General features: G+C 38.5%; 47 protein-coding genes and 1 tRNA gene (1 of these 48 running past the window's edge). 15 read left to right on the top strand and 33 right to left on the bottom strand.

The genetic code is table 11. The features are described from left to right. The 6 genes from sdhA to rimM form a co-directional block, all read right to left on the bottom strand. A protein-coding gene (sdhA, locus tag ACFILU_RS01025; protein WP_273790056.1) for a succinate dehydrogenase flavoprotein subunit crosses the window boundary here: on the bottom strand, window positions 1–265 show its 5' portion. The gene continues 1,580 nt to the left of window position 1, outside the view; 265 of the gene's 1,845 nt are visible here — the first part of the coding sequence; its start codon is at window positions 263–265; the stop codon falls past the left edge of the window. Window positions 266–271: 6 nt separating this feature from the next. Beyond that, on the bottom strand, window positions 272–658 hold the full coding sequence (gene sdhD, locus ACFILU_RS01020; RefSeq protein ID WP_273790057.1) for a succinate dehydrogenase, hydrophobic membrane anchor protein: 387 nt from the start codon (window positions 656–658) through the stop codon (window positions 272–274). 18 nt (window positions 659–676) lie between these two features. Continuing rightward, window positions 677–1,078 (bottom strand): succinate dehydrogenase, cytochrome b556 subunit, encoded by a 402-nt coding sequence (gene sdhC / locus ACFILU_RS01015; protein WP_254492571.1) that lies wholly within the window; start codon window positions 1,076–1,078, stop codon window positions 677–679. 475 nt (window positions 1,079–1,553) lie between these two features. Next, entirely contained in the window at window positions 1,554–1,994 is a 441-nt protein-coding gene (rplS, locus tag ACFILU_RS01010; RefSeq protein ID WP_273790058.1) for a 50S ribosomal protein L19, read from the bottom strand. 209 nt (window positions 1,995–2,203) lie between these two features. Further along, window positions 2,204–2,902: a tRNA (guanosine(37)-N1)-methyltransferase TrmD gene (gene trmD, locus ACFILU_RS01005; protein WP_273790059.1), complete on the bottom strand. Its 699-nt coding sequence runs from the start codon at window positions 2,900–2,902 to the stop codon at window positions 2,204–2,206. Between the two features lie 283 nt (window positions 2,903–3,185). After that, window positions 3,186–3,743, bottom strand: a complete 558-nt coding sequence (rimM, locus tag ACFILU_RS01000; protein WP_375674387.1) for a ribosome maturation factor RimM — start codon at window positions 3,741–3,743, stop codon at window positions 3,186–3,188. A gap of 131 nt (window positions 3,744–3,874) precedes the next feature. Between rimM and ACFILU_RS00995 the strand changes: the two genes are divergently transcribed. Both ACFILU_RS00995 and ACFILU_RS00990 read left to right on the top strand, forming a co-directional pair. Next, window positions 3,875–4,696 (top strand): SapC family protein, encoded by an 822-nt coding sequence (locus ACFILU_RS00995; protein WP_375674386.1) that lies wholly within the window; start codon window positions 3,875–3,877, stop codon window positions 4,694–4,696. Between the two features lie 3 nt (window positions 4,697–4,699). Next, window positions 4,700–5,668 carry a tyrosine recombinase XerC gene (locus tag ACFILU_RS00990; RefSeq protein WP_375674385.1) on the top strand — a complete coding sequence of 323 codons (969 nt, stop codon included), beginning with the start codon at window positions 4,700–4,702 and terminating at the stop codon, window positions 5,666–5,668. Window positions 5,669–5,686: 18 nt separating this feature from the next. Here the strand turns inward: ACFILU_RS00990 and ACFILU_RS00985 are convergent, their stop codons facing one another. After that, on the bottom strand, window positions 5,687–5,959 hold the full coding sequence (locus tag ACFILU_RS00985; RefSeq protein WP_375622119.1) for a BolA family protein: 273 nt from the start codon (window positions 5,957–5,959) through the stop codon (window positions 5,687–5,689). A 124-nt stretch (window positions 5,960–6,083) separates the two neighbouring features. On the opposite strand from ACFILU_RS00985, the gene ACFILU_RS00980 reads away from it, so the two are divergent. The 3 genes from ACFILU_RS00980 (at window position 6,084) to cobT (ending at window position 9,796) form a co-directional block, all read left to right on the top strand. Next, complete coding sequence (locus ACFILU_RS00980; RefSeq protein ID WP_273790064.1) at window positions 6,084–6,704, top strand: J domain-containing protein; 621 nt, start codon at window positions 6,084–6,086, stop codon at window positions 6,702–6,704. Window positions 6,705–6,905: 201 nt separating this feature from the next. Then, window positions 6,906–7,886, top strand: a complete 981-nt coding sequence (gene cobS, locus ACFILU_RS00975; RefSeq protein WP_273790065.1) for a cobaltochelatase subunit CobS — start codon at window positions 6,906–6,908, stop codon at window positions 7,884–7,886. Window positions 7,887–7,900: 14 nt separating this feature from the next. Next, complete coding sequence (gene cobT, locus ACFILU_RS00970) at window positions 7,901–9,796, top strand: cobaltochelatase subunit CobT (RefSeq protein WP_375630708.1); 1,896 nt, start codon at window positions 7,901–7,903, stop codon at window positions 9,794–9,796. 48 nt (window positions 9,797–9,844) lie between these two features. Here cobT and ACFILU_RS00965 read toward each other — a convergent pair whose 3' ends face one another. The 3 genes from ACFILU_RS00965 to rpmB all read right to left on the bottom strand — a co-directional run bounded on the left by ACFILU_RS00965 (window position 9,845) and on the right by rpmB (window position 12,293). Further along, a complete protein-coding gene (locus ACFILU_RS00965) occupies window positions 9,845–10,027 on the bottom strand; it encodes a HaeIII family restriction endonuclease (protein WP_375674389.1) in 183 nt (60 codons plus the stop codon). Window positions 10,028–11,172: 1,145 nt separating this feature from the next. Next, window positions 11,173–11,856: a VUT family protein gene (locus ACFILU_RS00960; RefSeq protein ID WP_375674384.1), complete on the bottom strand. Its 684-nt coding sequence runs from the start codon at window positions 11,854–11,856 to the stop codon at window positions 11,173–11,175. Between the two features lie 119 nt (window positions 11,857–11,975). Beyond that, on the bottom strand, window positions 11,976–12,293 hold the full coding sequence (gene rpmB, locus ACFILU_RS00955; protein ID WP_273787609.1) for a 50S ribosomal protein L28: 318 nt from the start codon (window positions 12,291–12,293) through the stop codon (window positions 11,976–11,978). A 298-nt stretch (window positions 12,294–12,591) separates the two neighbouring features. Between rpmB and ACFILU_RS00950 the strand changes: the two genes are divergently transcribed. The 3 genes from ACFILU_RS00950 (at window position 12,592) to ACFILU_RS00940 (ending at window position 16,204) form a co-directional block, all read left to right on the top strand. Beyond that, window positions 12,592–13,374 (top strand): SURF1 family protein, encoded by a 783-nt coding sequence (locus ACFILU_RS00950; protein WP_375654306.1) that lies wholly within the window; start codon window positions 12,592–12,594, stop codon window positions 13,372–13,374. Between the two features lie 718 nt (window positions 13,375–14,092). Beyond that, on the top strand, window positions 14,093–15,712 hold the full coding sequence (gene purH / locus ACFILU_RS00945; RefSeq protein ID WP_375674383.1) for a bifunctional phosphoribosylaminoimidazolecarboxamide formyltransferase/IMP cyclohydrolase: 1,620 nt from the start codon (window positions 14,093–14,095) through the stop codon (window positions 15,710–15,712). A gap of 339 nt (window positions 15,713–16,051) precedes the next feature. After that, window positions 16,052–16,204 (top strand): DUF1127 domain-containing protein, encoded by a 153-nt coding sequence (locus ACFILU_RS00940; RefSeq protein WP_273790070.1) that lies wholly within the window; start codon window positions 16,052–16,054, stop codon window positions 16,202–16,204. Between the two features lie 914 nt (window positions 16,205–17,118). Here ACFILU_RS00940 and ACFILU_RS00935 read toward each other — a convergent pair. The 3 genes from ACFILU_RS00935 to htpX all read right to left on the bottom strand — a co-directional run bounded on the left by ACFILU_RS00935 (window position 17,119) and on the right by htpX (window position 21,387). Beyond that, window positions 17,119–18,864, bottom strand: a complete 1,746-nt coding sequence (locus ACFILU_RS00935) for a heparinase II/III family protein (RefSeq protein WP_375630700.1) — start codon at window positions 18,862–18,864, stop codon at window positions 17,119–17,121. Between the two features lie 64 nt (window positions 18,865–18,928). Beyond that, window positions 18,929–20,293 (bottom strand): RsmB/NOP family class I SAM-dependent RNA methyltransferase, encoded by a 1,365-nt coding sequence (locus ACFILU_RS00930; protein ID WP_375674382.1) that lies wholly within the window; start codon window positions 20,291–20,293, stop codon window positions 18,929–18,931. 47 nt (window positions 20,294–20,340) lie between these two features. Beyond that, window positions 20,341–21,387: a zinc metalloprotease HtpX gene (htpX, locus tag ACFILU_RS00925; RefSeq protein ID WP_375674381.1), complete on the bottom strand. Its 1,047-nt coding sequence runs from the start codon at window positions 21,385–21,387 to the stop codon at window positions 20,341–20,343. Window positions 21,388–21,470: 83 nt separating this feature from the next. On the opposite strand from htpX, the gene ACFILU_RS00920 reads away from it, so the two are divergent. Further along, on the top strand, window positions 21,471–21,686 hold the full coding sequence (locus tag ACFILU_RS00920; RefSeq protein WP_273790074.1) for a DUF1674 domain-containing protein: 216 nt from the start codon (window positions 21,471–21,473) through the stop codon (window positions 21,684–21,686). Between the two features lie 136 nt (window positions 21,687–21,822). Here ACFILU_RS00920 and rpsP read toward each other — a convergent pair whose 3' ends face one another. The 4 genes from rpsP to ACFILU_RS00900 all read right to left on the bottom strand — a co-directional run bounded on the left by rpsP (window position 21,823) and on the right by ACFILU_RS00900 (window position 25,023). Then, the gene (gene rpsP, locus ACFILU_RS00915) at window positions 21,823–22,197 is read right to left on the bottom strand and encodes a 30S ribosomal protein S16 (protein WP_273787601.1); all 375 of its coding nucleotides are present in this window, start codon (window positions 22,195–22,197) and stop codon (window positions 21,823–21,825) included. A 16-nt stretch (window positions 22,198–22,213) separates the two neighbouring features. After that, window positions 22,214–22,543, bottom strand: coding sequence for a chorismate mutase (locus tag ACFILU_RS00910; protein WP_273790075.1), 330 nt, complete (start codon window positions 22,541–22,543; stop codon window positions 22,214–22,216). 24 nt (window positions 22,544–22,567) lie between these two features. Continuing rightward, window positions 22,568–24,136, bottom strand: coding sequence for a signal recognition particle protein (ffh, locus tag ACFILU_RS00905; RefSeq protein ID WP_375664033.1), 1,569 nt, complete (start codon window positions 24,134–24,136; stop codon window positions 22,568–22,570). Between the two features lie 230 nt (window positions 24,137–24,366). Next, window positions 24,367–25,023, bottom strand: a complete 657-nt coding sequence (locus ACFILU_RS00900; RefSeq protein ID WP_273790076.1) for a carbonic anhydrase — start codon at window positions 25,021–25,023, stop codon at window positions 24,367–24,369. A gap of 275 nt (window positions 25,024–25,298) precedes the next feature. Between ACFILU_RS00900 and ACFILU_RS00895 the strand changes: the two genes are divergently transcribed. Beyond that, the gene (locus tag ACFILU_RS00895) at window positions 25,299–30,008 is read left to right on the top strand and encodes an NAD-glutamate dehydrogenase (RefSeq protein ID WP_375674380.1); all 4,710 of its coding nucleotides are present in this window, start codon (window positions 25,299–25,301) and stop codon (window positions 30,006–30,008) included. Between the two features lie 1,313 nt (window positions 30,009–31,321). On the opposite strand, the gene ACFILU_RS00890 is transcribed toward ACFILU_RS00895, so the two are convergent. From ACFILU_RS00890 to ACFILU_RS00875, 4 genes are all read right to left on the bottom strand, one after another. After that, window positions 31,322–32,308 carry a DUF2125 domain-containing protein gene (locus ACFILU_RS00890; protein ID WP_375674379.1) on the bottom strand — a complete coding sequence of 329 codons (987 nt, stop codon included), beginning with the start codon at window positions 32,306–32,308 and terminating at the stop codon, window positions 31,322–31,324. A gap of 792 nt (window positions 32,309–33,100) precedes the next feature. After that, the gene (locus ACFILU_RS00885) at window positions 33,101–33,847 is read right to left on the bottom strand and encodes a glutamine amidotransferase (RefSeq protein WP_273790078.1); all 747 of its coding nucleotides are present in this window, start codon (window positions 33,845–33,847) and stop codon (window positions 33,101–33,103) included. A 146-nt stretch (window positions 33,848–33,993) separates the two neighbouring features. Then, entirely contained in the window at window positions 33,994–35,553 is a 1,560-nt protein-coding gene (locus ACFILU_RS00880; protein ID WP_375674378.1) for a heme biosynthesis protein HemY, read from the bottom strand. Between the two features lie 11 nt (window positions 35,554–35,564). Then, window positions 35,565–36,749, bottom strand: a complete 1,185-nt coding sequence (locus tag ACFILU_RS00875) for a COG4223 family protein (RefSeq protein WP_375674377.1) — start codon at window positions 36,747–36,749, stop codon at window positions 35,565–35,567. A gap of 308 nt (window positions 36,750–37,057) precedes the next feature. Here ACFILU_RS00875 and tsaD point away from each other — a divergent pair, with 308 nt between their 5' ends. From tsaD to ACFILU_RS00860, 3 genes are all read left to right on the top strand, one after another. After that, window positions 37,058–38,152, top strand: a complete 1,095-nt coding sequence (gene tsaD / locus ACFILU_RS00870) for a tRNA (adenosine(37)-N6)-threonylcarbamoyltransferase complex transferase subunit TsaD (protein ID WP_375674376.1) — start codon at window positions 37,058–37,060, stop codon at window positions 38,150–38,152. Window positions 38,153–38,739: 587 nt separating this feature from the next. Beyond that, window positions 38,740–39,174, top strand: a complete 435-nt coding sequence (locus ACFILU_RS00865; RefSeq protein WP_375674375.1) for an EVE domain-containing protein — start codon at window positions 38,740–38,742, stop codon at window positions 39,172–39,174. A 905-nt stretch (window positions 39,175–40,079) separates the two neighbouring features. After that, entirely contained in the window at window positions 40,080–40,760 is a 681-nt protein-coding gene (locus ACFILU_RS00860) for a response regulator transcription factor (protein WP_273790084.1), read from the top strand. A gap of 909 nt (window positions 40,761–41,669) precedes the next feature. On the opposite strand, the gene ACFILU_RS00855 is transcribed toward ACFILU_RS00860, so the two are convergent. The 5 genes from ACFILU_RS00855 to argH all read right to left on the bottom strand — a co-directional run bounded on the left by ACFILU_RS00855 (window position 41,670) and on the right by argH (window position 48,139). Next, the gene (locus tag ACFILU_RS00855) at window positions 41,670–42,440 is read right to left on the bottom strand and encodes a class I SAM-dependent methyltransferase (protein ID WP_375674374.1); all 771 of its coding nucleotides are present in this window, start codon (window positions 42,438–42,440) and stop codon (window positions 41,670–41,672) included. A gap of 222 nt (window positions 42,441–42,662) precedes the next feature. Then, window positions 42,663–45,092: a TIGR02302 family protein gene (locus ACFILU_RS00850; protein WP_375674373.1), complete on the bottom strand. Its 2,430-nt coding sequence runs from the start codon at window positions 45,090–45,092 to the stop codon at window positions 42,663–42,665. Window positions 45,093–45,218: 126 nt separating this feature from the next. Next, on the bottom strand, window positions 45,219–46,499 hold the full coding sequence (gene lysA, locus ACFILU_RS00845; RefSeq protein ID WP_375674372.1) for a diaminopimelate decarboxylase: 1,281 nt from the start codon (window positions 46,497–46,499) through the stop codon (window positions 45,219–45,221). A gap of 8 nt (window positions 46,500–46,507) precedes the next feature. Beyond that, window positions 46,508–46,687: an LPS translocon maturation chaperone LptM gene (locus ACFILU_RS00840; RefSeq protein ID WP_273790088.1), complete on the bottom strand. Its 180-nt coding sequence runs from the start codon at window positions 46,685–46,687 to the stop codon at window positions 46,508–46,510. 51 nt (window positions 46,688–46,738) lie between these two features. Then, window positions 46,739–48,139 (bottom strand): argininosuccinate lyase, encoded by a 1,401-nt coding sequence (gene argH / locus ACFILU_RS00835; RefSeq protein WP_375674371.1) that lies wholly within the window; start codon window positions 48,137–48,139, stop codon window positions 46,739–46,741. Window positions 48,140–48,171: 32 nt separating this feature from the next. Here argH and ACFILU_RS00830 point away from each other — a divergent pair, with 32 nt between their 5' ends. After that, a complete protein-coding gene (locus ACFILU_RS00830) occupies window positions 48,172–48,867 on the top strand; it encodes a TlpA disulfide reductase family protein (RefSeq protein WP_273790090.1) in 696 nt (231 codons plus the stop codon). A 2-nt stretch (window positions 48,868–48,869) separates the two neighbouring features. Here the strand turns inward: ACFILU_RS00830 and ACFILU_RS00825 are convergent, their stop codons facing one another. The 7 genes from ACFILU_RS00825 to ACFILU_RS00795 form a co-directional block, all read right to left on the bottom strand. After that, window positions 48,870–49,346, bottom strand: coding sequence for a YaiI/YqxD family protein (locus tag ACFILU_RS00825; RefSeq protein ID WP_273790302.1), 477 nt, complete (start codon window positions 49,344–49,346; stop codon window positions 48,870–48,872). Window positions 49,347–49,376: 30 nt separating this feature from the next. Beyond that, window positions 49,377–50,231, bottom strand: coding sequence for a YihY/virulence factor BrkB family protein (locus ACFILU_RS00820; protein ID WP_273790091.1), 855 nt, complete (start codon window positions 50,229–50,231; stop codon window positions 49,377–49,379). Window positions 50,232–50,641: 410 nt separating this feature from the next. Next, window positions 50,642–51,571 carry a prephenate/arogenate dehydrogenase family protein gene (locus ACFILU_RS00815; protein WP_375618338.1) on the bottom strand — a complete coding sequence of 310 codons (930 nt, stop codon included), beginning with the start codon at window positions 51,569–51,571 and terminating at the stop codon, window positions 50,642–50,644. A 1,956-nt stretch (window positions 51,572–53,527) separates the two neighbouring features. Then, window positions 53,528–54,568 (bottom strand): DNA polymerase III subunit delta, encoded by a 1,041-nt coding sequence (gene holA, locus ACFILU_RS00810; protein WP_375674370.1) that lies wholly within the window; start codon window positions 54,566–54,568, stop codon window positions 53,528–53,530. 4 nt (window positions 54,569–54,572) lie between these two features. After that, a complete protein-coding gene (locus tag ACFILU_RS00805; RefSeq protein WP_273790094.1) occupies window positions 54,573–55,367 on the bottom strand; it encodes an ABC transporter ATP-binding protein in 795 nt (264 codons plus the stop codon). Then, entirely contained in the window at window positions 55,360–56,256 is an 897-nt protein-coding gene (locus ACFILU_RS00800; RefSeq protein ID WP_273790095.1) for an ABC transporter permease, read from the bottom strand. Before ACFILU_RS00800 ends, ACFILU_RS00805 begins: the two co-directional genes overlap by 8 nt. Window positions 56,257–56,320: 64 nt before the next feature. Continuing rightward, entirely contained in the window at window positions 56,321–57,298 is a 978-nt protein-coding gene (locus ACFILU_RS00795; protein ID WP_375674369.1) for an ABC transporter substrate-binding protein, read from the bottom strand. Between the two features lie 186 nt (window positions 57,299–57,484). On the opposite strand from ACFILU_RS00795, the gene ACFILU_RS00790 reads away from it, so the two are divergent. Next, a tRNA-Gly gene (locus ACFILU_RS00790) sits at window positions 57,485–57,559 on the top strand. The last annotated feature ends 112 nt before the right edge of the window (window positions 57,560–57,671 follow it).

The following is a 57,671-nucleotide window of genomic DNA, read 5'->3' as shown; positions in this document are numbered from 1 at the left end:
CGGTATCATATAAATGCCACTGCCAATTATCAGGTCCCATATTTGAAAGCGATGCAGCAATTCCCCCTTGTGCTGCAACCGTGTGTGAGCGCGTTGGAAAAACCTTCGTAATACAAGCTGTCTTTAATCCTTGTTCCGCCATACCCAATGTTGCACGTAATCCTGCACCACCTGCCCCAACAACAACAACATCAAATTTATGATCTACAGTGCGATAAGGGGCGTTACCTGCTTTAGCGCCCAGAGATGATCCTGTACCCGCCATATTTGTTTAACCCCCTAATGCAATTTTCAAAAGAGAAAAAATAATGATACCACCTATGAGAAAACAAAATAAAATATTTAACGTCAAAAAGAATATCCGGAAACCTTCACGTGGAATATAATCTTCAATCACCACTTGCATACCAAGTTTCATATAATAAAGGACCGAAAAAGTCATCAATCCCATCAAAATAGCAACAATAGGATGTGCAAGTCTTGCACGCACAATGCTATAGTCCTTTCCCACAAGCGAAAGAATAAGAACAATAAAAAATATCAAAAGTGGTAGATTGATAAACCCTGTCAAACGTTCTAGCCAAAAATGCTCTGTTCCTTCATGAGCACTGCCACGCCCCCGTACTTTTCCAAGTTCCGTTCGAAAATCTTTTTTCATATCTCTTTTCACCCCCAGCTAAACAACGGTATATCCAATAATCCAAATCGCAAAAGTAACAATAAGAGAAATAAACACTGTCGCCCAAGCAGTGACTGTTGCCTTTTCTTTTGCCAAAAGGCAAGGTTTCAGATCCCAAACAATGTGGCGAACACCACCAACCATGTGATGAACCCCTGCCAAAGTATAAAGAAACAAAATACACAATCCAAACCAAGAACTATAAATCTCGTGAACCGTTCTGAATGCCTCCTCCCCGCACGCAATAGCAATTAACCAAACAGCAAGAAAAACCGTTCCAACATAAAGTGCCATACCCGTAATGCGGTGTGCAATGGACATAGCCATAGTAATTGTCCAACGATAAATACTTATATGAGGGGAACGAGGGCGCTCTTTTATCCTAGTTGTCTCTGTCATAAAATATCCTGACCTGGTTTTTACTGCAACCGCAATGAACGAGAAAGTTCGCGCAAAACGACTAAATATATTCTCTCGTTTTCACTTGTTTGGCATCTCAAGATACCGATACTACAGGTCGGTTGTCTCAAATAACGGATTAAAGGTCACGCATAAAAAAACCGATTACTCCACGGATATGATCCGCAAAACTTGCTTTAATCTAATACAATTTTATCTTCACGTCAAAGGTCTAACATCTTTTCTCAAATATAAACAGGCATTTTTTCAGATTAAACTTATCCTTTTGAGTATCCATGATATATGCAATGGTATCTTAAATTGCACCCATGATTAAGGATAAAAAGAGGAAAAAATTGATAGATTAAACATTTTTATGTCCCCTCCAAGCCTTTTAAAAGGCAAAACGAATCACGAAAGACACAAATAAGCGGCATAAAAGCCGCTTTTGCATAAAGTTTAGCCGATATAATCTTTACTCAGCAACTTTCTTTTCAACATCTGTGCTGACAGATGCTGCTTCTACTTTCTCAATAACCTTTTCAGCTTTTTTCCGATAATCTCTCTTTTCAGCGATACGCGCAGCTTTACCTCTCAAACCACGAAGATAATAGAGTTTTGCACGGCGCACTTTACCACGGCGCACCAGCTCAACACCTTCAATCAACGGAGAATAAACAGGAAACACCCGTTCCACCCCTTCACCATAAGAAATCTTGCGCACTGTAAAGGTCTCATTCAACCCACCGCCTGAACGTGCAATACAAACACCTTCATAAGCCTGAACACGCGTCCGCGTACCCTCCGTCACACGCACCATGACACGAACTGTATCTCCTGGCTTAAAGGCTGGAAATTGGCGCTTTTCTTCAATTTTTGCACATTGTTCAGCTTCAAGTTGTGCGATAATATTCATTTCTTTTATCCTTCATGTTCTTTATCGAACAGTCAGAGCGCTCAACTCTTACCAAAAAAGCCTTTATTAAGAATAAGGAGCTCTTTAGGCTATGTCTTACACAGGAGCGAATACACCATTCCTTCATTTTAATTTTGGAACTACAGAAAACCTTTTATAAAAAACTCTCTAAAAAGAGAGCCATGCAATACACTACCTTATCATATGAATCAAGTTTTCTGATGATTTTTATCATAACGCGCATAAAGATCAGGGCGACGTTGACGTGTTAACAATTCGGCTTGGCTTTGACGCCAATCTGCGATCGCTTTGTGATGACCTGAGAGCAATACAGGCGGAATACCCCGCCCTTCGAAAAGAGAAGGGCGTGTATATTGCGGATGTTCCAGCAAGCCATTTTCAAAACTTTCACACCTTGCAGAAGCTGCATTCCCCATCACTCCAGGCAGAAGACGTATAATAGCATCTAAGATAACCAATGCGGCTGTTTCACCCCCTGAAAGAATATAATCACCAATAGAAACTTCTTCTAATTCTCGTGCTTCTATGACTCGCTCATCAACCCCTTCAAAACGTCCACAAACTAACGTTACACCCGTATCACGAGCCAAGCTATGCGCGTAAGCTTGGTCAAAAGGGCGCCCACGTGGACTCATCAACAATCTTGGCGAATCCTGTGGACAACAATCAAGAGCCGCCGCCAATACATCCGCCCGCATTACCATACCCGCCCCCCCACCAGCAGGTTTATCATCAACGCTATGGTGTTTGTCTAAAGCAAAATCCCTAATCTGTACCGTCTCCAGTGACCAAATTCCGCGCTCTAAAGCTTGCCCTGCTAAAGAATACCCTAAAAAACCAGGAAACATTTCAGGATAAAGGGTTAAAACGCGCGCCTGAAACTTCATTTTATTTCTCATCCTTATTTTCTTAAACAGACTCTTAATAGCAAAAATAGCACAAACAAGATTTTTAACGCTATAGCGTTAAATTGAATCTCCTTGATCTGCGCTTTATTCAATACGATCCTTCTAAATACTTGCACTAAAAAAGACTCTAAAAATTCAGAACTATTTCGAGATAAAGTGCTTACAATATCTGCTCAAAAGTGCATTTTTAATATTTCCACACATTCCACTTTTTATTGACGAAATTTATCTGTTATTTTTTCCTTCATCTTTATTTTTAGATTCAAGCTATTTCCTTTTTATCATTGTCTCCCCCATCAATTAAACCAGCGGCCATGGGATCAACAACAAGAAAACCAGAATCCATACAAATTTCTGGTACCGCCGCCTTACTAAAGGGAATAAGGACTCTTTTACCTGTATTCAAACGCATTTCAAGCAAATCACCAGCCCCGAAATTAAAAAAACCACACACTTCACCTAAGATTTTTCTTCCACAATCTTGGACACACAAGCCTATTAAATCGACTTGATAAAACTCATCCTCCATCAAATCATCAATTAATTGATCACGCGTCACATAAAGGCGAATACCTTTTAAAGACTCAGCCGCATTACGATTTTCTATCCCTTTAAAACGTACAATCGCCTTATTTTTTTGTATGCGAAGAGTTACAATTTCATAAGAATGCCCCATATCATCATAAAGAGTGCTGTAAAACTTAAAACGCTGTGGCTCAGCACTTAGAATTTTAACAAAAACATCTCCTTTTATACCATGAGGCATACCAATAATGGCAAGATAGACTTTATTTTTAAGCTTTTCTTTATTATACTTCATACGAAAATATTATCTCTCAAAAATGAACCCTTCAATCTTATAGTTTTCTATTCAATCTTGTTGCCATATGAGACAATCTTCTAAAAGACCTTTCTTGGTAACAAAAACAAATTAATAAAGGAGAAAGTCTTATGGCAAATATTATGCTATTTTACAAAGATATCACGCCAATCAACAAAGTTTCCCATAAAAATCTAAAATTTGCTCCTCCAAGTGATATGTCTTTTGCCAAGGATACTCACTGGGTTCCTTTAGCAAGTACTGAATATTTTCAAGCAGCACTAGACTATCCTATTTTATTTATGTGCGCCGAAGATGAACAAAAAAAACGGCACTACACATCCGCAGCTCTTGTCGGCCTTTCTAATGACGAAAATGACTATATCGCTTCTGATAAAAGTTGGAAAAATAATACTTATGTTCCTGCTTTTGTCCGTCGCTATCCTTTTGTTTTGGCACAAATTAGCAATGAAAAAGAACTTTCTGTTTGCTTTGATCAACAGTCAGGTATGTTTAATGAAGTTGCAGGAACAGAACTTTTTAATTCCGACGGCTCTATTTCTCCTTTTATGGAAGAACGTATTCGTTTTCTTGAAAGTTTTAAAATCGCTATGGAAAAAACCTCTGAGTTTATTGATGCTCTTGTAGAAATGGATCTTCTAAGCCAAAAATCTATCAATGTGAAAAACGATAAAGGTCTCTCAGCTCAATTAGAACATTTTTGGGTTGTTGATGAAGAAAAATTGAATAAATTATCAGCAAGCCAACTTGCCAAACTTCATAAAAATGGCTTTTTAGGATTAATTTTTGCGCATTTGATGTCAACGCACAATCTTGTGAAAATACTCTCTCTCAAAGGTGAAAAGCAACTTATCAATCGTGAAGAGCAACCCCAAAACAAGAATGGTCATTCTAACGATGAAAGATCTAAAAAGAAAGAAACTCTCAACTAGATAATGCCTATCAAAAACGACAAGAGAAAAGATGAAAATATTCCTCTCATTCCAGCAGACCATGCAATTTTAAACGCAAGGAAAAATTGGTTAGAGTGTCTTACCCAAACACGTCGTATGTCAGCACAAACAGTGCAAGCCTATGAACGTGATACGCGGCAGTTTTTGTCTTTTCTCTGTCAACACTTAGGTCATACACCAACCCTTACAGATCTTGCTCATTTACGCATCAGTGACTTGCGTGCTTATCTTGCTTATCGGCGTACAAACAATGTAAGTGCTCGTTCTTTAAGCCGCGGAGTAGCAGGCATCCGTTCTTTTTTCAAGTACCTATCACGTGAAGGAATCGTCAATGTTCCGGCGGCTCAACTTATCCGAAGCCCCAAACACCCAAGATCGCTCCCAAAACCTTTAGCGATCAAATCAGCACTTCACATAGTCAAACAAGAAAACCAGCTAGAAAATGAACCTTGGATTAGCGCTCGTAATGCGGCTGTCCTCATGCTTCTCTATGGCTGTGGAATGCGAATATCAGAAGCCTTAAGCCTCACACCAGAACAATTTTCTGATCCTGAAAAAACAAGTTTATTTATAACAGGAAAAGGTGGAAAAACACGCCTTGTTCCTCTCATCAAAATTGTTTACGAAGCTGTACAAAATTATCTCAAATGTTGTCCATATCCTTTAGTGGATAACCAACCCATATTTCGCGGGGCACGAGGCGGTCCCCTACAGCCCGCCATTATTCAGAAAACTGTACGCAACTTACGAGCAAGCCTTGGTTTACCAGAAACTGCAACGCCTCATACACTGCGCCATTCTTTTGCCACCCATCTTTTATCACGGGGGGGAGATTTGCGCACGATTCAAGAACTTCTTGGGCACGCTAGTCTTTCCACCACACAAATCTATACCCACGTCGATACAGACCATTTGTTAAAAATTTATCAAAAGGCCCATCCCCGTTCCTAAAAGTGTCTCATCAAAAAATTAGAGTGTTTCAACCTCAAGTGCCAAAGCATGGACACAAGTAGCTAACTCTTCTTGTAAAACTTTATAAATCGCTCGATGTATTTCTACGCGTGTCATATTAGAAAAAGAAGAAGATAAAATTTTCACTCGAAAATGTGTTTCTCCTTTACCATCAAAAGCATGTTCATTATGAGAATGCCCCTCATGAAGATGACTTTCGTTAATCACTTCAAGCTTTTGCGGATGAAAAGCATCCTGAAGCTTTCTCTGGATTATTGTTTCTATAAACATTTTTCATTCCTCAAACAAAATGAACGTGCCAAAATACACCTTTTTCATAATAGAATAAGTGTGAAAACAAATTTTTCAAAAGTCAATTCTTGTAAAATTAATCAATTTTGCATAAACCAATAATATGACAATAACATCTAAATTATTCGATTCAATTCGCATAAGCTCAAATAAAAAACAAAACGCTGAGCCAGAAGCACAACAGTGTCAGTGGGAAGGTTGTGAAAAAACAGGAGCCCATAAAGCACCAGCAGGTCGAAATCACGAAGGACAATATTTATATTTTTGTATTGAACACGTACGTGCCTATAATAAAAATTTTAATTACTTCTCTGGTCTTAGCAATAAAGATATCGCAAAATTTCAAAAGGATGCTCTCACAGGACATCGTCCGACATGGCCTACAGATCTGAGCAATGGTACATCGAAAAAAACAGCCGCTAATTATGCCAAGATTCGCTCTGGAACAGCTGCCTATCAAAATCGTATGCGCGATCCCTTCACGCTTTTTACTGGGCAGCATTCAAGCAATAAATTCTCACGAAAATTAAAGCCCTTAGAAGCAAAAGCTTTTGATACACTGGGACTACAGGCAAACGCTTCAGCAGAAGACATCAAAATGAAATATAAAGAGTTGGTAAAAAAGCACCATCCTGATTCCAATGGTGGTAATCGTGCTTCAGAAGAGCGCTTTCGTGATGTTTTACATGCTTATAATTTGCTAAAAAAGTCTGGTTTGTGCTGAAAACATGCGCTTATATGAGTCTATTTTCATTTAGACCATCATTATTTGCGCAAAATGTTACTTTTTTTGCAAAACATTATAGAATACGTAAAAAATCTTTCTTCAATATCTAAGGCTCTCATTATAGAGCATTGCATAAATACTCTAACTCTTGTATCGTTTCTAATGAATAAATAGCATCCTCTCCCTTCCAGAAACACAATGACAAATCTTACCGTTGAAAATTTGCCCGATATTACACTTTGTGCTCGCGATCTATTTCATATTGAAACAGATCTGAAAGTCCCTGCTTTTAGCACAAAAAGTTCCCATGTTCCTGATATCGATTCTGATTATCTTTTTGATCAGCAAACAACTTTAGCGATTCTCGCAGGTTTTACCTTCAACCGCCGTGTAATGGTTTCTGGCTATCACGGTACAGGGAAATCAACGCATATTGAACAAATTGCTGCACGTCTCAATTGGCCTTGTCTTCGCATTAATCTCGATAGTCATGTAAGTCGTATCGATCTTGTAGGAAAAGACGCTATCGTTTTAAAAGATGGCTTACAAATCACTGAATTTAAAGAAGGCATTTTGCCATGGGCTTATCAAAATAATATTGCTCTTGTTTTCGACGAATATGATGCGGGGCGTCCCGATGTTATGTTTGTCATCCAACGCGTTCTTGAAACCTCTGGAAAACTAAGCTTACTTGATCAAAGCCGAGTCATCTCTCCACACCCAGCCTTTCGTCTTTTTGCAACAGCAAACACCATTGGTCTTGGTGATACAACTGGTCTCTATCATGGTACCCAACAGATCAATCAAGCTCAAATGGACCGCTGGTCTATTGTTACGATACTCAATTATTTACCCCATGATAAAGAGGTTAATATCATTTGTTCAAAGGTCAAATCCTTTCAAACGACTGAAGGAAAAAAGATAATTTCACAAATGGTTCATGTTGCTGATATGGTACGCCAATCTTTTATCAATGGAGATCTTTCAACTGTCATGAGTCCACGTACCGTCATTACTTGGGCAGAAAATACAACAATTTTTCAAGATGTCGGCTTTGCCTTCCGATTAACCTTTCTCAATAAATGTGATGAACTCGAACGTGCCACTGTTGCAGAATTTTATCAACGCGCCTTTGGACAAGAGCTTCCCGAATCACTTATTCATGGTGTTTCGCCTTAAGGAATCTGTCACTCATGGCTACCGATATTGGCGACAACAAAAATCCGGCAAAAGATTCTTCCAACAACACTCTTAATATTGAAGCTTTTAAAAAAGCACTTTCCACCTGTATGCGTGCAATTGCAGGCACAAACAACCTTGAAGTTTCCTTTAGTCATAACCGACCATCTTTAAGCGAAAGTTGCGCGCGTTTACCAGAATTACCTCAATACGCAACGAATAAAGACATCACCATTACCCGCGGATTAGGTGATTCCATGGCTCTGCGCAAAGCATGGCATGATAACCGCATTCACATGCAATTTTCTCCACTAGAATCAGAAGCACGTGCTGTCTTTGATGCCCTAGAACAAACACGTGTTGAAGCAATTGGTACTTTAGCCATGGAGGGGCTTGCAAAAAATCTTGATATCATGCTCGCCGATAAATACAAAAGAGCCCATTATCATAAGATTAGCAACCAAAGTGAAGCCCCCATCCAAGAAGCAATTGCACTTTTATTGCGTGAAAAAATAACAAAGCGCGCAGCTCCAAGAGAAGCGGGTCCTGTCTTAGAACTGTGGCGTCAAGAACTCGAACAAAAAGCAGCAGCAGAACTCAATGAACTCCCACATCATATTTACAACCAACAAGATTTTGCACAGATTGTTCGCCAAATGCTTGTTACACTCAAAATGACAGTGCAACAAGCTGAAGCTTCTAACAGTGAAAACAATAAAAAATTAAAAAATGCGTGTGAACCTCAAGACCAAGGAGAAGAAGAGAGTAAAAACAAAAAACACGCTCAAAGTGAAGAACAAACCAGCACTGAACAAGAAAGTGATGTGCAAGATGACGGAAAAACACAAGCGACACAATCAAACAACAATGATCAAGCTGACGGCGAGCAAAAAAATGGACCTTGGCAAGAAAAGCCGAGCAAACCCAAACACCTTTTTTCTGATTCGGAACAAATGGAAAGACTTGGCAATTATAAAATCTTCACCCGTCAATTTGATGAAATTTTGGAAGCAACAGATTTTTGTTCTGAAAACGAGTTAGATCACTTACGCCGTTATCTTGATAAGCAAATCAATCATCTCCAAAACATCGTTGGACGTTTAGCAAACCGTCTCCAGCGCCGCTTGATGGCGCAACAAAATCGCAACTGGAACTTTGACCTTGAAGAAGGATATCTTGATACAGCACGGCTTCCACGTCTAATTATTGACCCCATGCAACCCCTTTCTTTTAAAATGGAAAGCAACACCCAATTTCGGGACACAGTTGTTTCACTTCTCATTGATAATTCTGGCTCAATGCGCGGACGCCCCATTAGCGTTGCCGCAAGTTGCGCTGATATTTTGGCACAAACTCTTGAACGTTGTGGTGTCAAAGTTGAAATTTTAGGTTTTACCACCAAAACTTGGAAAGGGGGCAAATCGCGCGAACAATGGCTTACCCAAAACAAACTCCATAATCCTGGACGCCTCAATGATTTATGCCATATCATCTATAAAAGTGCTGATACCCCATGGCGTCGCGCACGACGCAATTTAGGTTTGATGATGCAAGAAGGATTATTAAAAGAAAATATCGACGGAGAAGCTTTGATTTGGGCTCATCAACGCCTTTTATCACGGCGTGAACAACGTCGCATCCTCATGGTCATTTCTGATGGCGCTCCTGTTGACGATTCGACACTATCGGTCAACGCCAGCAATTATTTAGAAAAACACTTACGCGCAGTGATTCAAGAAATCCAAACACACTCCCCCATCGAACTCATTGCCATTGGAATTGGTCATGACGTCACACGTTATTATCAACGTGCTGTAACAATTATGAATGCTGAAGAACTCGCCGACGCCATAACAAAACAATTAGAAATACTTTTTAGTGATAAAAGGACTCATTTTCATAAGAAATAAACCTGCCTTAAATCAGCAACGATTACATTTAAAAAATTATTTCTATCATTAAACCATCGGAATTTGATGGCTAACAACCTGAGAAGATAATCCCACAAATTGAATATCGAACTTTAAAGAAGCTTCTACTTTACTGGATGCATTATGAATCCCAAAAGAAATGCTCCAACCATCTTCAAAAATTATAATGAGTTTGTTTTTACTTTCTGGTTTTAGTGCAACTGATAAAATTTTGCTTGGAATTTTTCATTTACGTCCATATCCCAGAGTGCCATTCAAATTAAAAGACTGAATAATTACCCGTTTTTGTCTCGATCTTGTGTTATTTCATTATATTTAAATACACGTATATAGAAAAATATCTCCACTAGACATAGCTCTAAAGTGCTGCTCTCACAGAAAATATAATGCGTAGACTTTCACCTTCAGTAAAATAAAAAGGTAAAAGTTGTATTTATTATACGCAAAAGAAGAATCATCCAAAGAGGATATTTTAAACACTAAGAATTATTTTATAAAAGAATCAGCATAAATGGATTCATAGCGATTTTTGCCGAAAAATCGCTAAAGCAAGCGAGAGCCAACCTGTTCCTAACCTTCCCAAAACAGTACTCACCACGGGTGATCTATCAACATCCCATCTCCTGGATAAAAGAAAAAATCTTTACTCACATAAAATATAAGAAAAACACGAAAAAAAGAATATTACTTCATTCACGAAAAAGAACATACCATTATATATCTTATCCGCACTCCTACTTTAAAGAAACATTCTTCCTTGCTTCCAAGCTTATTTCACGACAGCGCCCATATATGGCATAATGCAAAATCCAGAATCATCCTTTACTTTACAAGCTACAAGCCAAAAGCAAAATCCTACTTTCAAGCTTCCAATGTTTTTAAGATAAATCAATATACTTCCAGCGCCTAATATTGCACTTCTATTACATTAAAGCTCTTCATAAGAGTATTGCTTTCTCAAATGACGTTGTCCGCACGCCAATTCCTCTTATAACATAGGCAAGCAAATGATTTTTATTAACTCAATATAAGAGTATTTAAAACGCGTAAAATTTTATGATATTGAGCTCTTTCACTCAAATAAAAAATATAAGTTATCATTTTAAATCAATCTATTAATAAACATCAGTTGCAATTTCTGTCACATTTAATCATTTGTAAAAAGTATATTTAGCCCCTTCTCAAACAAATGACTTTATCTTTTCCTCACAAGAGAATTTTGAAATAAAAAACGCGTTTTGTGTTGGAGCTCTTACTTAAGTTGGCAAATGATAAAGTATCCATTATAAATAACGTGCCACACCAAGCATAGCGTACAATTTTCTTGGCTTCATGAAAAAAAAAGACAAAAATCATTATTTGTGACAAACAAAAGAAGAATCATCCTTTGAATGACTTTGATAAAGAGGAAGCTTTACAATATTAAGAATTGTCCCATAAGGAATCAACATCAACAGGCTCATAATAATTTTTACCGAAAAATCACCAAAAGCAAGCGATAGCCAAACTGGCATGCCTATCCCTCCCAAAACAGTACTCTCCACCAGTGCACTATCAGCATACCCTGTTATCTTATCAAGAACAGCAAACGAGCTAGAAAAAGCAAGAGCAAAAAACAGCACTGTATCCAAAGCTGAACCAACCAACGCTGCTGCTAAAGGTGCTTTCCACCATGTTTTACGTCGTAAAGGAGTAAAAACAACAATATCAAGGAGTTGCCCAAATAAAAATGCAAAACTAGAAGCAAGGGCAAGCCGTGGTGTCGCCAATATCCAAGAAACAAAGACCCCCGCAAAAAAACCAGCATAAACCACACGCCGCGCCGCAGATGGACCATAAAAACGATTGGTTAAATCATTGATCAGAAAAGCAAATGGATAGGTAAAAGCCCCATAAGTCAACAGCTCATTTAAATCAAACCAATAGACAGGATATTGAACCAAAATATTAGAAGCCGTAACAGCAAGGCACATTGCAAAAATAGAAAAAACAACATACCTTTTCTTTTGCTGTTCTAATAAAGGACCGCTTGAAGACATTTTTTTAACCTGGGATATGGAACCAATAAAATGAAACGATCAACCTGCAAAAAACTTAACTTCTAGAACAGAAAACCGAAATCAAAGCGTTAATAAACCAAAAAGAATAGCGCTAACAATTACGCTGCTTGTTCAGCCTTTTGCTCACCTTCTTGCTCAGCTTTTTTCTTAATGATTTGGCGTTTTAGCAAACGCGCACGTTGCGACAACTCTTTATCATCTGCTTTAACTAAAAAACCATCAAGGCCACCACGATGCTCAACAGAACGCAATGCACTTGCTGAAATACGCAAGCGATAACTTTGCTGTAACACCTCTGAAATCAATGTCACATTGCAAAGATTTGGTAAAAAACGACGCCGTGTCTTATTATTCGCATGGCTAACATTATTACCATACAGAACCGTTTTCCCTGTCAATTCACATGCACGAGACATAAACTTCACCCTTAAACTCTAAGAAACTTTCAAATCCCCATACCCAAAGGACACAATGAACGCAAAACACGCGCAATGCAACCTTGAACGGGCATCATTGGGAAGTTTCTTTCTAATAGGGGGTCGACAACAAAAGGTCAAGTCTTTTATAAAACCTTTTTCATCTCTTGTTGGCTCATTTTTCATCTTTTTCCTCAATAAGACGTGCAAATTCCGCCAAAAAGCGTACAAAATGTTTTTTTTTAAATATATACCATGTTAGAATAAAAGCCTATTGTCCCGAAAGGAAGCATAAATCATGAGCAAAAAAGAGCCCCCCATGACAAAGCTTCAGGGAAATTCTTGCCGTTTTTCTTCTTTTTTATTTGGAACTTTATGTATTTGTTTTTTTCTTCTCTTCAGTGCATTAGGTATATGGCAAGTACAACGGTTAAACTGGAAAACAAATCTTATCACCAGTGCTAATCAGCGCATTCATTTACCCCCCATTAAAGCCCCCAAAAAAAATCAATGGTCAGATGTTACTTTTGAAAAATATGAATATCAACCTGTTGTTATCACAGGAAAATTTTTAACAGATAAAAATATTTTAGTCACTGCTGCCGCTCAAAATACTACAGGCTATTGGGTTTTGACTCCTTTACAAACTGCTGATAATACACTGATCTTTATCAACCGTGGCTTTATCCCCATGGATGAACGTAATAATTTTCAAAACTCAGAGAAATCGCATACAAATGCCTCATCTCAGCAAAATTCTACCACGGACACAGAACAAACAATGATTATAGGTTTATTACGCATGAGTGAAAAAAATGGATTTTTCCCGCGTAAAAATAATCCTGACAAAAATTTATGGTATACGCGCGATCTCCCCGCTATGGCACAAAAACTTGGTTTGTCCACTGTTGCTCCTTATTTCATTGATGCCAGAAAAACATCTCCACAAGCAAACCTTCCCGTCGTTGGTCTTACGATTATTCATTTTCGAAATAATCATCTCGTTTATGCAATCACGTGGTTTATTTTAGCTGCTGGTGTGTTAGGAGGTTTTCTTTTTCTGCTACGGCAAAAAAACTAAAAAAATACCTCTTCCATCTCAAGTAACAAAAATTTTTAGAATCTTGAAAACTGATAAAGAGAATAAAATCTACCAACTTTCACCTTTGTTAAATAAAGATCATAGGCATACAATAGATCTTTATACCATTCACAAAAGATTTACGCGACACTCTTTAAAAAATCATCATAAAACGAGGGTTTATTCATTAAAAATGTAATGCCCAAAAATGTGAAGCAATGCATTATCTCCACTCTATAAAAAATTCACTCTTAAAAACATTGTCATAAACGCTTTTGAAAAACATAAAGCCAAATTTAAAAATGATAGGAAAGATAGGCACTCATTTTTGCCTTTATAATTTTATATTCTTGTTTCATTAGATTGTTTCCCATTTCAGAGATTATTCCAATTGATATACGCAATACTTTCGCCTTCATATAGTATAAAAGCTAATATAGCAGAGAACATACGGAGGCATTTTTTGTTTCACAACTGCTATGAAGATGAGATGTTGAGTTATAAGCAACAAAAAAAACATTTAATTTCTCAACGCGACTTTTATACCTATCACCGCACCTCAAATGAGAGGTTTTTACAGGATAATAGAAAAAGGTGAGCATCCTATATTCTAAAAAGACAGTTTATCCTTTCAGTGTATTTTGCTAAAGGCTTATGCTATAAACGTATAAGCGTGTTTTACTAGAATTTTAACTCTTTCATTTTTAAGGCTTCTGTTATGGGTGTTGTTGCCAAAAATTTTCCCATACCTGATCTTCATCGGGTTCGTCGTGTTCTCTTTTCTGTGTCTGATAAAACGGGTGTGGTTGCTTTTGCACAAGCCCTTCATGCTACTTACAATGTTGAATTAATTTCAACAGGAGGAACAGCAAAAACCCTCATAGCAGCTGGTTTACCCGTAAAAGATGTTGCTGAAGTTACCGGATTTCCTGAAATAATGGATGGGCGTTTAAAAACACTCCATCCTTTGATTCATGGTGCTTTGTTAGGGGTAAGAGAAGATCCTAGCCATAGGGAAGCTATGGAAAAGAACAGCATTCATGGAATTGATCTTTTGGTGGTGAATCTTTACCCTTTTGAAGAGACGATCCTATCGGGAGCCGATGGGCAAACGATTCTTGAAAATATTGATATCGGTGGACCGGCGATGATTCGCGCCGCGGCAAAAAATTATGCTTATACCGGTGTTGTAACAGCGATAAAAGATTATGATTCGATTCTAGCTGAATTAAAGCAGCATAATGGATGTTTAAGCTTATCTATGCGTCATCAGCTAGCAATGCGCGCTTATGCACACACCGCTGCTTATGATACGGCAATAGCAACGTGGTTTGCACGGGATTTAAAAATTGAAATTCCATCATGGCAGAGTTTTTTCGGTCATCTTGAAAGTGTTATGCGCTATGGGGAAAATCCACATCAACAGGCAGCATTTTATCGCAATAATGAAAAACGTTTTGGTATTGCAACAGCAAAACTTTTACAAGGCAAAGCGCTTTCTTATAACAATCTGAATGATACAGATGCAGCCTTTGAGCTTGTGGCAGAATTTGATCCGCAAAAAACCGCTGCTGTCGCTCTTATTAAACATGCCAATCCTTGTGGTGTTGCGGAAGGAAAAAATTTGAAAGACGCTTATTTGAAAGCTCTTATGTGTGATAATGTATCGGCATTTGGTGGAATTGTTGCTTTAAATCAAACCCTTGATGAGGAATGTGCTGAAGAAATTGTTAAAATTTTCACAGAAGTGATTATTGCTCCTGATGCCACAATGGCGGCACGTGAAATTATTGCCCAGAAAAAAAATCTTCGTTTGCTCATTACAGGTGGAGTTCCTGATCCACGCTGTGGAGGACTTCTTGCGAAAACACTTGCAGGAGGCATTTTAGTGCAATCACGTGATAACGTGGTGGTTGATGATCTTAAATTGCAAGTAGTGACAAAGCGGGCACCAACTCAAGATGAAATGCGTGATCTTCAATTTGCTTTTCGTGTAGCAAAACACGTTAAATCAAATGCTATTGTGTACGCGAAAAATAGCGCAACAGTTGGAATTGGAGCCGGACAAATGAGCCGCATCGATTCAGCAAAAATTGCTGCAAGTAAAGCAGCAGAAAGTGCGCAAAGAGCAGGCTTAACAGAAACCCTTACAAAAGGATCTGTTGTTGCATCAGATGCATTTTTTCCTTTTGCAGATGGTTTATTAGCAGCAGCTGAAGCAGGGGCAACAGCAATTATTCAACCAGGAGGCTCCATGCGTGATGAAGAAGTTATCGCCGCTGCTGATGCACAGGGTTTAGCAATGGTTTTTACAGGAACACGACACTTCCGACATTAATAATTTTGCTGATTCCCTCTTCGTATGAGACAAATGTTTCAAGGAATTTTTTATAATCATCGTATAACTATTGAAATGGAAGCAGTTATTCAATCCAAAGAATCTACACGTGAAGAAGTTTATCACCGAAGAAAATGCACATAATTTAGCCATTGTTTAGGGAAAGAATATTGTTCTTGTTGATATTTTTAATGGTTGCCCTTTCACATGAGGAAAATGTTAAAGGGATGTTATCTTGTATGTAGATGCATACCTGTTATGATATTATAACACAACTCTTTTTAGTAATATGCTCTATTCTTAAACTAAAGAGTGTAATGAAAAGTTTGAGTAGAGGATATGAATATTCTACGTTTTTATAGTAATTGGCGCCGTTATCGTCGAACCGTTAATGCGTTAAGTCGTCTTTCAACATATGAACTCAGCGATCTTGGAATTTGTCGAGGTGATATTGATTCAATTGCACGACGTTATTCGCGTAAATCTTTATGAAAGTTGTTTGAGATATTTGAGAGAATGCTTTGCGATGAAAAAGCGTGCATTTTGTGATTTGTTATTACGCCTTCATTTTTAAGAGCAGAAGAGTTGTTTTTCTCAGCCATTGCTGTGTATTGTTTCTCAAATTCTCAGTGTTTCTGTGATATACAACATTTGATTTATAATGATAATTTAGCGTTATTCATATTGAATTAGAACTCCGAATACCGTGAGATTCTTCCATTTCAAATCTATGTATGTTGAATCAACCAAAACCATTCGCCTGCACGTTACACATGAGGAATCCTGTGTAGATAAAAACTATTAAAAAAAGGCTAAAAATGCCTCTTATGAACCATCTCTAGTGCCAAGAACTGTTACAAACATTGGGCACTGATAAATGGTGTGATAGTGCCGAACTGCTCCTTCATAAGCGTAAAGATGGGGGGTGCTTAATGGATTTACCGTTATACCCATCACGGGCATCGTCGCAAAATAAGCTTGGAAGCGTTAAGGGATTTTTCTTTAAAATAAGTCCGTGAATATACAATACAATAGTGCTCTGTTTTTCGTGAGGAGTGTAGCCCTATTAATGCAACTCTCTCAGAGATAAATATTGATCCCAACAGCACACTTAAAAACTTATCGAAGATAAGCAACAGCTTAATTTTCTCTCCATATCTTTAAAGGATTAAAATCTTTAACTAGTACTCATCTGTCAACAATGGTCTTTCAAAAAACTTTTTTTCTGGAGCCAATCCCTTTTAGCATCACCTCATGAGATTCTATGAGCAAACCTTGCCTAAAAACATCCACCCCATACTCTAACAAAACTCTTCATGTATAAAATTGATATGATCTTCAAATTTTGAGAATATTACTACAATAAACGATAATGTTTTGCGACACGCAAGATAAAACGCAATATACTATGGGTTGGAATAATGTTCTAATTTTTTATCAAACGCTTTACGGATAAAACGCCAACGAACTTTTTCCTGAAATGCTGGACGAAAATATAAAACAATCTGTTGTGTCCGTTGTGGACCTGTTAATTCTGCAAAATCAATCGAATCTTCAAGACAAATATCTGCGTCAGGCGATATAAAATACCATACTTGTTCGCTCTTCACGTTCTCATTCTTTACGGCTAAACACACACGTTCGCCATCATAGTTAACTTCAACTTGTGGATGAAGATGAAACCGAACAGCAACATGATTTTTTTCATTTTGCACACTCTTGTGTCTCTTTCCCCCTTTATTGGGCATAAAAAAGCGATCAAAACCCTCAATCATATCTCCATTTGTCGCCAAAATAAGACCACGCTCATGAATAAGATTAAAGGGTCGCATATAACCATTATGACTCGCAATAAAACCCGTCTTCTCTGAATCCTCTATACGGCACACTTGAACATCTGTTGGTCCATCAAACAAAAATGGCGCGCCATTTTTCTTTTTATGATAAAAAGCACCCACTGAACAATCATTAAGCGTAGCTGTTGAATGTGCTGCAGTAACACGCCCTAAATGTCGATAATCTTCCCGCCCATCAGGATTAACACCGGTATTGATAATAAAACGGTGCCCTTGTGAAGACATTTCAAAAGACAAACACCCCGAACAAGCCTGCTGTGCTACAGAGCGGGGTGGAAACTTTCCTGTATCTGCAAGCACTGTTGTTTGATTGGCTTTTAAGCGCTGAAATCCTGAATAACGGGCATAACTAAAAGGATGTCCTCCTGTTTCATCAAGCTCCAAAAGTGATGATAACCGTTCCGATACAAGGGGACCAACCCCATTAAAATGGGCCAACGTTTGATCCTCATGGATAAAGAATCGTAAAGCTGGCAACATACGCTCAACAGAATCAATCAAAATACGGGGTGCTGTTTCATTGCTACGCATAAAAAGATGCCGTAACGACAATAAATCCGATAACAAATTCAGCAAAATAACAGGACTACGGGAAATATGCCCACCATCAACTAGGATTTGACGGGAAAGCTCCTCTATAAGTGTGGTTTGTACCTTTTTTTTCACTGCCGCTGAAACAGGCAAAGCAAGAGATGCGAATGTCAAAGCCACTGCTGCTTGTAAACGTTGATCATTGTGCTCCATACTACAAATTGTTACGCGCAAATAACGAAATTGCAAACCAAGTGCACGTAAAAAGCGTTTTTCAAACCGTTCACTTGCCCCTTCTAACAACATTTTCGAATGACAAATCCATGAAATCAAGCGCCGCGCCACAACAGGATCACTCCAAGCAAGCCCTTTTACCTTCTTACCAGCATGGTCAAACCAGTCTTCTAAAAGAGAGCGTGCATGTGCAGAAGCTAAATCACTTCCTGCTGCCTCCATATGGCGCAACCAATGAAAATCATGTAGAGCCGCTTCCCATTCTAGCGTTGGTGGAACCAATGAAAACGGAGAAACAGCACCAGAATGAACAATGTGACCAGCAAAAGCAAAACGACCATGATAAAATTCATGCGCCATCATCGGATCAGCTACATGCAAATCCATGGGATGCGCTAAAATTTTATGAGGACGAAACCCTGAAAACCGCCAACGAAACAATGGTCCAACCCATAAACGCCGCATAACATTCTGTATCGTATCGATACAGGCTGCCACTTTTACCTGAGGAGCTTTTACCGCAACCGCCAAAATTTTATCTCCATTTATGCTGAATCAAATACAATTTCGACCATTTTTGTAAATGAAGCGTTAATTAAGCAATTTTTCGTAAGCGCGCAGCAAAAAAACCATCCATTCCTAAAAATACGGTTTTCTCAGCATCAAAATTTTTATGACAAAAATCCGCAGGCGTTGTCCGTAACATCCCCCCACAAAGCAAATGTTCCAGTGCTCCCATTTCCTCTGGATAAATAGGGTCTAAAACAATGTCATTGCGTGTCGATAAAATTTTTTCAATAAGATCTTCACCTTCTTCTCTTGCCAATGAACAATTGGAAAAAACAATCCGTCCCCCCTCCTTTACCAAAGAAATTGCTGCGACAAGCAAATCATATTGCAACGCCACTAACTTGACGATATCTTCCCTCGATTTCGTCCATAAAATATCCGGATGACGACGGATTGTTCCTGTAGAAGAACAAGGAGCATCAAGAAGAACTGCATCAAAAAGCTGTGTGGGATAGAAATTTCTCACATCGCCCTGCCAAATGTGAACTGAAAAATGAAGCCGTTCCATATTTTCTTTTAAACGCTTTACGCGGTTAGCAGAAAGCTCAATTGCTGTCACCTCTGCCCCTTGCAAAGCCAATTGTGCTGTTTTTCCCCCAGGGCTCGCACAAAGATCAGCAACGCGTTTACCCTCAATACTCCCAAGTAAACAAGCAGGCAAAGCTGCTGCAAAATCTTGGACCCACCAAGACCCTTCACGATAGCCTGGTAAATCAGAAACAGAACACTCCAGACGCTTCAATCGAACAGAACCATTGGGCAATACCACACCGCCAAGCCTTTCAGCCCATCCACCACTATCAGATTTCACTGTCAAATCGAAAGGAGGTTCCACACTTTGAATTGCGATAATCTGATGTGCCTTTTCTGTTCCATAAGCTGATATTAAAAGCTGTCCAAACCACGCTGGCACACCTTCAATGGTAGGAACTTGTTGACGTAAAGGCTCTGCCTCACGTGCAACATTGCGCAAAAGAGCATTCACCACCCCTGAAAAACGGCGCATTCGAGGATCAAGTTTCGCCACACGCACAGCTAAATCAATAGCCGCATGATCGGGAATATCAAGATAAAGAATTTGTGCAACACTGATATGCAAAAGATGCTGAAGTGAAAGTGCTTGTGAAGGCAAAGGACGCGCCAAAAAGCGTGAGAGAGCCGCCATAATCTGCCCTCGATGACGCAATGAAGCTGTTAAAACAGCCCGACATAACAAACGATCTCGTTGTGAAAGCTTCAAATATTGTGGATGTCCGTGTTCATTATCCGTCAAACCAGACAGAGGCGTGTACTTATCACCTACCGCCCCCAAAAGACGCACACACACCTGTCGAACAGCTAATCCTGGAACATTTTTTTCAGACACATGCCCCGCTTTTTTGTGTTTCAAACCACCACCTTTATATCACAGTTTTCTCAAGAGCTCCCTCAATAATTCTATGAACGAGATCTTTTTGAATTTTCATAACGAAGCCAAGAAGGACGTTTTGTAACACGCTGAAAAGAACTATTTTCTTTCTCACCTAATGCATGAGTCTGACCACTATGAAAATCTCCATAGTTCATCCCGCTGCTTTTTTCATGTATAGCGTCTTCTTTATTCCATCCCACACTTTTAGCAAGAGCCCCTTTCATCTCTTCTGCTTGCTGATAAAGAGCAGCAATACGATTTGCAGTTGCTGGATGTGTCGAAAAAAGACTATCCGCTCCCTCACCGCTCAAAGGACTAATAATAAACAGATGCGCGGTTGCTGGATTATGCTCTGCTTCTTCATTATATACCCCACGTCCCCCATCAGCAATCTTACGCAATGCCGAAGCCAACCATAAAGGATTACCACATATTTCAGCCCCTCTCCGATCCGCAGCATATTCCCGTGTACGGCTAATCGCCATTTGCACCAGCATCGCTGCAAAAGGCGCCACGAGCAATGCAATAAATCCTCCAATTGCCCCAGCGCCATGAGAATCTTCTGAAGAGTTACGCTGCCCTCCCATAAAGAAAGCAAAATTACCAAGCATTGAAATTGCCCCTGCAATCGTTGCGGTTAGAGTCATTGTTAACGTATCACGATGCTCAATATGTGCGAGCTCATGCGCCATAACGCCAGCAATTTCCTCAGCGCTTAACCGCTCTAACAACCCAGTACTTGCAGCAACAGCTGCATTTTGCGGATTACGTCCCGTTGCAAAAGCATTTGGCTGTGCATTCTCAATAACATAAACCTTTGGTTGAGGAAGAGAAGCCTTTTGTGCTAAATCGCTTACAATCTTATAATAAACTGGTGCTGAATGCTGATCAACTTCACGCGCCCCGTACATGCGTAAAACGATTTTATCTGAATTCCAATAAGAAAAAAAGTTTAAACCACTTGCCATCAAAAGAGCAATGACCATGCCACCGCCCCCTCCAACAAGATAACCAACTCCCATAAAGAGAGCAGTTAAAAAAGCCAAAAGCATAGCTGTACGCATTATATTCATTACTCAAAAAACTCCATGATAAAAGTCAATCAATACTATATGATGGTGTTTTCTTTCTGCTTCTTCAATGGAATAGGTGTAAAATGAATAAAAAAGATGAGAAAACAAGCAAAAAAAATGCAACTGTCGTTAAACAGCAATCTCTTTCTCCCGCAGCACAACGCGCCCTTAAAGAAGCTGAAGAAAGACGAAAACGCGCAGCAAAAAAAGAACAACCTTTAGAAAACGGCGGACGCGGCGGCAAAGACCCTTCCCGCTATGGAGACTGGGAAATTAAAGGCCGCGCCATTGATTTTTAAAACCATTGATTTAAAAAAAAACGGCGCAATTTAAACAAGCAGCTTTTTAATGAAAATCCGTTTTTGATAGACAAAAACGGATAATATTTATTTTTCTAAAGCTTTTAAAAACACATTGATTAAACAATCATGCTTCTTATGCTGAAGCAGATTCTGCTTCAGCCGCTGCCGCTGCTTCTTCTGCTGCTTGCTTTGCTGCTGCTATACGTTCTTGTGCTTTTTTACCCGGTTCACCTTTATGTGGATTATTACGAGTTGGACGCTTTTTCAAGCCAGCTGCATCTAAAAACCGTAAAACGCGATCTGTTGGTTGAGCCCCTTGCCCAAGCCAATATTGGATACGTTCTTCATTAAGTTTCACCCTCGGTCCATCTTTAGGCAACATTGGATCCCATGCACCAACACGTTCAAGAAACCGCCCATCGCGCGGACTACGAACATCTGCAACGACGATATGATAGTAAGGACGTTTTTTTGAACCTCCACGGGACAAACGAATTTTCAATGCCATATTTTATCTCCTATTGTCAGCTCTGGCTTTCGTTTAAATTGACTTTTTTTGTTTTTTGCTCTTCAGCAATAACTTCATGATGACTCACAACTTCTTTAATAATAAATTTTAAAAATCTTTCAGCAAAATCAGGATCAAGATCACTATCCATAGCCAATTGCCGCAAACGCGCTACCTGATATTGCTCACGCAGAGGATCTACTTTAGGCAAATCATAACGCGCTTTTAAGCGCCCAACAGCTTTCGTACAACGAAACCGCTCTGCTAAGATATGAATCAAAGTTGCATCAAAATTATCAATGGATGCTCGTAAATGTGCCAATTCGTTTAATACTGTTTCCTGCATTATATTCCTTTCCCTCTTTACATCTTATTTTTTCTTAGGATGCTGAGGAAAATTTCCCCCATCGACAATGCCATTGGAAAGACCAGGAAAAGTAGGTCCACGCTTGGGAAGTCCGGGCAAGAGCTTCCCTCCATTACCATTTTCAATTTGCTTTTGAAGCGTTGAGAATTGCTTTGGATCCAATCCCGACAAATCCGGCATAGCTGGAGAATCCCCTCCCAAGTTTCCCATACCACCAAAACCCATTTTGGAACCAAGGCCTCCCAACATCTTTCCCATAAAACCACTTTTTCCTTTACCACCCATGGCTTTCATCATATCAGCCATTTGGCGATAAATCTTCAAAAGTTTATTAATATCAGCCGCCGTCGTACCAGACCCCTTAGCAATTCGTTGTTTGCGGCTATGTTTTAAAAGCTCTGGATTCGCCCGCTCTTTGGGTGTCATAGATGAAATAATGGCCAATTGACGATCAAACAAACGATCATCAAACCCCGCAGCCGCAATCTGCTCTTTGACTTTCCCCATTCCTGGCAACATGCCCATAATACCGCCCATTCCACCCAGTTTTTTCATTTTCTGCAACTGTTCTGCAAGATCATTCAGATCAAATTTTCCGGCTTGCATTTTTTTTGCAAAAGCAGCAGCTTTCTCATGATCCATTGTTTCAGCAGCTTTTTCAACCAAAGAAACAATATCCCCCATTCCGAGAATACGATCAGCAATACGACTGGGATGAAATTCTTCTAAAGCATCTATTTTTTCACCAGTTCCAATTGCTTTAATTGGTTTACCTGTAACAGCACGCATAGAAAGAGCAGCGCCACCACGCCCATCACTATCCATACGTGTTAAAATAATCCCCGTAATCCCTACACGCTCATCAAAAGAACGAGCAAGATGAACGGCATCTTGCCCCGTCAAACTATCAGCCACCAACATAATCTCATGAGGAAGGGAACATGCTTTAATTTCAGCCAATTCGAGCATCAAAGCTTCATCAATATGATTACGTCCTGCTGTGTCAAGAAGAAGCACGTCATAACCACCTAATTTAGCAGCCTGCACGGCACGTGATGCAATATCAACGGGCAGCTGACCCGCAATAATAGGCAAGCTTGCAAGTTTTGCCTGCTCTCCCAATTGGCGCAATTGCTCCTGTGCAGCGGGACGGCGTGTATCTAATGACGCCATGAGAACTTTTTTATTGTGCTTATCAGTAAAACGTTTTGCAAGCTTTGCTGTTGTAGTTGTTTTTCCGGAACCTTGCAAACCAGTCATCATGATAACAACTGGAGCTGGTGCATTTAAATCACTCAGAACGCTTTCATTTCCAAGAATATGAACCAATTCATCATGAACAATTTTAACCACCATTTGGCCTGGTTTAATTGATTTAACGATTTCGGCCCCAACAGCTTTTTCCCGAACTCTATCGGTAAAAGAGCGCACAACATCAAGAGCAACATCAGCTTCCAATAAAGCGCGACGAATTTCACGCAGCGCCTCTACAACATCCTGATCCGATAAAGCGCCACGTCCCGTCAAATGAGACAGGATAGAACCAAGTCGCTCTTGCAAGGATTCAAACATCATTTACCTCATTGTTGCATAACAAACAAACCAAAATAGCATCCGAGAACGCATCGCGCCGTCGGATGTTGACCTCTGAGATCTCTTTATACCCTTAAACTGGGGTCTCAGTCGGTGGCTCCAAGTTAATTTTGTCACTGAAAGCTTGCTCCTTCAAACAATAAAACCCCAGCTTTGTCAAGTTTTATCATAAAATATCTTTTTATACGAAGAAATAAAAACAACAAATACTATACTTCAAAACTTTCAACTTCAACACGCATAAAACAACCTGTTTCCTGTTCCATGCTCCATAATTTTCCGCTAGAGATATCAAACCAAACCCCATGCAATGTCAAAAAACCTTGATCTTTGCGAAGCTTAATCCACGGAAACGTCTCTAAATTTCTCAACGAATGGCGAATAGAAAGCTGCTCTAATGCCGTCTGTTTTTCTGGCCAAGACAACGACTTATTATTCAAAACGATTTCTGCTGCTGGTGCTAAGAGACTTATCCATTGACCGATAAAATCATTTGATAATAAAGATTTATATGTCTCATTAAGAGCAGTACGAATGCCTCCACAATGGGCATGACCAAAAACGACAATATGTCTCACCTCAAGCAATTGCACAGCATATTCAAGAGCTGCTGATGTTGCGTGATATTGGTCATCAGGAGAAAAAGGAGGAACCACATTCGCCACGTTGCGCAGGGTGAAAATTTCCCCTGGCTTAGCATCAAAAATCATTTCTGGTACTGCACGCGAATCACAACAAGCAATGACCAAAACTTCAGGTTTCTGCCCCTCAATCGCCAATTGCTGATAATCTGCTATTTTATATAAAAAATGATTGTTTATAAAGTTTTGGTAACCACTTAAAAGTCTTTCTGGTAAACGCGCCATTCTCTCTTTACTTTTGCTTCTTTTTTTACTTTCATTTTGTATATTTTAAAAAACAAACTATTAACATACAAAAATACTAAAAGTGCCCTTTCCTTGAAGCAAAATATTTCTTTAAAGTGCAAAATATTACTAAAAAATAGCAAAAACAAACTCATTCTTTCCAAATAAAGAGCTATTTTCTTTAGAAAGAAGGTGTTACAGTATATAAAAAATATAATGGTCTGCTTTTAAAAAGAGAAGAAAAGACTCCTTAAGAGCAAAAAGGGAGAGTGAATGTGTTGCAACAAAAAAAAACAGAGACAAAAAACACCCAAGATAAAATAGAACAAATCCTTTTTGCCCAAACCGATAAAGAAGATATTGCTTATTATGAAAATGAAGAACTTCAAAAAGCCACAGCCATCGCGGTACAAGCTTTTAATCTCCATCAGACGGGAAAAAATACCATCTGCTTTGAGCAAAATTTAACCCGTAGTAACAGACCTATAACCGTTATCACGCTTGTCAATGATAACAAACCCTTTCTTCTCGATTCTATTTTAAATGTTTTTAATCAACACAAAAACCATATCTATTTGATTGCACACCCCATTATTGATTGTGCTTCTGGAAAACGCATCAGTCTGATGCAAATTCACATCGAGTCATTAAACAAACAGCAAATACAAAAACTTGAAAATGAACTCACCTTAGTTCTTGAACAAGTTAATGCTGCTGTACAAGACTGGAAACCTATGCTTGAAGAAGTTGAAAAGCAGATTCATGCCTACCAAATAAGTCTTCCCCCACACTACAAACAAGAAGGCGAAAAAGCTATTGAATTTCTTCACTGGCTAATGGACGATAATTTCATTTTCCTTGGTATGCGCACTTACAACTTCATCAAAGACCAAAAACCCCTAAAATCCTTTACAGCCAGTAATATTGAACTTGGTATACTCACGGATGCTTCTATTCATATTGTTGACGATAAAAGCATGAAAGAACCTCCTCAAGAAGTTTTATCCTTCATGGAAAGCGATAATCTGTTTATCGTGACAAAAGCGAACAGCCGCTCCAAAATTCACCGTTCTGTTTGGCTCGATTATATTGGTCTTAAAATCTTTGATAAAGAAAACCAACTCTGTGGAGAATTACGCATTGTAGGGCTTTTTACCTCCTCAGCTTATACACGTTCTATTTTGCAAATTCCTTTCTTAAAAGAAAAAGCCCGAACTATTATTCAACGTCTTGGACACAATCACGCCGATTATTCAGGAAAAGCACTCATCAGTGCTTTAGAAACCTATCCAAGAGATGAAATGTTTCGCTCTGATGTTGATACATTGACAGAAAACACTAAGCTTATTCTACAATTAGATGAGCGCCCACGTTTACGGGTTCTTGCCCACACTGATTCTTTTGGACGCTTTGTTTCTATCCTTGTCTACGTACCGCGTGACCAATATAGCAGCAGCTTGCGTGAAAAAGTTGGCGAACATTTTGTTGAGCTTTATAAAGGTGACTTTTTTGAATCTTATCCGCTATTTTTGGAAAGCACCCTTATACGTGTCTATTATATCATCCATCGCAAAGGAAACGAAACTGTTCCCCTTCATGAGCGTTCCACACTTGAACAACATGTACGTTCGATTGCACGAAGTTGGGAAGACAGGGTTCAAGCCATCGCTCTTACCCAGAAAATAACAGAGCAACAAACACGTCTAGCCAGTGAATTCCCCAACAGCTATCGTGATTTATTTTCAGCTGAAGACGCTATTAACGATGCCGGACATATTCTAAGTCTTCATGATGAAAAGCCCCTTTTCGTGATCTTTTATCACGCACAAAACAAAGAAAAACAGTACATTTCTCTTCGGCTTTTTCACCGCCATGAAGCTCTTGCCCTTTCCAAACGTGTACCACTCCTTGAAAATATGGGGTTTCGCGTTATTGCTGAACAAACCCTTGAATTACCAGATGGCAATGGGCGCTCTGTGTATCTTCATGATATGCAGCTGGAAAGTACTTTCCAGCGCTGTATCGATTTTGAAAAAGACGGGCAAAAACACGCCGAAACCTTTGAAGCCATTTGGGCACAAAATGCTGATAATGACGGCTTTAATGCTCTCACACAAACAGCTGAGCTTGATTGGCATGAAATTGTTATTTTGCGCCACTATGGGCGCTATCTCCAACAAGCTGGAATTCCTTATTCGCAAGATCGCGTTGCCCAAACTTTAAATGCTTATCCTGACATTACCCAAGATCTTTATGCTTTATTTCATTTAAAATTTCATCAAAGCCATACAGAAAAAGAACGGGAAAAAAACCAACAAGTCATTCAAAAGCGCATTGAAGAAAAATTACGGAAAGTCTCTGGTTTAGATGATGATCTGATCTTACGCCGTTATTGTAACCTTATTGAGGCGAGTTTACGAACGAATGCCTTTACGCCTCTTCCTGATGGAAATCCACGGCGTATTTTAGCCACCAAATTAAATCCACGCCAGATTGAAGGTTTGCCTGAACCGCGCCCTTACCGAGAAATTTTTGTTTATGGACCAGAAGTTGAAGGGGTCCATTTGCGTTTTGGACCTATCGCTCGTGGCGGCATTCGTTGGTCTGACCGTGCATTAGATTATCGCACCGAAGTGCTTAGCTTAGTCAAAGCCCAACAAGTTAAAAATGCAGTTATCGTTCCTGCAGGTGCAAAAGGTGGCTTCTATCCCCATCGGCTTCCCCAAACAAATGACCGTGCTGTCATCATAGAAGCAGCACGACAAGCTTATACAGACTTTATCACAGCTTTGCTCTCCATCACAGACAATCTGATTAACGGCAAAATAAGTTCTCCCCACAATGTCATCTGTCATGATGACCCTGACCCCTATTTTGTTGTCGCGGCAGACAAAGGAACAGCAACTTTTTCTGATACAGCCAACGCCATCAGCCAAGCAAATCACTTTTGGCTCGATGATGCTTTTGCCTCTGGAGGCTCAGCAGGTTACGACCACAAAGACATTGGTATTACAGCTAAAGGTGCATGGGAAGCCGTCAAAAGACATTTTAGAGAATCATTTAATCACGATATTCAAACAACGCCCTTCACCTGTGTCGGTGTTGGCGATATGTCTGGTGATGTCTTTGGCAATGGAATGCTGCTTTCCAAACAAACAAAATTGATTGCCGCTTTTGATCACCGCGATATTTTTATTGATCCAGATCCGAACATAGACGAAAGCTATGCAGAGCGTACGCGTCTCTTCAAACTGCCTCGCTCAAGCTGGCAGGATTACGATAAAACAAAATTATCAAAGGGCGGTGGTATCTTCTCACGAAAAGAAAAAACCATTACTCTCTCACCTGAAGCAGCACAAGCCATTGGTTTCGAAAAACAAACAGGAACACCCTTTGAAATTATCTCTGCTCTTCTCAAAGCCCCTGTTGATCTTTTATGGTTCGGTGGCATTGGTACTTATATCCGTGCTGCAACAGAAAACGATACCCAAGTAGGTGATCGTGCAAATGATGCAATACGCATTACCGGAGAACAAGTGCGTGCAAAAATTATTGGCGAAGGGGCTAATCTTGGTGTTACACAACGTGGACGAATTGAATATGTCTCAAATGGTGGTCGATGCAATACGGATGCCATTGACAATTCTGCTGGTGTGAATTGTTCTGATATTGAGGTCAATCTCAAAATTGTTCTTGCATCAGCACTACGTGCCAAAACGTTAACCCGCGAAGATCGCAATAAGCTCTTGAAAAAAATGACGCCTCAAGTCGAGCAACTCGTCTTGCGCAACAATTATCTACAACCTCTTGCGCTTTCTTTGGCGGAAAACCAGAGCACTGCTGATTTGCCTTATCAAATACGCTTTATGCACGACTTGGAACAAAAAAAGCTTCTAGATCGCAGAGTTGAAATACTCCCTGATGAGCAAATTTTACGACAAAGAACACCCCAAGGCAAAGGTCTTCTCCGTCCAGAACTCGCCGTTATTTTTGCATATGCTAAATTGACCTTAAAAGAAGAAATTGCTAATAGCCCCATTGTTGATGATCACTATTTCAATACAACCTTGCTGAACTATTTTCCAACCCAAATTCAAGAAAATTTTAAGAAGGAAGTTATTAACCATCAATTGCGTCGTAATATTATCGCAACGCTGATTGCCAACGATATTGTAAATCGTGGAGGCCCCACTTTTGTTAATAGACTACACGATGCAACAGAACAAAAGACTGAAAATATTATTCGCGTTTTCATTGCCATCCGCGATGGTTTTGAAATTCCTCAATTGTCTGAGCAAATTGATAAGCTTGATAATAAAATACCCGGTCTTGTCCAAAATAAATTCTACGCAGCAATGACCCCAATGCTCTTTGAAACAACCAATTGGGGTTTGCACAACATAGATCTCTCACGTCCATTAGAAGAAATTGTAAAAACAATAAAGCAAGCCCGTAGCGTTATTGAAAAAGAGCTTATGCATTCTCACGGCAACGATATTAAGCAAAAGATTGAAGAAAAAGCATTACACTACAGCGAAGAGGGAGCACCAAAAGCATTGGCAAAACAATTAGCCCTCTTGGAAGCTGCTTCAACAATCTGTGATATTTCTTTAATTGCAAAAAAAAGCAACAGTGATCTTATTAAAACCGCAGAGATCTACTTTTCACTTGCGCAAATCATTCGTATAAACCGCATTAACGAAGCAAGTCGTATAATTCCTGTAGTAGATTATTATGATAGTATGGCTTTAAGCCAAGCCAAAGAAAATGTTTCTGAAAGCTTTCGGCAAATCGTTATGAAAATCCTCAAAAATTATGGAAAGAAAAAAGATCCTTTTGACACTTGGAAAAAAACAGAAGAAGATCATATTCACAACATTACAAACCGCATTAGCGCCCTTATTGAAAATGATCTCAATATTTCTCGTTTTACTTTTGCAGCAGGATTGATTTCTCAACTTCAAAATATTGGCTTTCAAACCTAAAGCAAATACAAAACGACCCACTCAATCTCCCGTTCTATCCCACCACCACGACAAACCAACTAAGACAGAGCAGAAGTTTGCATTTTAGACATAACACCAACAATAAAAATCTCGCTATTTATCACAATAGAATTGTTTGCAACAATTTCAAAAAAAAACACCAGGATTGATTTCTCACCCTAAAAACATAAACTTTCAGACTTAAAAGCAGTACAAAACAGCTAAGCTTTTGCTCCGTTCTATCCATCCATGACTAATCAGCAAGGGAAGAACGAAAGCCCTATCCTGCATTTTTAGACAGAGCACTCAAAATAAAAAATAAATTCAGATTTTACTGTCAAATATCCTTCATCATAAAAATATAATATATTGATTTACAATCATAATTTTATCATTTTTATGATAACTGATAATCCGATATTCTAAATTTGTCTCATTTAAAATCTGTTTATATTCAATCAATTAACCCCATTTCCCCTTGCATATTGCAAATGGGAAAGCCGAATAGATAAAAACAGTAAAGAAAAGACTAAAAATGCCCCTCATAAACCGCCTCAAATGCCAAAATCCGCAGTAACATTGGGAGTTAGCAAATATAATATGATGGTGTTGCCCCAGCTTATTACTCCATAACCGAAAAGATGGTAGCCCTTAATGGCTCTATCGTTATACCATTCATAGGCGACATCGTAAAATAAGAAGCACTGAGAAATATTTTTTTAACAAATGCGTAAATATGCAATACAAATATATTCTGTTTTACGTGGAAGACATATGGCTTCATTAAAAAACATCAGAAATAAAAGGATAAGCTTAATCCATCATTTAAAAAATATAACTTTAACTGCTTTTGAAATGCGTAAAATCGAATAAAAAATGACAGTAAAAATGGATGTTGATTTTTCCCTTTACAACTTCATATTCTCCTCCAACTAGACTATTTACTTGTTTTAAGAGGTTACTCCCAAACAGATATATGCAAAATATACTCATTCCATATATAAAGAAAAAGGTTCCTAACAAGCACCACACCACCTGTATAAAAAAGCAATTCAGCATACTTTAAAATGCCACTTTTTCCATACAAACACTGTTACTATATGTAGTTTGATATAAGATTTTGTACTAAGTGAAAAGAGGTTGGACGAATTAGGAGTAGGTGGTAATTTTTTATTTTTATAGCTATTTTTTTTTACCATTAAATACGCATTTTGTTAAAATAGATTTTGACACTCTAAAATTGCAAAAAAGTATGAAAATCAGAAAAAATCGAAATTTTGTGGTAAAAATTAAAAAAGGCTTTGGTACAACACCTAAAGCGGAGCAAGACGACCAAGTTTTAAAAAGCCTAATTTTACCCACCCATTGTTAATGAGCAAGGAAAGAACGGGAGCGCCGTCCGCATTTTTAGGCAAAGCACCTAAAATAAAAAATAACGCTTGAAGATTATTGGTTTGCGTGGGAAATAAGCGCTGCAGAGTGTCAAGAAGCTTCATAGACTGAATAAGGACAAGTTCAAATTTTGCTGTCAAATATCCTTCATCATCAAAAGAAAAAGGTCCACTAATACGCACTGCACCACCTGTATGAAAAGTCAATTCACCTTGCTTTAAAAGTCCACTTTTTCCATACAATCGCTGTTGCCAATTTTTTTCTTCATGTTCAAACAGAAGAGAGGCATCATTTAAAATCCATCTCAAATTGCCATCAATTTTAGGAATATCAACAAAAGAAGATTTTAAAAAGGGAGAAGCATCAAAACCGTCAAAAGTTATATGTCCCGATAAATCATTCTTTTCATGTTTAAGATCAAGTCGAAAAAATTCTGCCGTTATTTTTTGGGAAGCTTCTTTTGGCTCTAACGGCTGAATAATCACGTTATGCGTATTTTGCAAAGATGCCTGATCTTCAATATTTTCTTGTGTCGTTTTTTTATCTGTCGTTTGTGCTCCTAACGCTTCTTGAAGCTTTTGACCTTCAAGGGAAGAAGAAAAAGGTGAAATCTCAAGCCCTTCAGCTATAAACTTCAATGTCTTACCCGTTTTCCAATAAGGTTCTGTTTCAATCATCAAATTGCGCCAACTGGATACTATGGAAGTTTTTCCAGAAAAAACAATTAATGCAGGGGAATGAACATTAAACTCGACCAAATGAGGTGCATAAATTGGTGCACCAGCTGTCAAACGCCCCGTCGATAAAGAAACCCCATGTAAAGGCCAAGAAAATTGAAACTTGTCACAAACAACACCGACACGTAAAGGATAACCATCCTTGTGCACATTCTCACATACCGCCGCCATATTATGGGAAGATATTTTTGTGAATATATCAGAAACATAGTCTTCTATTTTACGTGAAAAAAAAACCAGAGCGCGCTATAAATAAATACCAAAGCAAGACAAAAGAGCCCACAAATTAAATAACTCAAAGAAAAACTTTTTTGTGATGATGGTATTTGAAAGGATTTAGACAATATTCAAACTTTCTTTATCTCTTAACTTCCTCCCCACCCTAAAAAGGATAAAGATTCCCAACCACGGTCAGTTTATACACAATCCAACTTCTTAATCGACCGGATTTTATCTACTGGTCACTTCAAGAAGTCCCTATACATCGTTCTAAAGTACAGTATCTCATAAGCTCAACAAACAAGATTTTCTTAAAAAACCTACACCCTTTAACAAAAAACACCTCATGTGTAAAGTTTTACATAGATTTTCTACCTCTGCCTTAAACCATACTGTTTTACAGCACAAAAAAAATGATAATGAATAGTGTTTCTTAACGATAAAACCATTGAGCACCCCCATCTTTACGCTTATTGAGGAGCAAAGCCAGCACCATCATTATATTTGGCTACCCCCACAATTTTGCGATAGCCCTTGGCACTTAAGACAGTTCATAAGAAGCATTTTTAGTCTTTTCTTATACAGTTTTTGCCCACACGCCTGCCCTACTTGTGACAGCAAGCAAGAGGTTTTTATTGAGTCAACATACACAGGTTTGGAATGAGAAAACCTTACGATATTCGGGGTTCTCATTCAATATGCAAAACAGTGAATTACCTATATAAATAAATGCGTTGTCAATAATCACACAAGTACGGGCGGTGTACAAAAAATCTGGTGTAATGCGCTTTCAAACCATTGGCTCAAAGCTCGATCATAGATTAAACGACCTTTCAAATGTGCACAAGCAGGTTGAGCACCTTTTTCAGTCAATTTATGTGCCGAACGCACGACCAAACGCCGCATCATAGCGCGTGTAAACTCAGCATGAAACTGCAAGCCCCATGCATTGTTTCCATAACGAAAAGCTTGTGTAGGATATGTATTCCCTGTTGCCAAAAGCATTGCCTCTTTCGGTAAATCATAAATACCTTCATCATGGAAATGGTAGACCATTTCTGGCCAATTCATCAATTCCTTCCCTTGTGGGGTTGCTTCTAGTGGATACCAGCCGACTTCAACAGTCCCATCACTTCTTGTACCAACGCGCCCCCCTAGATTTCGCGCTAACATTTGTGCTCCAAGACAAATACCCAAAAAAGGCTTATTTTCCTTTAGTGATAACGAAATCCAATCAATTTCCTCACCAATATAAGCTTCGCTGTCATTCACACTCATCGGCCCCCCTAAAATAACAACACCGGCATAATGCTCTAATGTATCAGGGAGTTTTTGTCCAAAAATAGGACGATAAATATCAAGAACAAAACCTTTTTGTTGTAAAAATTTTCCCAAACGACCAGTATAGGTAGACCGCCGATGAATAACGACAGCAATCCTTGGTTTGTTATTTTTTTGTTTTTTATCAAGACATCTCTGATTTAAAAACATTTTTTAACCAATCACCTCTGCTACCAAGCAAAACTTTATTTTTAAAGCATAAGAGAATAATTTTATTGGAAAAGACTAACGATATTTTTTCTTCTAGGTCAATTGTTTCTTCTGAGAAAACATTCGTATTATCACATTGGTGCAATTTAAAATAAACGAAACTTTTTCCTCGATAAAGATGTTTCTTCTTCTATTTTAACCCCTGGATCATCAACATTTAAATGAATTTGACTGAACATTTTTACATCTTGTTCTTTTATATCTTGTTTCTCCACCTGCGCATTATGCAAAAGAGAATTATCTATAGGTGTTAATTTTTCAAGCTTCTTATCTTCAACATCATCACTTTTTCCCATAACATACTCTTTGTCTTGCTTTTTCGGCACAATATTGTCCGCCTCTAATGTGAGAGAAGGCATACAGGGAGGCGCCTTCCATTCAAAACAGCCCAAACGTCCACTGATTGGAGAAACCGCTGACCAAGAAGAAAAAATGGACCCATCACACATCCATACTGGATCACGTTCAGCACGAAGTGCTAAAGAAAGCCATTGACGCACAGCACCTTGATTGTTTCCCTGTGCCTCTTCAATATCTGCCAACAATAAATAAACACTTTCCCGTGGATGACATTGTAATGCTTTTTGTGCCTTCTCTCTTGCTAATGCTGTTTCACCAGCATCCAAAGCTGCTTTAGCAATAAGGAAAGCCGACTCAAATGCATCTTTATTATAAGAAGCAAGTGTCTTAGCCCTTTTCAATCGCCCAATGGCTCCTTCTTCTCTTTCAAGATAAAGCGCCCCCAAATCAGGATGAGGATTCTTTTGCCAAGCCGCTATAATCATTTTATCCGCTTTACGCGTTTCATTTAACTTATAAAGAATATCAGCAGCAATAACTATTATTGGAACAAAATCAGGCGCCAATTTATGGGCTTTCAAAATGGCTTCACGTGCTTGTACAGGATGTGTATCAAACAAAGAAAGTGCCTGCCCACTTAGTAGTAAAACCTGTATATGCTGCCGCTCTGGAGTCGCGCGAGCAGAACGCGGGAGAGCTTTTTGCGTTCTTTCAAAAACAGTAAGTGCCTTATCCCATTTACCTTCAGCACTTAACCGATCAAGCACCGCCTTATGCGCCCATAAAAGTGCTGGCGATAAGGTCAGTGCCTCTTCGGCATATTGTTGCGCTGCCTCATAAGCTTTACTCTTCATTGCTTCACGAAACAAACCATAAAGTCCAACCAGTTTTGTCGGATCTTCCTTTCTCATCTCTTCATAAAGACCAATGGCGCGAACAGAATCATTTTGTAAAGACAAGGTTTGCGCTTGTAAGAGTTTTACCAATGGCTCTTGTTTTCCTGCAAGATATTTAGCAACCCGTTCTTCCATTTTTTGCGCAACCATACTATCACCAGCAAAAGTTGCAAGAATCCCCTTTGAAAGAGCTTCGTAACCACGCTTTTGATGGCGTTTATAAAAATAATTGGAAAGAGCACTCGGTATGGAAAAAAAGAAAGATAATAACCACCATAAAAGCACCAGCGTTATAAAAAACAAAATAAGTACACTTAACACTGTAAGAAATGAAGCAGAAAATCTGAAATGCAAAAATGTGAGAACAAAAATACCATTGTGATTAGCAACCCACGTGAAAGCTAAACCGAGGATACAAACAACAAAAATATAAATAAAAACACGTATCATCTTGAGCCTATTTACATCTTTGTTGCTTTAAAAGATCCTTGTTGCACAGACAATAACAATTGCTGCAACAACTGTTGAATAGCAATATGTCTTTCAAGCTGCTTAACAAAATCCATTGAAACATCTTTTGCACTTTGAGGCAATGATTGCCATTCGCTCAAAGCCTTTTCGTAATCACCAGCTTGAATGGCAACTTCCATGCGCGCCGCAATAGCCCCCAGCGTTGTCCCTTCAACATTTCCAATCGGTCGCGAAACAATGAGCCCTTTTATCCATGCTAAAATTCGGTCAAAAAAACCAGCATCTGACGCAACAAGATTTTGCGTACCAACAATTGCATCGGCAACATGAGAAAAATTAACTGAAAGTTGTGCTGAACTTGGAAGGCCCACAGTAGCTGTTTTTTGCAACACATCAAGTCCATTAATCGAAGGCGATAATTGTTGTAACAGCTTTAATTCATTATTATAAGATCCACCACGCTCTACAGCATTTTTTAATGAACTAATTGCAGTAAAAAGCGCGGTATCTATTTCTCTTTTCTCACTATTTTTAACAGCAGTTTCTTCCTGTAGTGCTTCTAACTGTTGTTTTAACGCAGCAAGATCATTTGCATTGCTCTGCCCAACAGACAAAGCCGTCTCTATCTCTTTCGACTCTCTAACAAAAGTTTGTACAGTTTCTTCAAGAGCTTTTACTTTTTCCTCTAAAATCGCAAAAGCTTTTTTGCTTTCTTCTTTCGATAGTTCATCATTTTTCGTTGTTTTAAACTGTTGTGATGAAAAAGAAGAAAACTCTGTTTTTAACGTATCGATTTCTTGAAAGACCCGCCTCAATTGTTCCTTTGTGTCTTCACCTTGACTTTTTGCGGCTTCAGCAATCTGCAAAGCTTTTTCTCCTCCAGCAGAATTTTCCACAAAAGGAGAAGGAAAAAAACCAGCCCATTGAAGCCCCATAAAAATTCCCAAAGCAATGAATCCTCCCAAAATCCCAGAAAGGGATAAGAAAAGCCAAGTTGTACTAGAGGGACTTTTATCCTGACCTTGCATATTCTGTTTTTCTCGCGCATGAGATTCTACAGAATTGTGGATTTTTTCCTCTGAATCATGGGGAACAGCTTCATGTTCAATAACTGGTTTCTTACGGCGCGTACCAGCATAATGTGGTTTAACTTTTGGTTTTGAAGAATCGACCATCTCTGTCACTTTTCGTGCACACTTTTTTTAATGATAAAATAATAAAATGAAAAAAGTTTTAAAAATGCAGCTTTTCTCAATAATATTTACAATTATCGCCTTTAATAGACAAGTTTTTAAAAAAACATTTGCATTTTATACTCGAAAATACAGCTTTATTTTTTAATCAACGATATCATAAAATTCAAAGAAAATGCCAAAACACATATTTTTCATAGAAAAATCAATTCTAAGAGAAATACTTTCCATCTTTTTCTGTTCATGGTACACACGCAAGAAAGAAGCTTCAATATAAGGTTTTGTTTAAAATGCGTCTGCTGGGAATAGAAACAAGTTGTGATGAAACGGCAGCGGCTGTCATTGAATATAACAATGAATCAAACAGCCGAATTCTTTCCAATGTTGTTTGGAGTCAAATTGATCACCATGCACCTTACGGCGGTGTTGTTCCTGAAATTGCTGCTCGTGCCCATGTTGAAGTTCTTGATCATTTAATTCTGCAAGCACTAACAGAAGCAAACACAAAATTAAAAGATATTGATGGCATTGCAGCCACCAGTGGTCCTGGTTTGATAGGAGGATTGTTGGTAGGCGTTATGAGCGCAAAAGCACTCTCTCTTGCCACTGGCAAACCATTTATTGCGGTAAATCACTTAGAGGGACATGCTTTAACAGCTGTGTTAACGCACAACGTCAGCTTTCCTTATTTATTACTTTTAGTTTCAGGAGGTCATACACAAACAATCATTGTTCATGGAGTAGGCAACTACCAACGTTTAGGAACCACCATTGATGATGCATTAGGAGAAGCCTTTGATAAAACTGCAAAACTTTTAGGTCTTCCCTATCCTGGTGGACCAGCACTTGAAAAAGCAGCTTTATTTGGTGATAAAAATCGCATTCCCCTTCCACGACCTTTAAAAGGTGAAAAACGGTTAGATTTTTCTTTTTCCGGACTAAAAACTGCTGTTCGACAAGCCGCAACAGCCATAGCTCCTCTTACAGAAAATGATATTGCTAACATTGCCGCAAGTTTTCAAGCCGCCGTGACCGATACAGTACATGATCGTATTCACCTAGCCCTACAACACTTTGCCCACCAATATCCTCTCTCTCATGATCAAGAAAAGCGTTCTCCTGCTTTGGTTGTCGCAGGCGGTGTTGCCGCAAACCAAGCCATTCGCTCTACGTTGCAAGACCTTGCCCATCAACATGGTTTTGAATTTATAGCCCCTCCTCTTTCCTTGTGTACCGATAATGCTGCAATGATTGCTTTTGCCGGTGCACAAAAACTCGCACGAGGAGAAACAAGCTCTCTTGACATTGCACCCCGCTCACGCTGGCCATTAGATGAAAAAGCCGCGCCCTTGATCGGGATGGGACGCCGTGGAACAAAAGCATAATAAAATTGACGTCCCACACACACCTTAAAGAACGAAGATTTCTACTCAATCCGGTTTATAGATAGCCCGAATTCTCTATCGAGCAGATTCCAACCTGCTTCCCATTCACACAATTCACTTAACCCAAAGCTCGACACGTAAACCTAAATATTCACCACATATTCTGAAAACCTTCATGTTTCAAAAAACTGCCTTATATCATTACATTTCAAATGACGGTATTTTACAGCATAATAAGATCTACTCTCTCCCACGAAGCATAGATATGAATGCCATTCGTTGACCTCTTCATCTTTGACCATTCATTCGTTTCATTATCATTGTAATCTTAAAGCTTTTTAGAACCAATTTTCTTCATTTTTTCCCAAAAACTCTTATAGTGACCGCATTTCAAACCATAGCTGAAAAGATAAGAAAAGAGCAAAATACCTTTATACAACATGAAATATCAATGGAGCGCGTCTCTCTATTTTGAAACAAGAAAAAACAGATAATAGCCGTTCTTTACCCCATTTTAAAAATCATCGTTGATGGTATTACAAAGATACTTATAAAAATGCATAACAATCTATGAAAAAGGAGAACTCATGGCTTATTGGCTTTTTAAATCTGAACCCCATAAATGGTCATGGGAGATGCAAAAGAAAAAAGGAGTTAATGGCGAACAATGGGATGGTGTACGCAATTATCAAGCCCGTAATAATATGCGCGCTATGAAATATGGCGATAAAGGTTTTTTTTATCATTCAAATAAAGGTTTAGAAATTGTAGGAATTGTAGAAATATGTGCTGAAGCGCACCCTGATTCTACAAGCTCTGATCCACGCTGGGAATGTGTGGACATCCGTGCACTTTGTGACATGCCAACACCTGTTTCATTAAAACAAATTAAAGCCAATCCCAAACTAGCAAATATGGTGCTGGTCAAAGCCAGCCGCTTATCAGTGCAAGCCGTAACAGAAGATGAATGGAAAGAAGTCTGTTTGATGGGCAACCTTAAGGAGGAAATGCTTTTATCTTAAAACAATAATTTTTTATTCATTAACTCATATAAAAAGATGCTTCATAGCGCAGAAGAATAAGCTCAACACATCCTTCTGTTGAGGTATTCTTATGCTAAATGCATAAATATGATATTTTTTTGTCATTTTTTATCCTGCACTCTTTCTCAATACAGTCTCCTTCCAAATTACACAAAAAACCTCTTTATGATGCATCTTTTCGGCATTGCTAAAGGCAAAGCTTGCTCAACGATTATAATAAGCACCACCACGAACATAACACACAGCCTCCTTCACACACAAATGCAACAAAAAAACAAAACTGAACGTGGATAAAAACAATAAAAACGATCGTGAAGTTCTCCTAAACAGTGCATATGTGCTAGGTGTTGCACAATTCTCTTCACGCTTAAAAAACGCATCATATTGCGTGTTCATTGTTTTGCATGTTGGACGAGTGCGCCTCATGCCGCAGGATTCTCTCATTCCCAACCTGTTTATATTGAATCAATCAAAAGCTATTTGCTTGCACATTACAAGCGGAGAAAGTCCTGTATGGATAAAAACCGTGAAAGAAAGGACTAAAAATTCCTCCTATGAATCGTCTCAAGTGCCAAGGACTATCCGCAACACCCACGAGCTAGCAAAGTGAATGATAGTGCTAGCTTGTTTCTCCATAAAGCGTAAAGATGATGACACTCAATAGCTAAAACACGTTCTAGAACATAAAAAACGCTTCCAACCAATACGTAAAATACTCTGCAGACGGAATACCTTCTTTTCAGCAAGCAACCATTAGAAATTATAAAAGTTTATTTTTTAGAAACGCTCTTTTTTAATTTTTCTCTTTTAATTTTTCTTGCATGAAATCTCATTTTTCATGAAACTATACCAATCAGTGCATCAACATGCCTATAAGGAAAAACATGAACCACTATACTCTTTTAATCGTTGAAGACGATGATCTACGCCCCATTTTAGTAGAACAATTGCAAATGCATCAAGAGTTTAAAATTTTCCAAGCAAAAACAGCAGAAGCGGGAATGAGAATAATCCAAGAAGAAAATATTGATCTCACTATTTTGGGACTTCAACTTCCTGATCTTGATGGTTGCAAAGCCGTTAAACAATTACGCTCCCAAGGATTTCGCGCCCCCATTATCATGATAACGAATTATGATACAGACTGCGATAATATTTTAGATCTTGAAACAGGCGCCAACGATTATGTGACAAAACCCTTTCGCTTTGCGGTGTTATTAGCGAGAATTCGAGCACAATTGCGCCAATATGAACAAAATGAAGACGCAACCTTTCATATTGGTCCCTATACTTTTAAACTAAGACAAAAACTTCTTCTTGATCAATGCAACAATAAAATCTGTCTCACAGAAAAAGAAGCAGCGATCCTTAAATGTCTCTATTATGCCAATGATAAAATTGTCAGCCGTGAAACATTGTTAGAACAAGTTTGGGGATATAATGAAAATATTGTCACCCATACTTTAGAAACCCATATCTATCGTTTGCGACAAAAAATCGAAAACGATCCCTCCAATGCACAAATTCTCATGACAGATCAAAATGGTTACCGTTTAAATCTTTAATTCGAGATTTACTGTTTCAAAAATAATTTTAATATCCTAAATGAAAACAGAAACGAGATGAAAAAACTTCGCGTATAATTCAAATGCTATTACATAGAACTTACTCTTATCTGTACTCTTATGACAAAATATATAACATTATGAATAAAAAACGAAATATTCAACATGAGAACCAGAAACAAAAATGCTTTCAAACCTCACGATATACTTTGTAACTTCTGTTTCACATGCTTTTGTTCTTTCTAAAATTTTTAATATGTTCCGCATATAAATAATCGTGATATCTTTTAGCAACATTCTTGATCATAACTATCATCTTTAGATGAGTGCTGTTTATGATTATTTTTTTCAGAAAAACCGCTCCACGCACTGCTTTATCTCACATTCACTAGCCTAAATTGAGAGATGTTTTTTATCTTTATAGTTTTCCTCCATTCTTTATGATTTTATCTCCTCTTAAGAGGTTGTATAATTAATGATATAACGCTAAATGTTTATCCTAACGATAAAGCCATTGAGCACCACCATCTTTACCCTTATAAAAGAACAAACCGGCACCATCACACACTTATGTTAGATCTCGATGTTGCAGAGGAGCCCTTGACACTTGAGATGGTTCATAAGAAGCATTTTAATCCTTCCTTGTACAGTTTTAACCACCATGAACCATATTATGCAAGATCCCTCGGACTCTGCTATTTTTATGCTTACGAAGATACCAGCATTTTTTCTCTTAAAATGTTTCCACTATTCATGAAATATGGTTCGGTATATAGATACTTGAGATTTTTTATTCACATGCCAATTCCACATATAATGTACAAAAGAATATTTTTTAATTGTAAATGCAAAAAATTGAAATAAGAGAATCCTTCTATATTTGCGGTTCTTATGCCAATGGCAAAATGATTAATTATCTTTATAAATTAAAATATTCCGCACTTGTGGTGATAAAGCAGGAATAAAAATACGTCGCGACTGACGACGCTGTACGAGCAAACCCTGATAAACACGTTTTTGTGCCTGACACATTAAGAGTCCACCAAAATAAGGCAAAAGATAGCGTGCAAATGGCTCATAAAAAAATGAGAACAACCGCGAAACATAACCCGTAGAGGGCATATAATGTACAATTTCTTGTATTGGCCCAGAAACAAAATTTGTTTTTTCGAACAAACGAGTAATTTGTTGCCGACTATAGGGTTCGCCATAACCAAAGGGCGTAGTAATATTGCGCGCCCAAAAGCCAGAGCGATTAGGTACAATAACGATCAAGTGGCCATTGGGTGCTAAAACACGCCATATTTCATTCAACGTTTCAAACGAATTTTCTGTATATTCTAATGCATGTACCAATAAAATACAGTCAACTGACGCATCAGGAAGTGGCAAATCTTCTTCAAAAACAAGCGCTGTAGCAACTTGCTCAGCACAAGGCCAAGGCGAAGCACCCTGAGAAGCTGGCATAAAAGCAAAACATTGTTGGGCACGTTCACGCAATGTAGAAAGATAAGGAAGCGCATAACCCAACCCCATAATCCGTTTATCCGTAAGATCAGGCCACCATAAATTCAATTGGTCAAACAGCGTCTTTTGCACACGCAGCCCAAGTGCAGAAGCATAAAAATCTTTCAGCGTAACGATATCCAACTCAACATACCATGTAGAAACAAATTTCAAACATTACAGATTTTCATATACCAAACTTATATGGACTTCTGCTCTTTTTCCGCAATAGCGAACATTTTAATATTTCATATTTTAAACTTAAATGATCAAAAAATCAGTACAGCAGGATAATTATTGCCTTACAAGCACTTTAATCATTTTTTGGGAGATGAACTCCATAGAGGTTCTTCATACACTGTTTTTGACATCAATTAAGAAAAAAGCCAACATTGGTTAATTAAAATGAAGCAATCTTTCAAGATAGTTTTTTTCTTCTTCTGAAAGATGCTCTTTACCAAGACGTTTGCGAATTTCATCCAAAATCTGCCGCGTACGCATTTGATCACTTTCTTGTGGTAGTGCCTCGCCTTCTTGTTCTTCATCTGTTTTTGAAGAAAGTGGACGTCCTAACGGATCTTTAGGACCAGAATCAGCATTTTGATCATCTCCCGTTTCTTTGAGTGTTTCGCGCATTTTTTTCAAAACATTTTGTGCACCTTGCCTCAAAGATTCCAAAGCACCAGACTGATTTTGTATAGATACCTGATGATTTCCATTATCAAGAGCATTTTCCGCAGAATTCATTTTTTCTTCTGCCCTTTTCAACGCGCCCCCTGTTTCAAATCCTTGTTCTGATAATTCTTTTTCTAATGTTGATAATTCAGACTGCAATTCAGCCTGACGTTTTTTTAAAGATTTTTTTTGTGTTTCTGGCACATCTTCTCCGCGTTTTTGTTCCATCTCTAACTGATGTGTTTCATTGAGAATTTCTTGCTGACGACGCATTAAATCTCCAAGCTGGTCCATCTTTTCTTTCATTTGTGCAGATTGGCTTTTTTCTCCCTCATTTTGATTGCCTTTTTGCACATGCAAATGATCAAGCGTCTGTTCAACTTCCGCCAAGAGTTGTTCAGCTGCTAAAGAAGAGCCCGTTTTAGCCATTTCCTCAATTAAATTTAGTTTTTCTTGTAATGTAGATTCAGAAAGATTAGGACTTTTTGAGCTTTTAGAATTTTTAGAAACTTGACTATCCGGTGCTTTTTCAGCCAAAGCACGAATATACTCATCCATAGCTTGACGTAAATCTGCCATAAGCCGTTCAATTTCTGCCGCTGAAGCACCATAACGCAGTGCATCACGTAAAGCAGCTTGTGCTTGTTTTAACTTTTTTTGCACGGATTCAAGCTGATTATCTTCAATACCCAAAGCAATTTGCCATAAATAATCCACCACATCGCGCAAATCCTCGTCTGTTTGTGCTAAAGAAAGTCTTGTCCACGCACTTTGTAGAACAATAAAATGCGATGCATTTTGCAACCCCTTTTCTGGACGCACAAGCAAAGCAGAAAGCATATCCAATACACGCTCTTTCACAGAAGCATCAAGCGCTAATAGACGACGCAATTCAACCACTGCGCGTGCAACAGGATTCGAAAAAATACGCTGTGGTAATATCATAACAAAAGTTTTGCTACGACCTTTCTGCTCCGCACCATCTTCTGCCACCAAAGTAATTTTGACTTGCGAACCTGCCCATGGATGCGCTGATATATCTTGCACCATTCGCATTTTCCCCTTTCCACCACGCGGAAGAAGAAGCTCTATTTCCGGAGCATTATAAAGAGAAGAAGCACTTTTATTCTGAGGAAGAAAAGGCTCTATTTCAACAAAAGCCTTTGTCACACCATAATCATCATCCACCACATATCGTAACTCCAACGATCCCGTTAAAATCCTCCCTGGTTTTTCCAGCCAATGAATTGTCGGAAGCTTGTCCTTAATTATCTGCAAATGCCACTGCTGTTTTTTACGACGTGATGATACAAATAAATTTATTGAATGCTTTAAATGTGTTTCAAAATGAACGATTGGATCATTCAAAGCTGTTTGTTCCGTTTTCTCTGAAAACGAAACTTCCCTCCCATCTTCTACAGACTTTGCTTTTACTGTAATACCAGCTCCATTGACAACACGCACAACAACATTACTCCCTTCAGGGATTTCTAGTTGTGTTTTCTCATCTTTTGTCAAATAAATCGGTGCCACACCGGTATAAGCTGGGGGTGTTACCCAAGCATCAATCCGCATGAGTTTTTCATCAACGACAGGACGAAAATCAAAGGCATCAGCCAAACGCCCCCCTTGTGAACCAAAAGAAAAACTAAAAGCGCACACAAAAAGAAGAGCACACAAAGCCCTCAAAGCCAAAGGATCATAATCCGCACTATTAAGAGAGATAAATCCAGTTTTTAAATGGTATAATTGCTTTGCCATTCGGCGTTGATGTTCACGCCAAATAACAGCACTAAAATCTTCATCATTTTCAGAACATAAACGATCTGTCTGAATATTCAAAGGCTGGTGTCTAAGATCATTGACGCGTTCAAGGCGGCAATTTACTTCCCGCATTGTGGGAAACCGAAAACGAATAAGAAAAAACAAACTTGCCCCAGCACAAACAAGTATAACCCCAAGTAAGAGCAAATGTGACCAATAGCCCAAAATGCCAAAAAGTCCCAACCAGCTAAACGAACAAAAGAGACTAAGAACGAGGAAAAATGGCAACAACCGTACCCACATCCGTTCAAATGAAAGGATCCCCCACATCAAAATGCGCACACATAAAAGCTTCATTGCAAAACCTTTGATGTTTTTATTTTTCATAAACAAGCATTTATCCCCTTTTATCGTGGTGCATTAAGATCATAAACCCCATACAAAACAATTTCTAGAAAATAAATTGTTTCATCAAAGTTTAGTAAAAATAAGACCCAAAATATTTAATAATGCTCAATCTAATTTGGGCTCAATCCAATCTGGAATATGATCACAGCCTATCAATTGTGCATAATCAAGGCGTGGACGAATGACTGCATAACGTGTATCCTGAACCAAAACTTCCGGCACCAAAAGTCGACTATTATAAGTGCTTGCCATCACTGCGCCATAAGCCCCTGCTCCTGTTAACATCAAAACATCACCCGCTTTCAACACTGGTAAAGAACGTTCCAAGCCTAAATAATCACCAGTTTCACAAATAGGACCAACAATATCAGCATTAATCAGAGGGGCATCTACTGGTGTTTTTTTCACTGGCATTACATTTTGCCACGCATCATAAAGCGTTGGACGCATGAAATCATTCATCGCCGCATCAACAATAACAAAATTTCGTCCTTCCCCCTTTTTTAAATACACAACCGATGTCACCAACACACCAGCCTCACCAACAATACTACGCCCAGGTTCTAAGATAATATTGATCCCTAAAGGCGCAATATGTTTCTTTACCAGTGCTGCATACTCAAAAGGAGAAGGCACTGGATGCTGCTCATAACCATAAGAAATACCAAGCCCGCCCCCAATATCGATATGGGTTATCGCATAACCATTATTCCATAATTGACGCACAAAATCTGCAACAATAACAAATGCATCTTCAAACGGTTTTAAATCACAAATTTGACTGCCAATATGGAGATCAACACCACACACATGAAGACCGGGCAATTGGGCTGCTTTTTTATATGCATCACCCGCCAAAGACAGTGGAATACCAAATTTATTCTCAGACTTACCTGTTGTAATTTTCTTGTGAGTCTTAGCATCCACATCAGGATTAATACGTAAAGAAATACGAGCCGTTTTTGAAAGCGCAACAGCCCGCGCCGATAATTGTTCAAGTTCTGGCTCTGATTCAACGTTAAAACAATAAATATCTTGTGCAAGAGCAAAATCTATTTCTTTCACTGTTTTACCAACACCAGAATAAACAATATTCTGCGCAGGAATACCAACAGCAAGTGCACGCCGTAATTCCCCTTCTGAGACCACATCAGCTCCCGCTCCATTGTTAGCTAAAAGTTGTAAAACCGCTTGATTGGAATTCGCTTTAACCGCATAAGCAATTAAACTCGGCATATCATGAAATGCATTCTGATAATCTTTAAAATGTGCAACGATTGCGCTAGCTGAATAACAATAAAAAGGTGTTTCAACTTTCCGCGCAAGTTCCAAAAGCGAAAGACCTTCAGCGTGGAGCACACCCTGATGATAAGAAAAAAAACGCATAAAAATCCCTATTGTATCAACCTATCAAGAATAAAAGGTTTATCTGTTTTGCCTTGAGGAACAAAAGTTCCTTGTGAAGAATTCACTCCTGTTGAAGGAGGTAACTCTAATGACCCTTTACGCCCACACCCAACGATACCCAAGCCCCCCAAAAGGACAATCATCACCCCCTTTAATATAATTTTCATCTGTCCTCTTTCCTCATCTCGATCTCTTTTTTACCTTTAAAATACAATCACTCAAGCGCTCACGAGACGCTTTTTCCAATACGCAATTTGCCGAAAAACCTCTGAAGGCGCTGTTCCCCCAAAGCTTTTGCGACTTTCAACAGATTTTTCAACGGTCAAAACATCAAAAAGTGTCGCATTGATATCAGGACAAATTGCTTGAAGTTCATCTAATGATAAATCATGGAGGCGACACTGTTTTTTTTCTGCCAATGCCACAGCACACCCTGTGATGTGATGTGCTTCGCGAAAAGGAATCTCTGATTCGCGTACAAGCCAATCAGCAAAATCTGTAGCTGTTGCATACCCTAAATTCGCTGCTTGTTTCATGGCTTTTTTATTCACTTTCAAATCAGCAATCATCCCTGTCATTGCTGCTAGTGATAATTCCAAACTCAAAGCCCCATCAAACACATATTCTTTATCTTCTTGCATATCCTTTGAATAAGCAAGCGGTAATCCTTTCATCACCGTTAACAATCCCATAAGCGCACCATTCAATCGACCTGCTTTCGCTCGTACTAACTCTGCCGCATCAGGATTTCTCTTTTGTGGCATAATAGACGAACCCGTTGAAAAAGCATCTGATAAATGAATAAAACAAAACTGTTCACTTGACCAAAGAATTATTTCTTCTGCTAAACGTGAAAGATGTGTTGCACAAAGAGCGCCAGCGCTTAAAAATTCCAATGCAAAGTCACGATCTGAAACACTATCAATTGAATTGCGTGTAGGTTCGCGAAAGCCTAGCGCTTTTGCTGTCATAAAACGGTCAATTGGAAAGCCTGTCCCCGCTAAAGCAGCCGCTCCTAAAGGCGATTCATTCATTCGTTCAAGAGCATCACGCATCCGCGATAAATCTCGACCAAACATTTCAACATAAGCCATCATATAATGACCCAATGTTACGGGTTGAGCCAATTGTAAATGCGTAAAGCCTGGCATAAAGGTATCAACATGTTGTTCTGCGCGAATAAGTAATTGCTCTATCAATCCTTTTAAAGCTTGTGCTATCTTTTGCGTTGCTTCACGTACCCACAAGCGAAAATCAACAGCAACTTGATCATTGCGTGAACGCGCCGTATGCAAACGCCCAGCTACAGGACCTATCAATTCGCTCAGCCGCGCTTCAATATTCATATGAATATCTTCAAGCTTTCGTGAAAAAACAAATTTACCGTCTTCAATTTCTTGGCGAATAAGTTTCAAACCATGAACAATTTTTTCATAATCTGATTGTGAAATGATTTTCGTTTGCGCTAACATAGCTGCATGAGAAAGAGAACCTTCAATATCTTGTCGATAAAGTTTTTGATCAAAATCAATAGAAGCATTAATTTCTTCCATAATTGCAGCAGGGCCTGCCGCAAACCGACCACCCCACATTTGGTTCTTTAACTTCTCATCTGTCATATTCTGAAAACACCCATCCAAAGGACAAAATTATGATTTTTCAAATTTTCATCAGCAAAAAAAACAATAAAAAAAGGCAACTTTCCCTTGCATTCTTTATCATTGCATTGAGTTTATACGCAACCATAAACTACGATACCAAAAGAGAGTTTTTTCTTTTCAATTTCATTTCAGCAGCACAAGCACAAGAAATAAACATTAATAAAGCACGAGCAGAAAAAATGATGGCGATACGAAAAGCAGCAAAAGGCTTTTTTAGCCACATACGATTTGCTGATACGCCCTCAGATATGAATAAACTCTCTTTCAAGGATATTCTAGGAAAAGAGCACACACTCAGCGAATTTACTGGAAAACCAATGCTGGTCAATCTATGGGCTATTTGGTGTGCACCTTGCCGCACAGAAATGCCTGAACTTGCGCAATTAAAACGTGAATTAGGTGGAGAAAACTTTGATGTCATAGCTATTAATATCGATAAAACTGCTTCTCCTGAAAAAATTCAGCAATTTTTACAGAATATTCATTCAGATAATTTGCTTTACTATCGCGATGAAACAATGGATATTTTCAACAATGTTAGAAAACAGGGGCTCGCTTTAGGACTCCCCATTACATTGCTCATTGATAAAGAGGGATATCTCATTGCTTCTTTCAATGGTGCAGCTCCATGGGCCAATGACGATGCCAAAGCACTTATAAAAGCAGTCATTAAAGAAGCCCTATAACTTTAATAACCGCGTCTTTTTAAACGTTGTATAACAAGATCCAGTGCTGACAAAAAAGCAGAACGGTCTTTACGAGAAAAAGGACGGGGACCACCTATTATACTGCCCTGTCCACGCAAATCTTCCATCAAATTGCGCATCGCCAAAGCCTGACCAATTGAATTTACATCAAAAATACGCCCCGTTGGCGAAAGACAAAAACCCCCAGCTTGCACAACCCGTGCTGCTAAAGGAATATCACTGGTAATAACGATACTTGCCTCATGCACATGTTCTACAATCCAATCATCAGCACCATTGAATTCACCAGCAACGACCACTCTTTCAATGAGTGCTTCATCTGGAAGGGACAAAGAACGATTTGCCACAACAAATGTCTTAAGCTGATAACGATTCATCACACGATAAACTTCATCTTTTACAGGACAAGCATCCGCATCAATCAACAAAGTGATAGCAGGCTTTATTGGGATATTCATACCTTGGCTTTCAAGCAATAATAAGCTCTTTCATTCATCTGAATGTTGCAAATCCTTGCGATAAAACATTATCGCCGCGTTTATTTCTCCTCCCAAAATAAAAATTGCACTCAATATGTAGAGAAAAATAATAGCAACCATAATAGATGCCAACCCTGCATAGGTAGAAATATAATCAAACATCGTTAAATATTGCGCAAAAGCGATAGAAGCCATAAACCATATAAACATTGTCACCACTATTCCTGGTAAAATATCTATAATTTTCCGCCGCCCTGCTGGAAGCCATTTATGAACAATCAAAAGACTGATAAACAAAATAACGATTGCAACTGTATAACGCCATACACGAATAACAGCAATATATTCAGTCATAAAAAAAGAATGATTTTGCATAATTTTGATCAACAAAGGCGCCAGAATCAATAAAAAACTAATCACAACAAGACCAACAGCTCCAAGGATTACAAAAAACAGACTTTGAAAACGACAAAATAACAAACTCCGTCGATCAGTAACACGGTAAGCTTTATTTAAAGCCGTACGCAAAGCCTCTATCCCATTAGAAGCAAAATAAGCCGCTCCAATGACAGAAAGCGTCAACACACCTCCTCGATGAATGGTTAAAACATTGACAATTTCCTGAGATAAAGGCTCTGCAATAACATCAGGCAATAACTGCACCAGTGCTTTAATTTTTTGCGGTGTATAGGTAAAAGCCCCTAGAAAACGAGCAAACGATGTTCCAAAAATAAAAAAAGGGAAAAATGCTAAAAGCCCCGATAGCGCAACATGGCTTGCAAAAGCACTCCCATTATCACGCCAATAATGACTTACTGCGTCACCCAAAATACGATAGCTATACCAAAAGATATTTTTTAACAAAACTCAATACTTTCTGGTAAAACTCTTCCTCAGTCTATTTCAAGTTTTATAAAAATCATCAAAACTCTGCAAATAAACATTTTGCAATGTTGCAATATAAAGGTCAATAATCAATACGGTCAAGCCCGACTTTATACCAAAACAAAAACAATAACCCACTCTATGAAGTTCTACAACGACCTCATTTTTTTGTTACTTCTACAGATCAGTAACCTCTTCTGTACATCATATGCCCTATAGAGAGCTAAGCAAGATGATCGTGCACACATAAAACCTTTTGAAGTCATGATTATCTGTATCGGAGCAATCGCCCCTCCTTTTTATTGCAATCTATGACTGAATAAAGAAAAAACTTCTTATCGATTTCTAGAAAAAACCAACGAAATTCAACAAAACCCCCTTGCTTTTATTCACCCTTTTTTAGAAACACTCTGACGTCCAAAATCAGGAGCATCAATTTCCTGTCCAGCATCAATAATATTGCGACGTACAGCACGCGTACGTGTAAAAAAGTTAAACAGTGTCTCACCATCTCCTAAATGAATTGCCCGTTCTAAAAAAGCAAGCCCCTCACTAAAACGGCTCAACATTTCTAAAATAGCATCCTTATTATGCAAACAAATATCTCGCCACATAACGGGATCAGAAGATGCTAAACGCGTAAAATCACGAAAACCGGAAGCGGAATAAGCAATCACTTCCGAATTTGTTACTTTTTCTAAATCACTCGCTGTCCCAACAGTATTATACGCAATCAAATGGGGTAAATGTGAAACAATAGCCAAAACAAGATCATGATGCTTAGGTTCCATCTTTTCGACACGCGCACCACAAGCTTCCCAAAACGCTGTTAATTGTGCGACAGCAGCAGCATCGCTATCCGCAAAAGGCGTTAAAATACACCAACGATTCATAAATAAATCAGCAAAACCAGCATCCGGTCCTGAATATTCCGTTCCAGCAATTGGATGCCCTGGAATAAAATGAACCGTTTTTGGCAATAAAGGTGCCATTTCCGCAATAACCAACGCTTTCGTAGAACCAACATCACTCACAATCGCACCAAGTTTTAAATGATCACGAATAGTTTTTGCCACTTCTGCACTAGCTCCAACAGGAACAGAAAGAATAACCAAATCTGCTCCTTCAACAGCTTTTGCATTATCTGTCGTATAAAAATCCCCAAGCTCCAATTCACGCGCTCTTTTCAGGGTTTCTGGACGACGTGTTGCAATAGAAATCTGAGCCGCAAGATTTTTCTTTTTAATCACTCTTGCTAAAGAAGACCCAATCAGACCGATCCCAATGAGTGCTATTTTTTCAAACTGAATATGGAGCATCTTTCACCTTCAAAGATTCTTTGCAAATGGCAATAAAGACAATTGTAAAATCATAATTTTCTTGTTTGTTTGTTCAAGAGTTATGCGTAAAACATTAAAAAATGACAACTAGGGAATAAAGAATAACGCAGTTTACCAATTATCACCTGCGCAAGCTGACAACAGATCACTTTACCTAGAAAACACATAAAAAATAAATGACGAGAAATCTAACATCACGCTCTAAAACTCCCTCTTAATTACTGATCAAAGCGCATCACCGAAACAAAATAAAATGCACTCTCAATTAGGATAACAACGACTCTACATAAAATCCCATCAGTTTACTTTATCTTACTAATTTACTCACAAAAAAACACATCAAAAGCGTAAGCAGACACTAACTCTTCTCCAATTATCCCGATACGTTCATTAATTTGTACATTAGACCTATATAAAAACGTATTACGACTCCACCTACAACATCAACATAAGTTTCGCGAATATTGAAAACACCGTAAAACAACGCATACCAAAAGATACCATTAAAAACATTTTCCTCTCCCGATTCCGGATACCATAAATCAAATAAATATGAGAAAAACACGCCCTCTCAATAAAGAAAAAGTTTGATAACAAAAACACAGAACATCCCTTTAATGGAATCACACCCCTCGCGTAAAATAGAACGCCCTAAATAGAATAGATTTGGATTACAAATTCATGCGTTTGTTTTAAAAAGGCATCTCGCTCCCCAGCCTATCTCACGACAATGTTCGTAAATGTTATAACTATAAATCCATTAAGCACGACCCTCTTTACACTTAATAAAACACTATTATTATATTTTGCTACCCCCAATGTTGCAAAAAACCTTGGAATTTGAGAGCATTCATAAGAGGCATTTTTAGTGCTTTCTTGCACAGTTTTTATCCACACGCCCCCACTTATAACGTGCAAAAGACATTGTTCTGATTGATTCAATATGAAAAATAATAAATTATTAATAATAAACAATGGCTAGCTTTGTTTATGAGACACATTCATTGCTAAGATAATCATCTCTGTATCAAACATAAAAGTTTCCCCATAGGTGCTGTCGTTTTCATCATAATCTATTTTGACCTTCTCCTCATCCCACGAAGATTCTTAATTCATACAGATCTGCACACCGTTCATTTTCTTGTCTAAAAGATTCCTCTGGCTCACTATTTTATGTGATTCAATTAATCTATAGTATATTGATTTATAAAAATAATAATTTTTTTCAATTTGAATCATAACTTCGAATACTGTAAAATTCTTCCATCACAAACCCTCTTATCAATTAGAATCTCTTTTCTACACGTCACAAGAAGACATGTGAGAAAAAATGATGAAAAACGCTTTCTAATGCTAAAAACTGTAGCAACATTAGAGGCTAGCAAAGTATATAATGAGTGTCGACTTGCACTTTTATTAAGCGTAAAGATAGAGTTGCTCTATGGGTTTTATATTCTTCACAAGGAACTTTACTTCTACACCATTCATAAACACCGCCGCGAAATAGATATGACGCGCATTAAAAAATATTTCTAAGAAAGCGTATGAATCTACCATACAAGTGTCTTCTGTTGTTTGAGATACTCTGTTTTACATGGGGGTGTTACTCCATTAAGACTCTATGAACCAACCTAATATTCACCAAATATCCACACAAAAAAACATCGAATACATAAAATTTGATATGAGCCTCGTATCACTACTCTAAAAAACAGTACTTTACGATACAACAAAATAATAAAACTGTTTCAAAATGGCCTTTTGAAAATAAACTATTTCTTTTGAAGAAAAATTTCTATCAAGCTTTCAAGCTCCTAAAATGCATCCTCAAAAATACAAGTTCCACCAACCTCTACTTGATAGCATAACAGTTTTAATTGCTGAAAATGCCTCTGTGGTATACCAAAAATAAAAAATCATTATATTTCTAGGCTGTTAAGCTGCCATCTGGCGTCGTGCAATAATTGTAAGCCCTAACAAAACTTGACGAATGATAGCTTCGCCCAAAAGTGGATTTTTACGACTGTCTAAAACAGCACTCTGAATTCTTTCCATTGCATAAGAAATTTGTTCTAATTTCCAATATTTTAAAGCTTGTTCAACGATCTTTTTCCGTTGAAAAAAAATGGGAGGACGAGCTTCAGAAACAACCGTAAAAGGCGATTTTCCTTCAACCTCTACCTGATAACGCAATAGCTGTAATTGCTGAAAATGCCTTTGAGCTGTACTCAAAATTAAAAAAAGTGCCCCATGCACTGCTGCATGTCGATTAAAATGCACTTCAAAGCCTGATATATCGCCCAATAAAAGAGCATCAATGACTTCATCTTGAGAAAGAGCGCTGACATCGCTTACAACAGCTTTCACATCTTCAAGAGTAACGTGAGCATTTGCAGCGTAAAGACAAAGCTTTTCTAATTCACCTCGTGATACAAGGCGATCCGCCCCTAAACATTCATGCAACCATCTACGTGCATCCAAAGAAATAGTCTTCTTAAACTGCCTTAAAACCTCATCAATCAAACCGTCAAGAGAACGCATATCATCGGCAAAACAGGGCAAAGCCATCGCTTTTGACGCCGTTTCAACAGCATTGCGCAACCCTGTTCCTTTTTTTAAATCCCCTGATTCAATGAGTATAAAACAAGCTTCTGGTGGCTTCTCAATTAAAAGTTTTAAGGCAGCAAGAAAACCTTTTTGATTAGCCGCATTAGAGATCCATATCAAACGATCTCCCCCAAAAAGCGATAACGTACGCGCTTCATTTTCCAAACGCGCAGGATCTTTATCAATTTCAGCAGCATCCAAACGAATTGTCGAAAATGGATCTTCTATTGCTACCTGTGTAAGTTTTGCAAAACATTGTGCACGCTCACAAACAAGACCACGATCTGGCCCATAAATGAGAACAATAGGAAAAGCACGTGAAAAACGCGTTAAAAACTGATCAACTTCATGTGCTTTTTTCTGAGCCACATTATTAATCCATTAACAGTTCATCATCATCAAGAACTTCCCCGCGAACTTTCTGAAACATGCCAATTAAATCATTGACATTCAAGCCCTTACGCTCTTCATGACAGACATCCAAAATCACTTTTCCACCATGCAACATCAAGGTGCGATCGCCATAATCAAGAGCCTGACGCATAGAATGAGTCACCATGATAGTCGTTAATTTTTTCTCTTCAACGATTTTTTCAGTCAACCGCATCACAAAATCAGCCATTCCAGGATCAAGTGCTGAGGTATGTTCATCAAGCAATAAAACATCCGCATGTGCTAACGTTGCCATCACAAGGCAAACTGCTTGGCGTTGCCCACCTGATAAACTATCCATAGGATTATGAATATATGCTTCAAGACCAATGCCTAATTGAGCAATTTTCTCTCGAAAAAATTGCCGTTTCTCATAATTTAAAGCCGCACGCAAACCACGACGACTTCCTCGAAGAGCAGCAAGAGCCAAATTTTCTTCAATTGTTAAAGAACCACAACTTCCCTCTAACGAATCTTGAAAAACACAAGCAATTTTTCCAGCGCGTTCACTGACTGATTGCCTAGAAACATTTTGTCCATTGATAACCACTTTCCCTGTTGAAGGAAGCGTTGCACCCGCTAAAACACTGAGCAAAGTTGATTTACCAGCACCATTTGAACCAATAACCGTAACAAAACTACCCTGATCAATTTTCAGGTTAATATCAATTAAAGCCTGTTTTTCCAAAGGTGTTTGCGGTTTAAATGTGACCCCAACATGAAAAAATTCAATCACGTTTACGCCTCCTCCAATAGCGTGGCACAATAAGGGTTAAAATAACCAACAGTGAAGTAATCAACTGAAGATCTGTCGACGTATCAATACCAATTCCATTTGCTTCAAATGCAAATTGCACCGCCACACGATAAAGCACAGACCCTACAATACAGCTGATTATAATCCAAAAAATATTGCGCGTACGAAAGAGAGTTTCACCGATAATCACGGCTGCCAATCCAAAAACAATTGTTCCAATTCCACCGGTAATATCTGTTGCAATCGCAGTTTGAATATAAAGAGAACCACCAAGTGCCACACACGCATTGGAAAGCCCCATTCCAAAATATATCAATGCTGATGTATGAACACCTTGCGCCGTCGCCATGCGTGGATTAGCTCCCATTGCACGCATAGCAAGACCAATTTCACTTTCCAAAAAGCGCCAAATCAAAAACGCCATAACGAGCAACACAATACCAACGAAAAGAGGACGCACAAAAATATCAGACAAACCAAACAGATTATAAAAGGGCGTTAACGCCGTATCAGCAAGAGCTAAATTAACATTAGACCCTCCCATAATTCCCATAATACGAAGATTAACCGTATAAAGTGCCGACATTGTTAAAATAGAAGCTAAAAGATTCAAAATGCCAAAACGCAAATTCAACATAGCCGTTAATAAACCAGCCACCATACCTGCACAAAAAGCACATGCCATAGCTGTCCATGCATTGAAACCCAAGAGAATCAAAACACCACAGACACAGGAACCAAGAAGAAACGATCCATCAACTGTTAAATCAGGAAAATCTAAAACCCGAAATGAAAGATAAACCCCTATAGCAACAAACGCATAAATAAGGCCTAATTCCACAGCACCAGAAAACGCAAATATATTCATGTAAAAACAATCTCCATGAAAACTTAACGTATTTTTATAGGATCAACACTTTGATCAATAAAAGTTATTGAATCACTTTTGTTGCACGGTCAATAACTGCCTGCGGAATAACAATCCCTGCTTTTTGGGCTGCTTTCAAATCAATTCGAATGTCATTATTAGCTGCCTGCACAACATCAATATCACCAGGTTTTTCACCCTTTAGAATACGCACGACCAATTTTCCAGCATCAACCCCTACATCATAGAAATTCACACCTTGCGTCATAAAAGGCCCGCGCCCGATAGTATTAGCATCAACAGTAAATACAGGCATATTGGCTTCCTCTGAGACCTTTATTGCACCTTCTAAAACAGATAAAATCGTATTATCAGCAGGAACAAAAATAATATCGACCTTACCGATTAAAGCGCGTGTTGCTGCCTGCACATCTGAAGGCTTTGGTGCCGATGAGGAAATAATTTCAATTCCAGCTTTTTTTGCTACATCCTTTAACGTTTTAAGTGTCGAAACAGAATTTGCCTCAGAAGCATTATAAAGATAACCAATTTTTTTCAAATCTGGTTTTACTTCTTGTAAAAGTCTAACACTTTCTGCAACATCTATACGATCAGAACTCCCCGTCATATTACCGCCAGGTTTGGTAAGTGAAGAAACGATTTTAGCTCCGATAGGATCAGAAATCGCTGCAAAGACGATAGGAATTGTTTTTGTTGCCGCAAGCATCGTTTGTGCTGAAGGCGTGGTAATTGCTACAATAACATCGGGTTTATCACCAACAAATTTACGTGCAATTTGCGTTGCTGTTGAAATATTACCCTGCGCTGATAAAACGGTAAGTTGAAAATTTTCACCTTGCTTATAACCATTTGCTGCAAGCACATCTTCCACACCTTTACGAACAGCATCCGCAGCAGGATGGACCATAATTTGCGTTATTGCAACTTTAACGTGTTTAACTTGGTCATCGGCCTTTGCAACACTGTTCACCATAAAAACAGTTGCAATGATAATCCCTAATATATTTATTCTCTTCAACATTATATTCCACCCCTCTCCATGCAAAAATTAAAAAAGGAATAATTTATTACTGAAGAATTTTCTAAAATCAATCTTTATTTCATTTTATTTAAACATGGACAAAATAAATCAAACTAAAATGATATTTTTTTGTTGCAATTCGTAGAAGCCTACGCCATACAGACAAGACATATATCGAATCGGTAAGCGGGTGTAGCTCAGGGGTAGAGCACAACCTTGCCAAGGTTGGGGTCGTGGGTTCGAATCCCATCGCCCGCTCCATTGAATTTTGTATTTATTCGTTCTTGTATGGATGTAGCTTGCCAGCGGGTTTTGTATATTTTGCCACTAGGTTTTGTACCAATTTATTTTTTCTCAAAGAGTTTTAAAGATG

It is taken from the genome of Bartonella sp. CL100XZDX, assembly GCF_042195375.1.
Lineage (GTDB): Bacteria > Pseudomonadota > Alphaproteobacteria > Rhizobiales > Rhizobiaceae > Bartonella.
Note: the sequence above shows the minus strand (reverse complement) of the source record. Positions and strands in the feature narration are given on the sequence as shown.

Bases quoted from the DNA above. Each gene is read 5' to 3' on its own strand.
- sdhD (WP_273790057.1), bottom strand. From the start codon at position 658: ATGAAAAAAGATTTTCGAACGGAACTTGGAAAAGTACGGGGGCGTGGC.
- sdhC (WP_254492571.1), bottom strand. From the start codon at position 1,078: ATGACAGAGACAACTAGGATAAAAGAGCGCCCTCGTTCCCCTCATATA.
- rplS (WP_273790058.1), bottom strand. From the start codon at position 1,994: ATGAATATTATCGCACAACTTGAAGCTGAACAATGTGCAAAAATTGAA.
- trmD (WP_273790059.1), bottom strand. From the start codon at position 2,902: ATGAAGTTTCAGGCGCGCGTTTTAACCCTTTATCCTGAAATGTTTCCT.
- rimM (WP_375674387.1), bottom strand. From the start codon at position 3,743: ATGAAGTATAATAAAGAAAAGCTTAAAAATAAAGTCTATCTTGCCATT.
- ACFILU_RS00995 (WP_375674386.1), top strand. From the start codon at position 3,875: ATGGCAAATATTATGCTATTTTACAAAGATATCACGCCAATCAACAAA.
- ACFILU_RS00990 (WP_375674385.1), top strand. From the start codon at position 4,700: ATGCCTATCAAAAACGACAAGAGAAAAGATGAAAATATTCCTCTCATT.
- ACFILU_RS00985 (WP_375622119.1), bottom strand. From the start codon at position 5,959: ATGTTTATAGAAACAATAATCCAGAGAAAGCTTCAGGATGCTTTTCAT.
- ACFILU_RS00980 (WP_273790064.1), top strand. From the start codon at position 6,084: ATGACAATAACATCTAAATTATTCGATTCAATTCGCATAAGCTCAAAT.
- cobS (WP_273790065.1), top strand. From the start codon at position 6,906: ATGACAAATCTTACCGTTGAAAATTTGCCCGATATTACACTTTGTGCT.
- cobT (WP_375630708.1), top strand. From the start codon at position 7,901: ATGGCTACCGATATTGGCGACAACAAAAATCCGGCAAAAGATTCTTCC.
- ACFILU_RS00960 (WP_375674384.1), bottom strand. From the start codon at position 11,856: ATGTCTTCAAGCGGTCCTTTATTAGAACAGCAAAAGAAAAGGTATGTT.
- rpmB (WP_273787609.1), bottom strand. From the start codon at position 12,293: ATGTCTCGTGCATGTGAATTGACAGGGAAAACGGTTCTGTATGGTAAT.
- ACFILU_RS00950 (WP_375654306.1), top strand. From the start codon at position 12,592: ATGAGCAAAAAAGAGCCCCCCATGACAAAGCTTCAGGGAAATTCTTGC.
- purH (WP_375674383.1), top strand. From the start codon at position 14,093: ATGGGTGTTGTTGCCAAAAATTTTCCCATACCTGATCTTCATCGGGTT.
- ACFILU_RS00940 (WP_273790070.1), top strand. From the start codon at position 16,052: ATGAATATTCTACGTTTTTATAGTAATTGGCGCCGTTATCGTCGAACC.
- htpX (WP_375674381.1), bottom strand. From the start codon at position 21,387: ATGAATATAATGCGTACAGCTATGCTTTTGGCTTTTTTAACTGCTCTC.
- ACFILU_RS00920 (WP_273790074.1), top strand. From the start codon at position 21,471: ATGAATAAAAAAGATGAGAAAACAAGCAAAAAAAATGCAACTGTCGTT.
- rpsP (WP_273787601.1), bottom strand. From the start codon at position 22,197: ATGGCATTGAAAATTCGTTTGTCCCGTGGAGGTTCAAAAAAACGTCCT.
- ACFILU_RS00910 (WP_273790075.1), bottom strand. From the start codon at position 22,543: ATGCAGGAAACAGTATTAAACGAATTGGCACATTTACGAGCATCCATT.
- ffh (WP_375664033.1), bottom strand. From the start codon at position 24,136: ATGTTTGAATCCTTGCAAGAGCGACTTGGTTCTATCCTGTCTCATTTG.
- ACFILU_RS00900 (WP_273790076.1), bottom strand. From the start codon at position 25,023: ATGGCGCGTTTACCAGAAAGACTTTTAAGTGGTTACCAAAACTTTATA.
- ACFILU_RS00890 (WP_375674379.1), bottom strand. From the start codon at position 32,308: ATGGCGGCGGTATGTGAGAATGTGCACAAGGATGGTTATCCTTTACGT.
- ACFILU_RS00885 (WP_273790078.1), bottom strand. From the start codon at position 33,847: ATGTTTTTAAATCAGAGATGTCTTGATAAAAAACAAAAAAATAACAAA.
- ACFILU_RS00880 (WP_375674378.1), bottom strand. From the start codon at position 35,553: ATGATACGTGTTTTTATTTATATTTTTGTTGTTTGTATCCTCGGTTTA.
- ACFILU_RS00875 (WP_375674377.1), bottom strand. From the start codon at position 36,749: ATGGTCGATTCTTCAAAACCAAAAGTTAAACCACATTATGCTGGTACG.
- tsaD (WP_375674376.1), top strand. From the start codon at position 37,058: ATGCGTCTGCTGGGAATAGAAACAAGTTGTGATGAAACGGCAGCGGCT.
- ACFILU_RS00865 (WP_375674375.1), top strand. From the start codon at position 38,740: ATGGCTTATTGGCTTTTTAAATCTGAACCCCATAAATGGTCATGGGAG.
- ACFILU_RS00860 (WP_273790084.1), top strand. From the start codon at position 40,080: ATGAACCACTATACTCTTTTAATCGTTGAAGACGATGATCTACGCCCC.
- ACFILU_RS00850 (WP_375674373.1), bottom strand. From the start codon at position 45,092: ATGAAAAATAAAAACATCAAAGGTTTTGCAATGAAGCTTTTATGTGTG.
- lysA (WP_375674372.1), bottom strand. From the start codon at position 46,499: ATGCGTTTTTTTTCTTATCATCAGGGTGTGCTCCACGCTGAAGGTCTT.
- ACFILU_RS00840 (WP_273790088.1), bottom strand. From the start codon at position 46,687: ATGAAAATTATATTAAAGGGGGTGATGATTGTCCTTTTGGGGGGCTTG.
- argH (WP_375674371.1), bottom strand. From the start codon at position 48,139: ATGACAGATGAGAAGTTAAAGAACCAAATGTGGGGTGGTCGGTTTGCG.
- ACFILU_RS00830 (WP_273790090.1), top strand. From the start codon at position 48,172: ATGATTTTTCAAATTTTCATCAGCAAAAAAAACAATAAAAAAAGGCAA.
- ACFILU_RS00825 (WP_273790302.1), bottom strand. From the start codon at position 49,346: ATGAATATCCCAATAAAGCCTGCTATCACTTTGTTGATTGATGCGGAT.
- ACFILU_RS00815 (WP_375618338.1), bottom strand. From the start codon at position 51,571: ATGCTCCATATTCAGTTTGAAAAAATAGCACTCATTGGGATCGGTCTG.
- ACFILU_RS00800 (WP_273790095.1), bottom strand. From the start codon at position 56,256: ATGAATATATTTGCGTTTTCTGGTGCTGTGGAATTAGGCCTTATTTAT.
- ACFILU_RS00795 (WP_375674369.1), bottom strand. From the start codon at position 57,298: ATGTTGAAGAGAATAAATATATTAGGGATTATCATTGCAACTGTTTTT.